Below are 57,671 nucleotides of genomic sequence, written 5' to 3'. Positions count from 1 at the left end.
CATGGAAGGGGCTTGCAATTGTGGCGCTAGGCTTTGTTGGATCAAGGCGATTTTTTTGCCAATGCGCTCCAGTTGTCCGAGTGAACCGACCGGTTTGGTCTTGAAGTCTATTTTGTGCTGGATGCGTGCAGCGAGGGATTGGTCTGGGGCACTGATTTGAAATTTTTTCATGTCTATTTGAGCGTAAGCGGTAGTCCAGAGACCATGAAATAGGCCCTGTCTGCCTGTTGAGCAATCAGTTGGTTGGTCCATCCTTGTATTTCTACGAAATCTCGTCCCATTTTTGATTCGGCATGAAGGCCCATTCCGATTTCATTGGAGATGATGATGAGGTGTCCCTCATAGGATCGTATTTTGTTGTATTCCTCTCTCGCTTGGGCGAAGGTCAAGTCTCTGTCGTACTGGTTTGCTGTGAATAGGTTGGTCAGCCATAGGGTGACACAGTCTATGACGACAGTGCTTGTGTCTGGTAGAACAGTACTGAGGTGTATTTGCTCTTCGATGGTAGTCCATTGTTCGTTGCGATCTTGACGATGGCGCTGGATGCGCTCTTCGAAGTTTTCGTCCCACTTTTTGGCTGTAGCCAAGTAGTAGGGATAGTCACTGTCCGCAAGGGCCAAATTTTGCGCGAAGCGGGACTTGCCTGATCGTTCGCCTCCTGAGATATAGGTAATCATAAGAGTAAAGGTACTCTGCTTTTTTGCAGAGTACCTACAGGTTGGTTTAGAGTTTAGTATGCGATTCCGTTGGGTCCGATGCCTACAGTGTATTCATCGATGAATGATCCTGAAAAATCGTACCGCTTTATAGAGCCTGGATTGGTGTAGTTGGGTGAAATGCACACAATGATTTGATCGTCTGAGGCATCTACTGCTAGTCCAGAGATGTTGTCATCTGCGATTACTTCGGTGAAGTCCGTCACGCTAGCTGTATCATCGTTGAGGTCTGTTGAGACGGTACTGATACCGCCATCGTATCTGAATACGAGTGTTTTGCCTTTGGAGTCAATGTTGAGACTGCCCGGGCCAATGCCCACGGATGGAGCTTCGATTTTGAGATCTAGGGTGTTGTCATCGGTATCGATCTGTGCGAGGAATGCCGGTGTAGAGTTTTCTAAATCGATACTCCAGTCTGAATTGTAGACCGTCTTGCCTGCCCCTGTCACCCATACATCGTCCTCTTCGTCTACGACGAGAGTGGAGGGGTTGTCACCCACAGTGAGGGTTTGGACGATTTGGTCAGTCTCTGTATCGATCACGATGACTGTATTGTCATAGCCCCACCCACCATTGTTGGCAGCATAGACGTACTGTCCTACCTTGACCATTTGGTTGGTGCCTGCGCCTGCGCTGATGGTGCTAGTCACTGTATGAGTCGTGAGGTCGATTACTTTGACCGTGCCTGTAGAGCCATCGGCTCCCCAGTCAGAGACATAACCTTTGCTGGCGTTTATTCCTATAAAATAGCGAGGGGAAGGAAGCCCTTCGTTGATAGTCGCTAGGAGGGAATTGTCATCGGTACTGATGATTTCCATTTTGGCAGAATTTTGTACGACGATGTATCCTTTGTTGTCATAGATGGTCATCGATTGTGCTTGGTCACCTAGTGGCTTGCCGGTGACCGTTTCGAACACGTTGTTGGACACGGACAATGTAGCCTTGTCGAAAAACGAGAGACTTGTGTTGCCATTACCAAAACCGCCTTCGTTGACGATGTAGAAACCATCTTGGCCCGGAGTAAATTTAGAGCCGTCATCTTCGCTACACGATGCAAATATGAATGTGAAAGCAATGAAGCTGGCTTTGAGCAGGTTGTGAAAAAGTGAATTTGTTTTCATATGGTATGTTAATTGAACTTATATACTAGATTGAATTGATAATTGATGCCTGGCATAGGGTAGGCCCGACGTACCTCGTAGGAGGTGTTGAATAAATTTTTGACTTGTGCTGTGAGAGCAATGGTGTGTTGTTGTAGACGGAATTGATAGCCTGCGTTGAGGTCGATCAGTAGGTATGGGTCCAGTGCGCGTATTTCAATGTTGCCCTCATCTGTGTACTGTTTGCCTGTATAGGCGAGATTGGTGCCTGCATGAAAGGCCTGCCAGTGGTAGGTGAGATAGAGGTTGCCTTGATGCATGGGGGTGTAGCTGAGCTGTGGCTTGGTCCATAGCTGGTTTGGACTGTTTGGGGTAGCGATGGTCAGTTGATAGTTGGCGCCAGTAGATAGGTGTGAGGTGCTGGAGAAGCGGTAGCTTCCAGAGATACTTTGTTCTATGCCGTAGGTCCAGATTTCTTGTAGATTGATAGGGGTCCATACACTGGAAACCTCCTTCCATTGGATCCAATCCTGTATGTGGTTGTAGAATACAGTCCCTTCATAGCGTATTTGGTTGGGTGTAGAATTGCTGTGCAGAAGGTACCCGATTTCATAACTCATGCCTTCTTCTGGGGCGAGATCGGGGTTGCCGATGGCTCCTGATCCGGACCAGTAGAGGTCGTTGAAGGTAGGGATACGATAGCTCTTGGCGACTTTGGACTTGAGGTCGAGCCATGAGGAAACGGGATAGGATAGTCCTATAGATGGCAAGAAGGGTACAGTCTTCCCGTCTATGATGCTTTGGCGAGCAGATAGATTGAGTTCTAATTTGGATAAAAGTGAAAGATGAGTGGAGAGAAATAGTGCCGTACGGTGGCGGTTTTCTAGTTGGCCGTAGCTGTCCGAATGTCCGTTTTCGAAAGTATGGTTGATGCCTAGCTCCAAAGCGATATAGGGCGTGGGGTTGTAGTCTAGTCGTGCTTCGTTGATAGTGGAGAACGAACTGCTATGAGACAAGGTGTTGATCTTGTCGTCGTAAATCAGCGCATGATCCAGTATCCCAAGCTGGTAGTAGAGCCTGAGTGTGGGATGTAGCGTTTGCTGGTATCGGAGGACTCCCCGGTGGAAGGAGTCAAACTGGACAGCATTGGAGGGGGTACCTGCACCTGCAGTTTTGGGGATATGGGTGTCATTGTCTTGGTGCCAATATTTGATGGTCAGTTCTCCCTTGGGTGTGATTCGGTAAGAGAGGGAGCTGAGTAGGCCGTATTGCTTCACCTGAGCGTTGCGCTGGATTTCGTCTACTTGCGTGAAGCGGTTGTAAAAGTCAAAATCATTGTCAGCCTGTTTGTAGTATCCTCGTATACTGTAGCTCAGTTTGTTAGTAGAGGTTTGGATTTTGAGTCCGTGACTTTGCAAACCAAAACTGCCCAATTGCTCGTGCAAGGACAAGAAAAAGGGGGTGTTGTAGCGAGACGGTTGGCTGTTCATCTGGATAGACCCTCCCATGGCTCCTGAGCCATTGAGAGTGGAGCTTCCCCCGTATTGAATAGAGATATTGTCGATCATGAAGGTTGGTACGAGATTGAGGTCGAGACTTCCGTTCATTTGACTCTGTAGGTTGATACCTTCCCAAAGTATGGCGGTTTGATTGCTGCCTGTGCCGCGCAAAGAGGCAGTGGACAACCCACCGATTCCATAAGATCGTATATTGAGTGGTCCGAGTTTGGAAAGGAGCATAGCGATAGAGTTGCCGTCATTGAGGGTCAGGTATGTGCTGTCGATGGTCACGGTCTTGTCCGCAGCAGAGTAGGTTTCCATACGAGAGGCAGTCACATCTACAGGAGTGAGCCATAGCGAGTCCTGCTGAGCCCATAGCGTATGGGGCAGTGCTATCAAGAGCCATAAAAGTGCGCGTCTCTGCTGCATAGTGATATCAATCGGTACGACAGAGCTGCTTCAAGAAAAAGAGGAAAACCTTCCTATCATTCCAAAGACTTTTCACCCGAAAGCTCCGTACTATCAAGATTAGTGGCAGGTCTCCTGGCTCTCCTGATTTTTGATGACCTTCCCAGCTCTTGGAGCCAGTGGTATTGTGGATCAAAAATATGATTCCGAATTGGAATTCAGGATTACAGTTGCGGGGACAGCTCCGGAATTTTCGAGTCAGACGAATCACCGGATTCCCTTTTCATCGTAGGCAGATGATCTCTGTCTACGAACCAATAATCGGCGCAATGTTAAGGCATTTTGTGAGATTCTATTCTAGAAAGTGGGCGGAATTTCGGAGAACCCAATTTTTTGTACGAGCATTGCAGTCTTATGAAACAAGCAATCCTCTTGACCTGCCTCGTGGTTTTGGCAGCTTGCCAGCCCCAAGAAAAGCCCACAACAGAAACCAACGAAACAGGGGCAATTCAATATGCCGAACGCTTTACTCTCGATGAGTATGATGGGTACAAGGTGCTCAAAGTAAATCAATTGTACCAAGGGAGTGAGGAATCTATGTCCTACTTGCTCTATGAGGGGGAACTGCCCCAAGGAATAGATGTGTCGCAATATGTACCAGTCCAATGTCCAGTCAAGCGCATCATTTCCAACTCTACTACGCATGTGGCTTTCTTGGAGATTTTGGGTCTAAAAGAGGAGTTGGTTGGTTTTGCGCAAAGTCAATACATCTACTCTGAAGAATTCAACAAAAGGTTGGAAGAAGGGAAGCTAGAAGAGATCGGGAGTGAAGGTAAGCTGGATATCGAACGGGTGTTGAGCTTGCGTCCAGATGTTATTTTGGCATTCAGTGCTGGGGGAGAAAATCGACAATTGGAAAAACTACAAGAGCTCGGGCAGAAGGTGGTGTATATGCCTGACTACCTAGAACCGACTGTTCTTGGGCGGGCAGAATGGATCAAGTTTATTGGTTACCTTGTCGGTAAAGAGAAGGTAGCCGAAGCTTATTTTGAGGAGGTGGCTATGGCCTACGACTCTCTGCTTGCACTGGTGTCAGAGGTTGAGAGACCCTCTGTGTTTTCGGGGAGTTTGTATGGAGGGAGTTGGTTCATGCCAGCGGGTCATAACTACAACGGGCTGATGATTCAGGATGCGGGGGGGGACTATCTCTGGTCCGACAACTCTCAAAACGGCTGGCTCAATCTGGATTTTGAAGCCGTGTATGCCAAGGCCAATCGTGCCGAATACTGGATCGGTGCAGCCAACTACGAGAGTTTGGAGAAATTAGAAGAGGCTGACGAACGATATGCCGAATTTGGTGCGTTTCAGGCGGGGGAAGTCTATACCTATACCAAACGTCTCTCTGCCAATGGAGGTAATGACTATTTCGAGTCGGGCAATGCCAACCCGCACTTGTTGTTGGCCGATCATATCAAAGTCATTCACCCTGAATTGTTGCCCGACTATGAGCTGTTTTACTATAAACAGTTGGAGTAGTAATTTAGAGGAGGAAGGAATATGTTTATTGGAGGTAGTCTTTGTCACGGATCGTTATTCGCTTATCTCATGGATTTTTCAGAAGCCTCATTGGTTGATAGGTGGATTAATCGCAAACTGACATTCTGAAAGTCGCTGTCTTTGACATAGGATACTTATTTTCGCTTCAATTATAGTGTAGTTCTAATCGTCGTTTATGAAAAATACCCGTGTCCTGATCATCAGTTATTATTGGCCTCCGTCTGGAGGTGCAGGGGTACAGCGGTGGCTCAAACTGACCAAATATCTAGGGCAAAATGGTATCGAACCTCATGTGCTCACCGTGCATGAGGATAGTGCGAGCTATATGCAATGGGATGAGAGCTTGGTCGAGGATGTTTCCGCTGTAGTTCAGGTGACGAAGACGAAATCCTTCGAGCCGATCAATTATTACTCTAAGCTTGTAGGGAAGAAAAACGTACCTACGGCGGGATTTGCCAATGTAGACAGTACCAAACTGTCACAGCGGGCGGTCAATTTCTTACGGAGCAATTTGTTTATCCCCGATCCACGGAGAGGTTGGAACAACTATGCCTATGCTCGAGCCAAGGAGATCATCGAAAGAGAGGGAATTGAGCTAGTCATTACGACCAGTCCACCACATTCGACACAGCTCATTGGCCTTAGACTCCAAAAGAATCTCAACGTCAAATGGATGGCCGATTTTAGAGATCCGTGGACCAACATCTATTACTACGAATTGTTTGGTCACTCATGGTTGTCCAAGCGGATCGATCAATCCATGGAGCGCAGAGTGCTACAAAGTGCTGATCAAATTGTCACAGTGAGTGAAGGGTTCAAGCGGTCTTTTGGCCAATTGGTGTCAGGGGTAGAGCATAAAATCAAAGTGATTACCAATGGTTTTGACGGAGAGGATTTTGAACACTTGCAAAAGCGCACCAATAGCGATTTTACGATCAGTTATACGGGAACGATGTCCGATCAGTATGATTTGTCTTCATTCATACGTGCGATGAAGAAGGTGCAGCAGTATGGAGAAGGGGTGTCAGTCAAATTGCAGATGGTGGGCAATCTTTCTGTTGCGATCCAAGAGGAAATTTTGGCGCAAAATATTCCACTTGAGTACATTCGGATGGTGCCGCATAGCGAGGTACTGCAGTATCAAAAAAATGCTGATCTGCTCTTATTGATTATCCCTGACACCTCGGATGCCAACGGAATCATACCAGGCAAAATATTTGAGTATTTGGCTTCTGGCAATCCCATTTTTTGCATTGGACCACCAGAGAGTGATGCGGCGGGTATCATCGACCGATGTGCAGTGGGGCAGACGATGGATCGGAGCAACGAGCAGGCTATGGTCCGTTTTCTTCAAGAGGAGATTGATCGGTTCAAGACCAAAGGACCGATATCATCGCGGGTAGAGGAAATCAACAGCTATTCGCGCGAAAGCCAGGCCGCTACCATGGCAGAGGTCATACGATCCCTGCTAGAGAGGAATAATCAGAAAGAGGGGTACTGACTACTGTGCCGTATTGATATAGTTTTGACGAATGGAGTGAATCACTCATGAATGGATAAAAAATAGAAGCGTGTTCAAATCAATTGCTTTTTTGGGGATAGTCTGTGTGCTGCTCTTCGTGCTCAACGTGGTGATAGGGTCGGTGTGGATTCCACTGAATGAATTGATGGAAATTGTATTTGGTGCATCTGAGGATCGTGTTTGGACCAATATTGTGTTGCACTATCGCTTGCCTCGTGCTGTCGCGGCGGTATTAGCAGGAGCTTCTTTGAGCTTGAGTGGCTTGTACATGCAGACCTTCTTTCGCAACCCGTTGGCGGGACCTTATGTGCTTGGTGTGAGTGCAGGAGCGAGCTTAGGAGTGGCTGTTGTCGTGTTGGGTAGCTCGTTGTTTGTGGTGTTGGGCTTGCCAATCCTCTCAGGAGTTTCGGTGACCTTGGGGGCTATTTTGGGTTCCTTCATTGTGTTTTTGGTGGTAATTTATTTTTCCACGAAAGTGGCGGATCATACCTCCCTGCTCATCATTGGTCTGATGTTTAGCAGCGCGACGAGCGCACTGGTGAGTGTTATGCAGTATTTTAGCAATCCGGAGGATATTCAATCCTATTTGCTGTGGACATTTGGGGATCTCGGTAGTGTGACGGTAGGTGAATTGACTATTATGGTACCGTTGATTTTGGTAGGATGGGGAGCGTCGATATTTCTCTTGAAGCCACTCAATATCTACCTGATAGGCAATGCGTATGCAAAAAATGCAGGGCTCAATATCCAGCGATCAAAGTATGCCATTATTTGTGTGACGGCACTACTGTCTGGTACGGTCACGGCTTATTGTGGGCCGATTGCTTTCATAGGGTTGGCGGGACCTCACGTGGCGCGTATGATCTTGGATAGTTCTGATCACAAGAAGCTGATTCCATATTCTGCAGTGATGGGAGCGGTGATTTTGCTGTTTTGTGACATGGTCTCGCGCTTGCCAGGCTTGCCACAGTCCTTGCCACTCAATGCCATCACCTCGCTGCTGGGTGGTCCCTTGGTGATTTATTTGATTGTCAAAAAGAAGAATATACAAAACGGATTTTAGATGCGATCGATCACGACACGAAACCTCGATATTGGCTATGCGGGCAAATGCATCGCTAAGAAGCTCAATTTGGAATTGAAGCCAGGCAAGTTCGTGTGCCTCATCGGACAAAACGGAGTAGGAAAGAGTACGCTGCTACGTACGTTATCTGATCTGCAGCAGCCACTAGGAGGGCAGGTCTGTCTAGGTGATGAACCTCTTGAGCAGCTCGACCGTCGAGCGCTGGCACGACAGATTGGCATCATCACTACGGACAAAATAGGGATGTCCAACATGACTGTACGTGAGCTTGTCGGGTTGGGGCGGTTTCCATATACCAACTGGATAGGCAAGATGAGTCAAAAGGATGAGCAGCAAGTGCAGGCCTCTATTGATCTCTGCAAAATCAACTACATCGAAGAAGCCAAGCTAGGGACGCTCAGTGATGGGCAGTTTCAGAAGGCCATGGTGGCCCGGGCTTTGGCACAGGATACGGATTTTATTCTGATGGACGAACCGACTGCCCATCTCGATATTGTCAACCGCCTGGATATGTTTAGTCTGTTTGCTGAGATCAAGGAGTCCACCAACAAGAGTATGCTGGTCTCTACCCATGAGTTGGATTTGTCGATTCAGTTTGCTGACGAACTCTGGCTGATGGATTTCAACGCTCCAGTCGTGTCTGGAGATCCTCAGACGCTCATTGATTCGGGGGCCATCTCTAAGATATTTCACCATGATCAGTACGAAATCGATTTGAGTTCGGTATGGCGAATGATCAAGAAGAAGTAGGCGGACGAACAGCCAAGATTCTAAAAAACTATTCTTTGAGTTTGCTAAGGTTGGCTTGTGCCAATTCAAACCCTGGAGATGCTTGAGCAGCTTCTAAGAAGTGTTTTTTAGCCTTTTCTTTGTCTCCATTTTCTTGAGCAATGAGCCCTTGCAGGTTGAGTACGGCTGCTCGCATGGACACCTCTTGCGTGGTTTTGTCCATTTTATTGAATCTCAATTTGATTTCATCTACGTTCTTTCTTTGCAAGAGCAACTCCGTGGAGGTTTGAGCCTCTTTGAATCGCTTGAGCTGAAACTGCAAGAAAGCCACTTGATACAGTGTGTTGGAGTCGTCGTTTTTGAGGAACAGACTTTCGTAATTGTCGAGTGATTTGGACAGTACCCCGAGGTTCTGAAACGAAATAGCCGCTACTTCGAGTGCCATGGGATTGTTGGGGTTGAGTAGGAGGTTTTCTTGTGCGACGAGTGCAGAGGAGGCGTACTGTCCTCTCGAAAAGTACGACAAGGCTAGAGTATCCAAAATCGCGGGTTGATTAGAAGTCAACATGAGCATCTCATAGAGGGCCATGTGCGAGACGTTAGGGTCGTTGAATTTGTTGGCAAGTTGGTAGATGCTATAATATTTTCTCATTTGATAATCTTCATAAGTAAGAGAATCATCATTGAGGGTTTCTTGCGCTTGGCTTGTAGAAGCAAATGCGAAGATCAATACGAATGCTGCGAGTGTTTTTTTCATAACCTTGTTTTTAGCGGAGGGCAAAGTACATCGAATGTTTTAAACCTCCAACCCTTTTTCTTTTGCGATACGGTACATCAAATTCAATGCCTCTTTTTTGTCGTTGGAGATGTGTCCTTCGAGTATGGCTTCACGAATTTCATTTTTGATGTCTCCTACGATACGTGAGGGTTCGAGGTTGAAAATCTCCATAATTTCTTCGCCTGTAACTGGTGGTTGGAAGTTGCGGACTTGATCTTTTTCTTCGATATCCTTGAGTTTTTGCGCGACGATATCAAAGTTTTGAAGGTAGCGTTTGACCTTGTTGGGATTTTTGGTGGTGATGTCGGCTTTGCAGAGTGTCATCAAGTCGTCCACATCGTCTCCAGCTTCGAAAAGCAAACGACGTATCGCTGAGTCAGTGATTTCCTTTTTGACCAGAGCAATTGGTCTGAGGTGTAGACGTACGAGTTTTTGGACGTATTTCATGCGGTCGTTGAGTGGGAGCTTGAGTCGTTTGAATATCCCTGGAGTCATACGCGCACCTCGGTCTTCATGTCCATGAAAAGTCCATCCGACCTTTTTGTTGAATCGTTTGGTTGGAGGCTTAGCGATATCGTGGAGTATTGCCGCCCATCGAAGGTATAGATCGTCGGTGCTTTCGGAGATGTTGTCTAGTACTTGTAGGGTGTGATAGAAGTTGTCCTTGTGTGAGCGACCTTCTCGGGTTTCTACGCCATATAGATCCGTCATTTCGGGAAAGATCAGTTGGAGTAGCCCACACTGAAAGAGCAATTTGAATCCGTAGCTGGGCGTTTTGGACAATATGATTTTGTTGAGCTCGACGATGATGCGTTCTTTGGAGACGATCTTGATGCGCTGTGCTTCTTGCTGGATGGCGTCAAACGTGTTCGGATCGATATCAAAATTGAGTTGACTAGCAAAACGAATCGCACGCATCATGCGCAGTGGGTCATCAGAAAATGTGATGGCGGGCTCCAGAGGAGTACGAATCATTTTTCGTTTGAGGTCCTGGACTCCATCAAAGGGGTCAACCAGTTCTCCGTAGTTCTCGGATTGGAGGCTGATGGCTAGTGCGTTGATGGTGAAGTCACGACGGTTTTGGTCATCTTCCAAAGTGCCGTCTTCTACAGTGGGTTTCCTTGATTCTTTGCGATAAGATTCCTTTCTTGCACCGACGAATTCCAATTCGTGGTATTCGTGCTTGATCATGGCCGTGCCAAAATTTTTGTACGTCGTGACGCGTTTGGTGCCAAGTTTTTTGGCGGAAGCTTTGGCGAGAGCTATGCCGCTGCCTAGACATACGAAATCAATGTCCTTGGAGGGACGTTTGAGTAGTATGTCACGGACAAAACCACCAATGACGTAGGTCTCCAAGTTCAGCTCGTGAGCGGATTGGGCTACTTGGTCAAAGATGTCTTTTGGAAGGAGGTGATCTGCGAGATTCAAGTCAATAGATTTTTGCGCAAAAATAATTTTAATTATTTAAAAGTGGCTTAACATGCAAAGTCAATATTGGATATAACTTCAAAACCCGAAATTAAGAATTGAAATGAAGAAAATAATTGTGTTGGCCTTGGGCCTAATGAGTAGTGGGGCAGTGCTTTGTCAGCAAAGTGTAGAGCGTCCTAAATTGGTAGTAGGGATTATCGTAGATCAGATGAGGGCAGAGTACCTGTATCGGTTTCAGGGGCACTATGGCCAAGGAGGTTTCAGACGAATGATGGACGGTGGGTTTGAGTTGAAAAATGCACACTTCAATTATGTGCCTACCAAAACTGCTCCAGGTCACGCTTCGGTCTATACAGGAGCTACACCGAGAGTACATGGAGTCATCGCCAACGATTGGTACGACAAAGTCACCAAAGAGGGAATGTACTGTGTGTCGGATCCCCATGCGACGTTTGTGGGTGGATCTGAGAAGACCGGACATATCTCACCAGTCAATCTAGTGTCTACCACGATTACCGATGAGTTGGGGTTGTTTTTTCAGCAACAGTCAAAGATAATTGGGATGTCTATCAAGGACCGTGGTGCGGTACTGCCAGCAGGACACGATCCGAACGGGGCGTATTGGTTGGATAGTCAGACAGGGGAGTTCATGACGAGCTCATATTACATGGATAAGTTGCCCAAGTGGGTGCAGAAATTCAACAAGAGGGGCTTGGTGGATGAGTACATGAGTGGGAGCTGGGATACGTTTCTTCCGATCGAGAAATATGTAGAGTCTGGACCAGACGATCGTGAAAATGAAAGAGCCCTCGTGGGTAAAGAACGGCCGGTGTTTCCCTATGACTTGTCTCAGGCCAAGACCAAAGGAAGTACCATCAAATCGACCCCATGGGGCAATACGATTTTGGCGGATTTCGCAAAAGCGAGTTTGGAAGGGGAAAGCTTGGGACAGGATGATATCACTGACTTCCTAGCGGTGAGTTTTTCGTCGACAGATTATATCGGCCACTCGTTTGGACCCTATTCCAAAGAAGTCGAAGATACCTATATCCGATTGGATCGCGACTTGGAGGCATTGTTTCAAATGCTCGATGAGAAAGTAGGCAAAGGGCAGTGGACGGTGTTTTTGTCTGCGGATCATGCCGTGGCAGCCATTCCGCAGTACCTCAAGGACAACCATTTGCCAGCAGACTACTGGGGTGAGCGAGAAGTTCGAGAGCAGCTCAATGAGAAGCTTCAGGAGGTTTTTGGTGCGGCAGAGTTGGTCGAAAACGTCAGCAATGAGCAGGTGTTTTTGAATCACGATGTGATCGAGGAGCAAGAGCTTTCTTTGGCGAAGGTCAAAGAAGTAGTCATGATCCAACTGCGCAAGACGAGCGGAATCAAGGCCGTCTATGCATCCGAAGACATCAGCAATTACTCTGGCAAGAACTATGACGTAGCGTTGCTGTCTGCAGGGTACAACCAGCAGCGGTCGGGAGACGTGTTGTTCACGATCAACTCAGGTTGGCTCGGAGGGAGCCTGACAGAGACGAATCATGGGACGAGCCACGGAACACACTATACATACGATACGCACGTACCGATGTTGTTTTATGGTTGGGGGATCAAGCAGGGCAAGAGCCACCAGTACCATCCCGTCACAGACATTGCTCCGACACTCTCTATGCTGCTCAATATTTCGTTTCCGAGTGGAGCGACGGGGCAACCCATTGTAGAGATTTTGGATTGAGGATTTTAATTTTAGACGCTAGATTTTTTGTACATAGGTTGGAGTCAAAAATCTAGCGTCTTGATTTGGGGTGTAACGAGTGCTCTGAGTGCAAACCACAGGTGCTAGGCGGTATATACGTCCAAAACCCTGTCGAGGAGTGCTTTGAACCAAAAGGTGTATTGTTCTGGGTGTAAAGCAAGGTCTGCCTGTAGTGCTTCGGGAGTGATGTACTTCATCTCTGAGACCTCGTCGGGGTTCAATATGGGGAGGACATCTGTCCTGCCGATCAGTACATGATCCAATTCATGCTCGACTAACCCATTGTCAAACGCGACTTTGTATTGGAAGCTAAAGACTCGTTTGAGATCTGCTTGTAGGCCGAGCTCTTCGTTTAGTCTGCGGTGTGCCGCTGAGACTAGCTCCTCGTTGGGACGTGGGTGGCTGCAGCAGGTGTTGGACCATAGGTTGGGTGAGTGGTATTTGCCAGCAGCTCTTTTTTGGAGTAGTAGTTCGCCTTTGCTGTTGAACAGGAACACGGAAAAAGCACGATGCAGGGCACCATTTTGGTGTGCAGTGAGTTTTTCAGCTACACCGATTTCATTGTCATGCTCATCTACCAATACCACCTCTTCCATAGCTTCTTTTTTGAAGCAAAACTAATCAGCGAATCGCACATTTGTACCCTCACGGAGAGAATAGCTCATATATGTCAGTTTGACGAGTGACTGATCGCTTGTAGAAACTCCGACGTGTCACTGACCCATTGGGTTTTTTCGAGGGGGATGAAGGCGTCCTTATAGGGCATAGAACCGCAGAGAAGGATGGAGTCGATGGATTTCTGTTTACAGATTTTTTTCAAGTAGCGTTGTGCTTCCTTTTGGTAGTTGGGGGTGGTTAGCACAGTGACGATACGCGTAGTTTTGGTACTTTTGATGGTTTCGATGAGACTGGGGAGTGGCACCTTAGCCCCTAGATAGATGGTGCTATTTCCCTGGTGCTTGAGTAGGTAGTTGCAAAATAAGAGAAGGATTTCATGTTCTTCCCATTCGGGTAGATACAGCAATGTAGGAGAGCTCGCGAGTTCGTTTTCTTTGCCGACATTCATGGCCGAATAGAGGACTTGTTTGAGTTTGTTGGAGAGGAAGTGCTCATGAGCTGGACTGATTTTGTTGGCAGCCCAAAGAAATCCTATACGACTAAGCAACGGGAAAAATACCTCTGAAAAGGCACGGATAAGACTAGTTTTGGCTATAACGAGGGTGATCTGCTGGTCTAGCGTGCGTTCATCAAAGTTGAGACAGGACTGTGTCATCTGGTGGAGATTGACCACCGCAGGAGAAGTTTGGGTCAGTTCGTTTTGGTTATGCTCAAGGATTTTGAGCATTTGGCTTTTGCTCATCTCACTGATCTTGGAGATTTTGTAACCTAGTGAAATGAGGGAGGCTACATTGAGTATTTTCTTGAGTTGATTGTCACTGTATGATCGGATGTTGGTAGGTGAGCGACTGGGCACGATGAGTTGGTAGCGCTTCTCCCAGATACGAATAGTATGCGCTTTGATCCCTGACAATCGTTCCAGTTCTCTGATCGAATATTTTCCCAATCTTCTGTTGTTTTAGGCTAACTCATGTTGTGACATGAAAATTAATCAATAGAGAACGCAAACGTCCTCTTGTAGAAATTTTATTTCCAACTTATTGTGTGTCTCTTTGTGCGCTTGACACATCTCAATTATCTTAGAAATTCAATATTCAACAATCCAACATGAAGGTATTTCGGTTTTTAGTAGCTCTGATCTTAACCATCCTATTCATTTCATATGTCAATTTCAAACAGGGCGATATTCCTCCTTTGGGGAAGTTTATGAGCCCTTTTACAGGGTTTTGGAAGAATGGGGAGGCGTCCAAATTTGTCATGGCTAAAAAGCTGAAAGCCAAGCAGCTCAAAGAAGATGTGACCATTAAATTTGATGATCAAGTGATCCCTCATATTTTTGCAAGCAATGATTATGACTTGTATTTTGCTCAGGGTTACATCACGGCGTACCACCGGTTGTGGCAGATGGAGTTTCAAGTGATGGCTACTGAGGGACGTATCTCAGAGATCATCGGTGAGAAGGCTATTGATTTTGACAAAACAAACCGAAGAAAGGGCTTGAAGTATGCGGCCAAGCGATCGTTGAACCTATTGACTCAGGACCCTAAAGTGCATAACATGATGCAAGCATACACCGATGGTGTCAACTATTGGATCAACTCACTGTCTTATGAGGATTATCCGATAGAGTACAAGCTTTTGGATTATGCGCCAGAACCGTGGACCAATCTCAAATCTGCCCTGTTGCTAAAGTATATGGCAGATATGCTTTCTTCTGGGGAGGCAGATTTAGAAAATACCAACGCGCTTGCATTGCTTGGTAGAGACGATTTCGAAATGTTGTTTCCAGAGTCTTTTGCTCAGGTAGATCCGGTGATTCCGAGTTCTCGCAAGTGGGATTTTGAACCGATCCAGGTGGATCGACCAGACGTGAAATTCCCACAGACTTTCACACCAGAGGCTATAGAAAAGCCGGACCCTAGCAACGGGTCCAATAATTTTGTCGTAGGGAGATCCAAGACAGCCAACGGCCGGGTCTTGCTTGCCAACGAACCCGACTTGGCATTGAACTTACCTTCGATTTGGTATGTGACGCAGCTGCATGCGCCGGGTGTCAACGTGTTTGGCGCGACAATTCCCGGGGCCCCAGGTATCATTGTGGGGTTCAATGATTCGATCGCTTGGGGGGTGACCAACGCCAAGCGTGATGTGGTGGATTGGTACAACATCGAATTTAGGAACCAACGAAGAGAAGAATACCGCTATGACAACAAATGGCTGAAGACCGAAAAGGTCGTCGAGCGGATCAAAGTCAGAGGTGGAGAGACAGTTTATGATACGATAGTGCATACACACTATGGGCCGGTAGTCTACGATCGCAACTTCAAAGGCAACGGTGAGAGCCTCAATTTTGCCATGAAGTGGACAGCACATGAAGAGTCGATGGAGGTCAAGACCTTCTACGAACTCAACCGCGCCAAAAATTACGAAGAGTACGTGGATGCTTTGCAGTATTTTATGGCACCTGCACAGAATTTTGCTTTTGCTGCAGCGAATGGAGACATTGCTCTATGGATCAACGGCAGGTTTCCTGTCAAGTGGGAGGAGCAAGGGAAGTTTTTGATGGATGGGTCTGATTCTCGACAGGAGTGGGTACAGGACATGCCACGGGAGCATTTGGCTTACATATACAACCCCGATCAGGATTTTGTGAGCTCTGCCAATCAACATCCGGTAGATTCGACTTACCCCTACTATGTTTATGATTACAACTACGAGTTTTATCGAAACCGACGCATCAATGACCGCCTGCGCTTGATGAATAGCATCGAGGTAGGGGACATGATGAAGCTACAAAACGACAACTACAACTACCGTGCATCGGAGAGTCTACCGCTGATGCTGGATAGTTTAGACACGGCGAGGATGTCTGCTCCTCAGAAAGGTGCTTACAATCTGCTTCGTCGATGGGATTATTTCAATGATCCTGAAAATCAATCACCAAGCTACTATGAGGAATGGTGGAAAGCACTGTATGGACTGATTTGGGATGAGTTTGACAACAGGGAAATCGCTCTCAATAAACCGCATGTATTCAATACAATCTACCTTATGAGGAATGATGGAGCGAACAAATATTTTGACTTGCAATCTACGGATCAGAAGGAGACCGTCGTGGATCTGATCAATCAGTCGTTCGTCACTGCAGTGGAGCGAATCGAAGAGTGGAAAGAGGAACACGAAGAGGATCGTGTGGATTGGTTTGTTTACAAGAATACAGGAGCGAGACATATTTTGAAATTGGCACCATTCTCTGTGGAGAATATTAGAATCGGAGGCAACCGAAACATCGTCAATGCTGCGAGCAGCGGACATGGACCTTCGTGGCGCATGGTAGTGGAGTTGGACGAAAAGCAAGTACGAGCTTGGGGGGTGTATCCAGGTAGTCAAACAGGGAACCCAGGCAATCCAGCTTATGCGGAGATGATTGATAATTGGGCCAATGGGACATATTATCCACTCAATTTTCTGCATTCTCCTCAGGAGGAAAATCCAAACATTGTTTATTCTCAAGTACTAAAAGCGAAGTAAAGATGAAATTTATAATTAGACTAATAGCGATTGGAGCCTTGAGCTTTTTGTGTGCTTTGGTGATGCCATGGTGGTCTTTGATACTCGTAGCGGGTTGCGTTGCGTTCTTATTGCCAGGGGGTACATTCAATTCTTTGTTGAGTGGATTGCTTGGTGGAGGATTGCTGTGGATGGCGATGGCTTGGGTGATCGATGTAGAGACCGAATCAATCCTCTCGACCAAGATCGTGGAGTTGTTTCCGGTAGACGATGTGACTATGCTCATCATTGCGACTGGGGTCTTGGGAGGAGTTGCTGGTGCATTGGGCGCTTTTACAGGCAACAGCTTCAGACAGATGTTCGTCAAGAAGAAGGAAAAGAGTTTTTATAGCTGACACAGACACGATTGTAAGGAATCAAACCATGGAGAAAACAGAAGAAGAATGGAGAGCTTCGCTTGACGCAGAGCAATATCACGTTTTGCGGGAGAAGGGAACAGAGCGCCCTTTTACGGGGAAGTATTGGGATTTTGCCAAGGATGGTATATATCACTGTGCAGGATGCGGGGAGGAGCTCTTCGAGTCCTCGACCAAGTTTGATGCGGGTTGTGGATGGCCGAGTTTCTTTCAGCCCACTGACAAATCCAAAGTGACCAATCATGTAGACTATACACACGGGATGACTCGTACCGAGGTGACGTGTTCCAATTGTGGAGGACATCTTGGACATGTGTTTACCGATGGGCCAGCACCTACGGGTTTGCGCTATTGTATCAATTCTGTCTCGATAGACTTCAAAGAGAAGTAAAATTCGCCTCTCGAGGATTCGGGAGCAACGTCCACTTGCATTTCGTTGATTCTTTGCTCAATTTCGAGCCTCAGTTTATCACACATTATCAGACTACACATGAAAGATGTCATCGTCATCGGCGGAGGAATCGTAGGATTGGCTAGCGCTTGGAAGATCCTCGAAAAGGCTCCCAATACCTCTATTGCTATTTTGGAAAAGGAGTCAGGCCCAGCCAAGCACCAGACGGGCAACAACAGTGGTGTGATCCATTCGGGCTTGTACTACAAGCCAGGGAGCTTGAAAGCTACCAATTGCATCAAGGGCTACCATTTGCTTTTGGACTTTTGTCAAAAAGAAGAAATTAAGTACGATCTGTGTGGCAAGATTGTCGTGGCTACCGACGAGGCTGAGGTGCCGTACCTGACTACACTACACGAGCGTGGCGAACAAAACGGCCTGACGAACATGCTGTGGTTGGACCAGGATCAACTCAAAGAATACGAGCCGCACGTCAATGGTGTCAAAGGGATCTACGTCCCTCAGACTGGGATCATCGATTATACGGCTGTATGTAAGAAGCTGGAAGAAAAACTACTCACAGCAGGCGCAGAAATACACTACAACCACAAGGTAGTCAAAATAAATGCTGCACCACAGGTACAAACCATCGTGACAGACAAGGGAGATTTCGAAGGCAAGTTGGTCGTGAACTGCGCCGGCTTGTACTCGGACAAGGTAGCCAAGATGACGCCTCTCAAGCCCGATCTAAAGATCGTGCCTTTTCGGGGCGAGTACTACCAACTCAAGAAGGAAAGTCAGCACCTGGTCAAGAATTTGATTTATCCGGTGCCTGACCCGAACTTCCCGTTCCTAGGTGTGCACTTTACGCGAATGATCAACGGAGGGGTAGAGGCAGGTCCCAATGCCGTTTTGGCTTTTCAGAGGGAGGGCTACAAGAAGTCGGATATCAACCTAGCCGAACTGGCAGAGACACTGGCATGGCCAGGTTTTCAAAAAGTAGCTGCCAAGTACTGGCGAACAGGGTTTGGTGAGATGTATCGTTCGTTCTCCAAGGCTGCTTTTACCAAGGCGCTACAAAAGCTCATCCCAGAGATCCAAGAGTCTGATCTAGAAGTAGGCGGGGCAGGTGTCCGTGCGCAAGCCTGCGATCGAAACGGAGGGCTGTTGGATGATTTTCAGATTCTCGAAGACGAACACTTCGTCAATGTCTGCAATGCACCATCACCCGCAGCTACTTCGTCGCTGGCGATCGGCGATGAGATTTCTAGTCGCGTATTGGCGAGAGCTTAGAGAGGGGAATTAAAAGTGAGAAAGTTTACCGCTCTGTTTCGTGTCCTCACGAAACGATTGTGCGTTAAGTGATTCTCCGTTCTTGAATCTAACTCTTGATTCTCGACCAAAATTTCTAACGAAAAAACTAGCAATTTTTGATCGAATAGCGGAACATTGCGTTGAACCCTTTTTAATACAAAAGAAAGTGAATAAAATCAGTACCATGGACACATTCAAGAAAGCGATGAGGATGGCAGATTGCTGTTGTTGCGTTTCATAATGTGATTTGTGGGAAAGTATCGATTTAAATAAACGCTCGTCAGAGATCAAAATATTTAAAAGCCTTTCCCTTTCGAGGAAAGGCTTTTTTGTTGAAATAAACTAAAACAATGGTGATCAATCAAGAATCAGAAGTATTTAAAAGTATCACAACGCTGGGCAAGTATGTCGGCAATACACCCCTGTACGAAATTCAGCATTTGTCTCCTAAGCCAAAGGTGAAGATCTATGCCAAAATGGAATGGATGCAGTTTGGCGGGAGTGTCAAGACCAGACCCGCTTACCAAATCATCAAAGCAGCGCTGGAGAGTGGTGAACTCGGTACAGGCAAAACGCTACTAGATGCTTCCAGTGGGAACACGGGCTTGGCATATGCGACGATATGTGCACGGCTGGGGATTCCTGTGACGATTTGCCTCCCTGAGAATGCATCATGGGAACGCAAGAAGTTGCTCAAAGGCTTAGGTGTCAACATCGTCTATACATCGAAGTTTGGTTCGTCCGATGAGTCGGAGGCCAAGGCGCACGAGATGTACAATAACGAGCCGGACAAGTACTTTCTCGCCAATCAATACAACAACGAGAACAACTGGAAAGCCCACTACGAAGGGACAGGACCTGAGATATTTGAGGAGTTGGGAGATAGCATCACGCACTTCATGACAGGACTCGGTACTACGGGCTCGTTTACTGGGATCAGCAAGTACCTCAAGGAACGAGACCCTAGCATCCAAACGATCGGATTGCAACCGGATGGTGCATTGCACGGATTGGAGGGATGGAAGGACATGGAGACGGCCAAGGTGCCGGGTATTTATGATACTTCACTGGTCGATGCAATCAAGCACGTGGATACCTATGATGCTTATGATATGCTCAAAGAGACGGCTAAAAAGGAGGGGGTTCTACTGAGTCCATCTTCTGCAGCGAACCTCAAAGGGGCGATCGATCTAGCCAATGAGATCGAGGAGGGAGTCATCGTGACACTTTTCCCTGACAATGCGGAGAAATACAGCGAAATCATCAAATCACTATTCTGATGAGTAAAAAAGTCATAGTCGATCACGAAATATTGGCTTCTATGCACAGGCATGCCCTGGCAGATTTTCCCAACGAATGCGTAGGCTTTTTCTTTGGAGAGTCGGCTGGTGAAGCCAAAAAAGTGACAGAATACACCCCATTGGAGAATTCCAAAGTGGGGGATCAACGAAGAAGGTTTGAAGTAGATCCAAAGGACTACATGGCTGCCGAAAAATATGCTATTGAAAGCAAGCAGGAATTGCTGGGAGTGTATCACTCACACCCCAAGCACCCTGCTGAGCCTTCGGTGCATGATCGGGCGCAGGCTTTGCCTTTCTTTTCATACATCATCGCCTCTGTCTCGGAGACCGCGGTTCAAAACACACGGTCTTGGCAGCTCAATGAGCAAAACGAGTTTGAGGAGGAAATCATTACGAACGAATAACAACATGGCAGAAATAATCATACCGACACCCCTAAGGAAATTTGCAGACAATCAGGCGACTATCGCCGTGGCAGGAGACAACATCCTGTCTGCGATTGAGGATCTGGTGACACAGTTTCCGGATTTGAAGAAGCAAATATTTGATGCACAGGGACAAATCAAGCGTTTCATCAGAATCTACAAAGGAGAAGACGATATCGAGTCACTGGACAATGAAAAGACGGCCATCGAGGCAGATACGGTAATCAGCATCATTCCAGCCATAGCAGGAGGAGCAAACTAGATATGTCGACTACATTTTCGAAAGCGGAACTAGAGCGATACAGTCGCCATCTGATCATCCCGGAGTTCAACATCGAGGGACAGCGCAAACTCAAAGAGGCTAAGGTGCTCGTCGTGGGCAGTGGTGGCTTGGGTAGTCCAGTGTTGTTGTATTTAGCTGCTGCGGGAGTAGGGCACATCGGGATCGTGGACTTTGATGTGGTGGATGATTCGAATCTACAACGTCAGGTGTTGTTTACGGTCGAGGATGTAGGGCAGTCCAAAGCAGCCACTGCTAAGACACGGCTTGAGAAACTCAATCCCTTCATCGAATTTACTGTACATGATACGGCATTGACCTCTGACAATGCACTGGAGATATTCAAGGATTATGATGTGATCGCAGACGGTACGGACAATTTTGCGACGAGGTATTTGGTCAACGACGCTTGCGTGATTCTTGACAAAGTGAACGTTTATGCTTCGATCTTTCGCTTCGAAGGACAACTGTCAGTGTTCAACTATGTGGACAAAACCGGTGTGCGGGGACCACACTACCGAGACCTCTTTCCTTCACCTCCTCCTCCGGGGCTTGTGCCGAGCTGTGCCGAAGGCGGTGTGATGGGTGTCTTGCCAGGGATGATTGGTACCATGCAGGCCAATGAAGTAATCAAAGTGATCACGGGAATAGGGGAGCCGCTTAGCGGGCGTTTGTTTTTGTTCGACACGTTGTCTTTTGAGACGCGGACGATGAAGATCCGGAAAAACCCGAATACTGCTCCCGTGACGGAACTGATCGACTATGAGTTCTTCTGTGGTTCAGGACACGAGGAGCAAGAAGAACCCGTGCGTGAGATTACAGCAGTACAGCTCAAGGAATGGAAAGACACGGACAAGGCATTTCAACTCATCGATGTGCGTGAGCCGTATGAGTTTGATATCGCCAATATCGGCGGCACGTTGATCCCACAAAACCAGATCGAGGCTCAACTGGATCAAATCCAAAAGGACGAGGACGTAGTGCTCTACTGTCGTAGTGGCAATCGCAGTGCGGGTGTCTTGCGTACACTCAAGGCCAAAGGCTATGGTAATCTCTACAACCTACGAGGAGGTATCTTGTCGTGGGCTGAGCAGATTGACCCTGAGATGGCGAAGTACTAGGGTTTCGAGCCAAGAGCTAAGAAGTACTTGGAGTGGTATGTCATGAGGGACACTCTGTGTGTTGTAGAGGTTTATATTTCTGCATTCGCAGAGAATGATATAGTTTCGTAGCACGTATATTTATCTCAATGGATCAGCTTTTACGTTTTTCTTTTTTCGCTTTTTTGATGTGTATGTTGCTTGGCATGACTCCCATGCTCTATGGTCAAAACAAAAGCCATACGGTCAAAATAAAGTCGAGTACAATCAGCGTATTGGGCAAGACCAATGTCAATGAGTTTGAATGTACGCTGCACAAGGAAGGGCTTAGGGAAGGAATGCGAGTGGAGAGTCAGTGGTCTTCGTATCAGTTGCGTTTCGAAGGGCTATTGTTGAGATACCGCATCAGTGATTTTGATTGTGGGATGGAGGTGATGAATGCCGATTTTCGTGAATTACTCCAAGCTGAGGAGTACCCTTTTTTGCAATTGCAAATCCATAATTTGCTACTGGCTCAAAACACGACTGAGATAGCCAGGCTCAATGTGTCTGCCGATGTGTCAATCGAACTGGCGGGAGTCATCAGAGATTATCGTGTGTATCACGGTACTGTGATCAATCAATCTGCACATGATTTGGTGTTTAGAGGAAGTCAGTTGATGAAAATGTCAGATTTTGGGATCGAACCTCCGACGAAGTTTTTAGGTACGATCAAGGTAGCAGACGAGATTGTTGTGGAGTTTGAGATCCACATGAATGCAATCCCTATTCCATAAAAAGGCTGCTCCAAATGGAAACAGCCTTTGTAGTCGCATTATTTATTCGTTAGGGTTGGATTCAACAGAGATCTGAGCTTTCGTTCGGTTCCGTGGAGAAGCTCATTCTCCAATAAACCTGTGGCTGTAGTTGTTTAGCTGGCTTAGAAGGCAATGGTCGCTTCGAGCATAAAACCTTTGAATTCTGCACCTTGGTATAGGGTGCCGTCGTAGGCCTCACCACTGTACTGCTGGTTGACGTACTCTAGTTTGGTCATGACATTTTGGGTCAAGAACCATCCGCCACCGATGTTGAATCGTGTGATTTGTTCGTCATCTGCAGCGTCGTTTTTCGTGCCTTGTACGCTGTTGTATCGACCACCTGCGTAGAACTGCTCGCTGGTTCCGAATCGATAGAGCGCCTCAGCACCGACTTGGTTGTAGCTGCCACCCACGTCGCTATTGCCATTGCTAGAGAATTCTAGTACTCCGAAGAATTCCAAGCCTTTGTACTTGACGAATGGGTTGATCTGTACGGCGGTTTGATAGGCAAAGCCTGGGTTGACTCGTCCCGCGAAATCACTACCATCAAGGACATTGAAATAATTGGCACCTGCACGGTCTCCACCGTATAGATAGTCACGCGTACCTTTGTCTGTACTGTGGTATAGAGAGCCTGTCAATCTCAGACGAAGGTCATCGCTCACGTAGTTGTCATAGCCAAGCTTGCCATAGAGTGCTACCCCATCATCGCCAGGAGTAGGAGACTGGTTGAGACGTCCGTTGGTCATACCCAGTACACCGATGAAACCAGAATGCTGTACTGTCACTTCAGCAAATGGCTCAGTGGTAAATGCATCCATGATGTAGTTTCCTACAAAGGGGTTGTAGATGGTGTTGGCATTGTCAGAGCGTCTAAAGTGTGTGTCACCGTAGTTGATGTCATCCATACCTACTTTGAGGGTCATGTACTGCATGACGCCACTGAGGAACCCAGGCTTGATGAATTCTAGTTTGTCTATTTGTAGGTACCCTCCTTTGACGTAGGCTTCTGTGTGGTGACGTGAAGAGAGGTAAGTACGCATGTGCAATCTCATTCCATCATACAACTGTACATCCAAGTTGAGATTGGCACTGGGGAGGTTGAAATTGCTAGCTAGTTCTGTCAGAGAATCCCCAGAGTTGGTTTGTGTCAAGCCCTGAAACTGTAGGTTGAAATCTCCCCCTACTCTTACTTTCATACCATCGTATTGGACGGTGTTCTCTTTGCTGGTTTCGAATACATTGACTCCTCTTTGGTCATTGTATCGGTAGTACTGAATGTCAGCTCTCTGACCCATCACCACGCTTGCTGTCATGAGCAAGGTCAAGGTGAATACTGATTTTAAATGGTTGTATTTCATGTGATTGTATGTTGAGCGTTAGTTAATATGTAAAGTCTAAATTGTACTTAATGGTCACTTCATCTCCTGTTACTAGGGATCCAAACATAGCTGTAGGAGGGGTGATGTCATATTGACTCATCACGAGTTGGTGTGTGCCTTCTACTTTCAGAATCCCATTTGCGTAGGTGGTTACTTTTCCTTTCAGTTGGATGTCTTTGGTTTGTCCTGCCAAAGTGAGCTTGCCTTTCCCGTTGACCGATTGGTTGTTTATATTCAAGGCGTTTGCTTCGAATATTATCTTGGGAAATTTGTCCTCCAACAGTGCATCGTAAGTCTTACTATCCATGATGGATTTACCGCTTTTGATGGATTTGGTGATGATTTCCACTTTCAGATTCTTGATTTGATTTCCGTTTATTTGGCCAGTCACTGTATAGGTGTTGACCTTGGACTCCCAGTCGTGGACGGACGAGGTGCCTAGGATGCTTAAGGAGCTTTTGTCTGTGTTTAGCTGGAGTTGAGACTGTCCGACCAACAGGCTAGTGCACAAAATGACTAACAGGCTAATTTTCATAGTAGTTTGTTTTCGAATGAATGAAGTATGTAGAGTTTGTATGAAGTCAGAGACTGATTGTGTCCATTCCATTGTTTGGGAGGGACAGGTGTCAGTTGTTGAACAACTCCGAGATCTCTAGAGTATCTCGGGGTTGTTTCTGATTTTCATAAGACTAAGGTAGGAGGAGGGTTGGATTCTTGCCATGACGTGGTCTTTGTCTCAATATGACTTATGTCATGTTTTTCCATCGATAAGAATAATATGGAGCTGTGTCGATTACACGGGTTTTGTCTGCATGAGGGATCCAGACGGTTTTGTAGGGTACTGTTGAGCAATCAGGTATTGCTTCGAGAATACGAGTTTTGTAAGGTTTAGATGTAAGGGGGTTAATCTATGTTTGCGATCAATTCCTCTAAGTTTTCACTTCTCTCTAGGTTCATTTTTTTTCTGAGCCGATACCGTGTGGTATGGACGCTTTCTACGGATATCCCGAGGAGTTTGGACATGTCTTTACTGCTGAAGTTGAGTTTGATGAGTGCACAGATTTTTCGGTCTCCTTGTGAGAGATTGGGGTAGGTTCTGTCCAAAGTCTTGTAAAAACGTTTGTTAACCGAAATGAAGCGAGCCTCGAACTCTTTCCAGTCGTTGCTGGTGGTAGTGGTGATGCTTTTGGCTAGTTTATTGAGTTTGTTTTTGTCTGGATTTTCTTTCTGTTCATTGAGTTGTTTTTTGAGCTCTTCTAGCATTTCTTCTCGTTGGATGACTTGTAGAGCGGAGGCTGTTAGCTCTTTGTTTTTGACTTCTAGTACCTCTCTGGATTTTTGTCTTTCTAAGAATCTCTTTTCATCCAAGAGCCGTTTTTTGGCCTTGTACTTGGACCGGAAGAAACGATAGGTGAGAAATATAAGGACGATCATAAAACCAATCGTGCCATAGAGGATATAGGATTGGAGTCGCCATATTTTGTCTTCTTGTTCGAATTGCTTGATTTTTTGTTCCTGTAGTTGGAGTTGTTGTCTTTCCTTGGTTAACCGAAATTCATCCTTTATTTCTAAAAGGAACTTATTGTTTTCGCTGCGGCTTCCAAATTGACGCTCAGTTTGTTCCTTAGCTTTTTTGAGCATTTCATAGGCCTTGCTGGGGTCACCCGTTTCGAAGAGGAACTCTGCGTAGGTTTCATAGACGTCTGGCAGTAAGTCTGCGTGACTCTTGTGTTGGATGCCTGCAGCAATGGCACTGAGATAGTATTCATCTGCTTTGCCATATTGATGCAGTGATTGATAAATCCGCGCGAGGAAGTAATGGTACATGACCAAGTAATAATGGTGATGATTACTGAGGTGTTGATTGATCGGCAGTAGTAGCTTGAGCGCTTCGGCTGGTTTGCCCTCTAGAAAGTTGATGTATCCTAGTTCGGCTGTGATGAAGGCGGATCCAAAGGGCTGTGTAGGATCATTTACCTTAATGAAACTACAGCTGTCTAGGTAGGTTTTGGCGAGGTTGTACTGCCCACGTTTTCTATAGAGGGATGCCAGAGGGTAATATCCCGAGATGAGCCCTTCTGGGCTTTCTCCTGTTTTTTGGATGTGCTCCTTTCGTATTTGCAGGGATTTGTTGAAGTTGAGGATTGCCAATTCGTCCCGTTGGTACAGGATATAGAGCCACCCTAGTCCAGATTCGATAGACGCTTTGGCCAATTGATTATCTATTGCATCGGCGAGTGTGAGGGCTTCCCAGTATCCATCGTAGGACGCACTGAAATTGCCATTGTGAGCATACAAATCTGAGAGCTCTACGATGCATTTGATGAGCATCACAGTGTCTTTGGCTTGGATGAATTTGTTTTGACTCATCTTGAAGAGTAGGGTAGAGCTGTCGGGGTTCTGAAATTTTAGTTCAAGAGCCTTGTCAAGCAGTTGGTGTGCCAGGGAATCTGTATTGCTTTTTTGAATATTTTGACAATGGACTGTACAAATCATACCCATGAGAAGACTAAGTGTGAGTAAGAATTGTCTAGTTTGATTTAGTCTTTTTATGTGTGTATTGATATTCGTAATTATTTGTAAATCAGTGTTTAGTGTTTTTTTCTTCATGAGTTTGTCTAGTTGCATATGCTCCGAAAAAATGCTCTTGTTCAGTTTGTGTATAGTGCCAAAGTAAGGATAAAGTTATGATATATACCATATTTGATTTGTCGATAAAGTCAAATATATCTGTCGAATACTGTTCAGAGTGTTTCGGTTTTGTCGGATTACTATTTATTATTAACTAAAGCATAATTGAATGAAAAGACTATTTACATTAATGAAATGTTGCCTCTTTTTGGTGATGTGCATGGGCATGAGTAATCTCGTCCAGGCACAATCCAAAATAGTAGGTAAAGTGACAGACGATGGGGATGGCTCGGAGATTCCGGGTGTCAACGTGATGGTAAAAGGAACAACCGTCGGTACTGTGACTGATTTGGATGGTAACTATAGTTTGGAAGTGCCAGCCGATGCAGAGGCCTTGGTGTTTAGCTATATCGGCTATATGAAGCAAGAAGTGCTCATAAGCGGAAGATCGAGTATCGATGTAAGCTTGGTCACTGATGTAGAACAGCTCGAGGAAGTAGTGGTCGTAGGCTACGGGGTACAGAAAAAGAAAGAGGTAACTGGCGCAGTGGCTTCATTGAAATCTGACGAGCTTTTGAAAAATGCTACCCCTGATATAGGAGATGCGATGCAAGGACAGATAGCAGGTGTCAATGTGCAAGCAGCCAGTGGTCGCCCTGGAGAAAAGTCGAATGTGCAGATTCGTGGGATTGGATCTGTAAATTCAGGTGCTTTGGGTCCGCTTTATGTCGTGGATGGCGTAGCGTATCAAAACGATCCAAATATTGCGCCCGAGCAAATTGAATCCATTGAAGTACTCAAGGATGGTGCAGCAGCGGCTATCTATGGGGTGAGAGCTTCAAATGGTGTGATCTTGATTACCACCAAGCGGGGAAAACCAGGCCGTATGCAGGTTGATTTTTCTGCCTATGCAGGAGTTCAAAATATCACTTCGGGTACACCGCTCATGAATACAGAGGAGATGCTGTATGTAGAAGAAGTGAAATTGGCAGCCGACGGCAAAGAGCCTTTGGTGTTTGTTTTCAACCCGGATGCATTGGACTATGATACTGATTTTGTAGGTGATGTACAAAATGACAATGCATTGATGCAAAGTTATAACTTGAACGTGGCGGGTGGACAAGAGAATTTGACATTGAGCTTGAACGCCAACTACTTCAAGCAGGACGGTGTATTGATCAATTCGGGATATGATCGTTTGACGACACGTCTGAGTGGTGAATACAAATTGGGCAAATTCAGAGCGTTTGCTACCGTCGCTTTGACAGAGGAGAACACGCAGCAAGAACCATGGGCACTTTACGAATACGCAGTGATTCAAAAGCCTTGGCAGAAAGGGATCAATGATTTGGAAACCTTTGGTCAAAATCAGGTGATCGTACCAGATGATAATCCGATTCAATACGGATTTTTGTCAAGACAACTCAATAACGAGGACAATCGTGTCGTCAACAGTAGCAATGTCGCCATCAACTTAGAGTATGAGATCATAGATGGTTTGAGTTATCAAGTCAACTTGGGAAGAAACGATTGGAACTATCAACGCAAGTTCTTTCAGCCGCAATACTTGGCATACAACTCGGATGGAAATTTGCAGCCAGGTGGCTCGAATATCCAAGCTTTGCTCAACGAAGAGTTCACATTCACTTCTAAAAACACTTTGGAGAATATTTTGAAATTCCAAAGGCAATTTGGTAAGCACAATGTAGGAGCTACTTTGGTGTTGTCATACGAAGGCTATACTTCTAAAAATGTAGGTGTAGGAGTCATAGGTCTGCAAAGCAACGATACCGATGTATTGAGTCAAGGGATTGAAGGAACGGCACCAACAGGTACTGAATCGACGCAGAACCTCATCGGTAAGATGGCTAGAGTTCAGTATGGATTCAATGAGAAGTATTTGCTCTCTGCAAGTATTCGGTATGATGGGTCGTCGAACTTTGGGAAGGAAAACCGTTATAACCCATTCTATGGTATCTCAGCGGGTTGGAATGTGAGTGAAGAAGGTTTCTTCAAGAATGCATCAAGCCTTTCTTTTATCAACAATTTGAAGCTAAGAGGGAGTTATGCAGAGCTTGGAAATCAGAGCATTGCTCCTTATCAGTATGCCTCTGTTATCGAAGGAGGTGTCAATTACCCCTTTGGTCAAGAAGGTTCAGAATTCTTGGGTGTAGGAAATGTCCAAAGACGCTATGCCAATCCATTTATCCAGTGGGAGACAACAATATCTAGAAACATCGGATTGGATTTGAGTATGTTAGATGGCAGGTTCAATTTCAGTGCGGATGTCTACCTCAATGACAAGCAGGACATGCTCCTGTCAGAAAGATTGACTCCATCGTCAGGTACATGGCAGACGCGGGCTGTCAGTACATACAACGTGCGGACAATCAATGCAGGCAACATGCAAAACAAAGGAATCGAGCTGGCTTTGGGGTACCGAGACGAGACCAATTTTGGATTGACATGGAGTGTCAATGGGACGTTTACTAAGAACGTCAACGAGGTGACCGATTTGAACGGAGTGGAAGGAATCGCCTATGCAGGAGGACGACCAGTTGTGTCTAGAGGAGAAAGTACGGACTATACGACGTATCTGTCCAAAGGCTATGAAGGAGGAGCATTCTTCTTATTGGAACACGAAGGAGTGATCAAGACGGATGAGCAGTTGAATGACTATTTGTTGCTAGATCCCAATGCTAGAAAAGGAGATATGATGTACCGTGATCAACTGACAGTAGATACGGATGGAGACGGTAAGGCAGATGCAGGAGATGGTGTAATCAATGACAATGACCGTGTGTATGCGGGGTCAGGTCAGCCAGAGTTCGAAGCAGGCCTCATGTTGAATGCGGCATTCAAGGGGTTCGACTTTTATGTGCAAGCATACTACTCATATGGTGCAGAGATTTACAATGGCTCTAAGCTGTATGCATATGGATCAGGTAGACACAAGGATTTGTACTATGGATGGTCACCTCAGAATTCAGACTCAGACATCATGGCTGCTCGTACTTCTCAAGAACACAACAATACACGAGCAAGGTCGGACTACTTCTTGGAGGATGGTACTTATTTGAGAATTAGAAACATCACGTTGGGATATACCATTCCAAACAGTGTACTCAAGGATAAGGTGAACAAGTTGAGATTTTATGTGACTGCACAAAACCCTTTCACATTCACCAAATATGAGGGGTATGATCCAGAAGTAGGGGGAGATGGTTTGTTTACCAGAGGAGTAGACATGGGCAACTACCCTGTGACTAGAAAATTCTTGGCTGGTCTTCAGCTGCAGTTTTAATTCTAAAGCATAGCGAAATGAAAAAAATACTATATATACTATTGATTCCTGTCTTCATGCTTGCGACGAGTTGCAACGAAGACGAGTATTTGACACAAGTCAACCCAAATGCTATCACAACTGATGTGTTTTGGGAGACTAGTTCAGATTTTGACAAGGCACTCTACACTGTGTACGGCGCGCTTCAGTTTCCATCGATCTCTGGCGCATTGTCTGCGCATGATTGGGTCATGGGTGACCTAGGTGGTGCAGAATCATGGATGAAATCATTCGTGTACGTGACTTTGCAATTCAACGATGCGAGTGAGCATGTCAAGAACAGATGGAATGAACTCTACGTCGGGATTTATCGTGCCAATCAAGTCATTCTGCACATTCAAGATGCAGATATGGAAGAAAGTGAGAAGAATCTGATCGTAGCACAAGCGAGATTCTTGAGGGCTTTCTTTTATTTTGAGTTGGTACATAGCTACGGAGGGGCAGTCATCCATACGGTACCCCCAGTGACAGACGAAGATTTTCAGAAGCCTTTCGAATCCAAAGAAAAAGTCACGACTGATGTTATTGTTCCGGATTTGGAATTTGCTCAGACACATCTCGCCGGTATAGAGTGGGAAGGTGACGATCTAGGTCGTGCCAGCTGGGGAGCTGCAACAGCTTTACTGGGCAAAGTACGTCTCTACGAGGAAGATTGGACGAATGCAGCCAAAGAGTTCAAATCGATTATTGATTCTCGTCTCTACAGCTTGGTTCCCAATTTCATGGACAACTTCACCGATGAAAATGAGTTCAATAGCGAATCTATTTTCGAGGTGGCATTCAGTGCAGTCGCTGGCGAAACTGCCAACGCCAACCATATCGATAATTCACCTACTGAGACAGGTTCTGAGTCGAATACGTTCGACGCAAAACTGAGTCACTTGAGTGTAGGGGGCTACAACGAAGTGTTGGCTTCTTATTATTTGCATGAACTGATGTATTACGATGAGATTGATCCGACTCGCAGTATCAACAATGGCTTTACCCAATCACAAAGAATGTATGCGAGTATCGTGCCTTCGGATGGTGATGGCGAGTACTACGGCATACCAGTGGATGAAATCAGTGGGTATGGTTTTGGTCAAAGTGCTTATGTCAAGAAGTTTACCAATTGGTACCAATACAGTTTGGTCAACACGACCAACCCTGTATCCGGGATCAACTTCAGACACATTCGCTATGCAGATGTCTTGTTGATGTATGCAGAGGCGATCCTCAATGAGCAAGGAGATGCAGCAGCCAATGAGGCGATTACTTACATCGATCAGGTCAGAGCAAGAGCAGGAGTCATCACGTTAGATCAATATTTGACTGACAATGGAAATACATTTCCTGCGATGAATCAGAGTGTGATGATTCATGGAGCATTCAACTATGTCGCTCCTACAGCGGACAACTTGATGACCCATATTCAGATGGTGGAGAGACCTATTGAGCTATGCTATGAAGGACACAGATGGAAAGATTTGGTGCGATGGGGTATAGTCAAAGAGGTATTGGATGATCGTTTGGCAGACGAAAACTGGTTGCTAGCCAACTGGGACGCCATTAGAAATCAGCCGCCATTCTATCTCAATGATGAGGCACAGAAGGTAAGAACTGATTATGCAGTGTGTGCTCCTGCTTACAATGCGAGCGCGCATAATTATTTGCCAATCCCAACGGATGAAGTTCAAATCAATTCCGCTTTGGGTAAATAATCACTATTAAAAGGATAAGAAATGAAGAATATTCTAAAATATATAATGATCCTTACCCTAGCAGTAGGTGTAATGAGCAGTTGTGATGACGAATATCAAGCGCCTAATGCAGGAGCGAAGCATAGTGTCATCTATAGTGCAGAGCAGAGTGCGAGCAATCAAGTACAGGTCAATGGCGAGATTTCATTTGGAGATGCATCATCGGGAGTACAGTTGCGCGAGTGGTCAGTAGCTGAGGGCATCGGGTTCATCATCACTGACGACAGTTTGAGCACTTCGGATATGAATAACATCAAAGTTGTTTTCAACGAAGCAGGGACACAAGAGGTCAAACTCCACCAAGAGTTTGGCGGAGATTTCTATGTGGGGACTACAGTACGTAGCTCTTCGTATGATACTACCATCATGGTGACTGTTTTGGATTCTGTAGACGTTGCTTTTGAGGCACACTATATCAACGATGACGGGACAGTGGGAGCAGCATTGACGTTGCAGGATGGAGCCAAAAATCAAGTGACTGCTAGTAAGTCCGTTCAGTTTACTTACATCTTAGATGGTTCGCCACAAGAGGTGATTTGGACCTTCGAAGGGGGAGACCCTGCAGAGGTAGAGTATGACGGAAATGCCATCGAAGATGGTTCGGGGCTGAATACAGTGGTCAAATACAAGAAGATTGGTGTATGGGATGTGGGACTGCTTGGATTCAGAGATCGCCCTTATGGAGGAGATACCCTCGTCTACAACGACCTGATTGAGGTGATTCCGTCTACTGAGCCTGTGATCTTGGATCAATTGGTCAACGATGGCAACACAATCGTGCTCAATTACAGTAGAGAGATTGATCCGGCTTCTGTCAATGCCAACAATTTTGCGGTAAGCATGGAGAATGCGGGTACAGCCATCCCTGTCAATATAGCGTCGGTCAATGTGGATCCATCAGAGGGTAACCTTGTGATCATCAGCCTAGATGGTGAGAATATATACGATGATGATGAGGTACACGTGACCTATACACCAGGAGAGATGCGTACCACGGACCTAGTCAATGCCGATGCGATCACGGATCAGTTGATGGATCATGCCAAAGGTGAAAATAAAATGGCTCAAAATGGCTATGATGTAGGTATGGAAACCTCTACTGTAGCGAACTGGCCATACCTATACTGGGGTGGAAACTGGGGTATGTATACCAATGATATCATTACTACGAACCCACATCTTGGAAAGAAAAGTATGGTCGTCAACTGGGAAGCTGGTGGAGGAAGTATTTTTGATTACAAAGATGATTTGGGCAACAATACCGTGTTTAATCTAGAGACAGGCAAAACATATGAAGTAGGTTTTTGGATATATGTTGACAAATTAGGCAATGCAGACAATGGTGGATTAGTTCCTGATTTTAGGTTGTATCCAGATGATTGGTCTGCGGAGCTGGCTTTCTTCTTTGATGATGCCTTTCCTACAGGAGAGTGGGTGTATCAGTCTACGACATGGTCACCAGCCAATACGAGAGATTATTTCTTCATGATGAGAGGATACAACGCGAGTAGTACGGTAGAGATGGAATTCTATCTAGATGACTTTGGTATCTACGAATTGAATATGAGACCATAATCAGATCATAAACAGAACTGGGGAGGCGTCATGTCTTCCCCAGTTTACTATTCTTCCTAATAAGATAGGGAGCATGTACTGTCTAGTATTTGTTCAGTCATCGCTGGGCAGAGTGCTAGAACTATGTCAAAAAATACTGTAATCATATAGCTCAATACAAATAATGAAAGTGAAATATTTACATATTGCCTGTGGAATGCTATGCCTCGCGATAGGTGCCAAGGCACAGGTACGCGTAGATATCAACCTCGACCTCAAACACCAAGTCGGCCAAATTGACCAGTTTGACCGAAACAAATTCGTTGCGATTCACGCCAATACAACGGAGCGAGAATGGGACGGAGACAATTTTACAACAGACCTAAGAAACGACTTTTTGAACGGGTACGATGTGTACCTAGGGCGTGATACAGGAGGCATCTCCTGGGCGCTCAATAGCAATACCGACGAAGACCCTGCTCGTCCTGGATTCGCAGATCCTGCGGGTATCGAGAGCTACGGTACGACAGTCAAAAATAATTATGCTGCACAGACCAGTTGGCATCCATATGAGGATAGAAATGACCAAATCCTGGCGGCACAGTTACACCCCTTTTGGCCTGATGGTCAAGAGACCAACCGAGGATGGGCGTTTTCAGAAGCAGACACAGAGGCAGAGCCTTTTGGGACAGCTACTGGGGAGTACATGGGGCGCTATATTCGAGATAGCTATGGTACGGGAGGTACGACAGGCGCCAAAAAGCCACTTTATGTAGAGGTAATCAACGAACCACTTTGGCATCTTGTTGATTTTGGGACCGATGAACCGGAGAAGATCTTCAGGTTTCACAATGCAGTCGCCGACCAAATCCGAAAATACAATGACGATGTCTTGATCGGTGGTTTTTGTACTGCATTTCCTGACCATGAAAATCGAGGGTTCGCGCAATGGAATGAAAGGTGGAAGCTTTTCATGGATATGTCTGGCGATAAAATGGATTATTGGACGATCCATCTCTATGATTTTCCCTCGATCAACAATGGTAAGCAACGCTACCGAAAGGGCAGCAACATGGAGGCAACCTTCGATTTGATGGAGCAATACAGTTATATGCAATTTGGAGAAGTGAAGCCGTTCATGATCTCCGAATATGGGGCTCAGATGCACGATTATTTCGGTGCTTGGTCTCCCTACAGAGATTGGTTGCATCTCAAATCCGTCAACTCCATGATGATGCAGTTCATGGAGCGTGCAAACATCATCAACAAGACCCTCAATTTTTTGCCTGTCAAGGCAGAATGGGGTACCAATGGGGTGGACGATACTTACAACCACCGGTTGATGCGAAGGGCAGACGAACCACAGGCCTATACAGGAGAGTGGGTCTATTCGGACATGGTCAAGACCTATCAGCTATGGTCTGAAGTCAAGGGGACACGTGTGGACAGCTATGCCACCTCACTAGACCTATTGGTGGATGCCTATGTTGATGGCAAGACAGCTTACGTGATTCTCAACAACCTCAAGTTCGAAGCAGTCCAAATCGAGCTGAACGCGCTAGGGCTGTCGACTGCTGTAGTGGAAGAGACAGACCTCAAGCACCTCTACCTAGAGGGACAGGTGCCTGTACTTGAGCAATCCAATCAACAAGGGCTACCTGAGGCTGTGAGCTTGGAGAGTGAAGCCACGATGATACTCAAACTGACGCTGAGCGAGGCACCGAGTATTGACCAAACTTCCGTAGAGACGAAATACTATGCGACGGATTACCTCCAAGAGATCCATGCCAATGAGCCACTTACTTTTACGATTTCGGGAGTGCAGTTGGCGGATCATGGTGAGGCCATGCTGCGTCTAGGCTTGGGCAGAGCACATGGAAAGTCTCTCGTACCGACCGTTCTAGTCAACGGGTTCGCACTAGATGTGCCGGTAGATTTTCGAGGAGATGATCAGGCGGACAGAGACAGTTTTTTTGGAGTGATAGAAATCCCTGTGCCCTACCAACAGCTGCAAAATAGCAACGAAGTGAAAGTGACTTTCGCAGATGAAGGTGGACATCTGAGCAGTGTCGCCATGCAGGTGTATGGGTTTAGTCGTGAGGTCGATCGCTCGAATCCTGTGCTGGGACTTGAGGACAAAATAGCCTCAACCAGCCTACAAATGAAAGTATATCCCAACCCAAGTTTTGATAGTGTCCGTCTCGAAGTGGCCCCTGATTTTGTCGGTGGACAGTGGCAAATCATGACACTATCGGGACAAGTAGCACAAGAAGCAAGGATTGATCAGGAGGTGATGCTCGTGGATGCTTCTGTACTCCCTAGCGGTGTGTACCTGATTCGGGTGAGCAACTACGGGGAAGTTTTAACAAGGAAATTAGTATTGAAATAAGGATGAAAAGGACAATAAATAGGGTACTCGGATTGGCGCTTGGTTTGGCTATATCTTGGGGAGCAAAAGCGACTGAAGCCGTTGATTTTAATTTTGATTGGCAGTTTAGACTGACACAAGACTCTGTCATGGGAGGGGATTACACGCACAATCTCCAAACGGATGATGGATGGACAGAGGTCAGACTACCGCACGATTGGGTCATCGGTGGGACTTACGATCAGGCCAATGCACAGTTTGCGCCAGCGACAGGCTACATCTATGGAGGTGGATACGGTTGGTACCAGAAAACCTTTGACCTCCATGTCAGCGAGGACAGCTTGCACCATATTTTGTTTGACGGGGTGTACAATCACTCCGAAGTATGGATCAACGGTCATTCTCTCGGAGAGCATCCCTACGGTTATTCGCCCTTCTACTATGACTTGACTCCCTATCTCAATGCAGATGGAAAAGACAACCTATTGGTCGTCAAGATCGATCATACGCGCTATGCGGATAGCAGATGGTACACGGGGGCGGGAATCTACCGCAACGTCAAGTTGGTGTCCAGCCACAAACTGCGTGTACCGATATGGGGCACCTTCGTCCAAACACCCGAAGTGACGACCGAGCAAGCGCTCGTCAGCATGGAGTTTACCTTGGACAATGGACTAGACAAGAATACCAAAGCATCCTACACCGTGGAGATTGTAGATCCTATGGGAGTTGTCGTGGCGACTCAAACCGAAAAGATCAAGCTGGCACAGTCTAGTCAGCAAAAGGTCAACGTGAATCTGACCGTGGATCACCCTCAACTATGGGGAATAGATGATCCGAAGCTTTACCAGGCAGTCACGACCGTTTATGTCAAGGATACCCCAGTGGATCAGCAGAAAACTCGTTTTGGCATTCGTACGATCCGCTTCGATGCGAACGAGGGTTTTTTCCTCAATGGAGAAAACATGAAAATCAAAGGGGTCTGCTTGCATCATGATGGTGGACTTGTGGGTACTGCAGTACCTCGTGGCGTGTGGGCGCGTAGGTTTAAGGTATTGAAAGAGGCGGGGTGCAACGCGATTCGCATTTCACACAATCCAGGTTCTGAGGAGTTTTTGCAACTGTGCGACGAGATGGGATTTTTGGTACAGGATGAGTTTTTTGACGAGTGGGACAACCCCAAAGACAAACGCTGGAACACCAAAGAGAAAGAAGTTCACTACGAGACTCAAGGGGCGTCACAGTATTTTCAGGAGTGGGCTGAGAGTGACCTGAAGTCAGTCATGTTGGCACATAGAAACCATCCTAGTATCATCCAATGGAGCATTGGTAACGAGATCGAATGGACTTATCCACGGACTGCAGAGGCCACAGGATTTTTCAACAACATGGATTGGAATGGCAACTATTTTTGGTCAGAGCCACCTTACAATACGGAGCAGATTGCTCAGAGATTGGATACTCTTCCTAGAGGCAAGTACGATATCGGAGAGACGGCACAAAAGCTCGCAGCATGGACCAGAGAGATGGATACTTCTCGACCTGTAGTGGCCAATTGTATCCTGCCTTCGGCCAGCCATCTGACTGGGTATGGACAGACCTTGGACATAGTTGGGTACAGCTACCGTCGTATTCTTTATGATTATGGACATGAAAACTACCCTGACAAAGTCATCATGGGGACAGAGAATCTGGCGCAATACCATGAATGGAAGGCAATCATGGAGCGACCGTTTATTTCAGGTACCTACTTGTGGACAGGGATTGATTACTTGGGAGAGATCAGGGGACCATGGCCCAAAAAAGGCACGGGAAGTGGGATAGTGGATTTTGCGGGGTTCGCCAAGCCGTCTTACTACATGATGAAGTCCCTCTGGAACGAGGAACCAAGCATCTACATCGCTACGCAGACACTCGATCGATCCATCAACGCGATAGACGAAGCTACTGGTCTCATGGTGGCCAAGGATCCAGAGGCTTGGCAGCATGCACTTTGGGAGTGGCATGATGTCAACAACTACTGGGAGTACAAAGAGGGAGAAATGATCAGTGTCGAACTGTATTCCAACTGTGATGAGATTGAGTTGTTTTTGAATGACAGCAGCTTGGGCAAACGTATTTTGTCGGAGTTTGAAGATCATATCTACAAGTGGGCCGTGCCTTTTGCTCAAGGAGAACTCAAAGCGGTCGGTACGCTGGATGGTACTCAGATAGAGGAGGTGCTTTACAGTACCACGGCTCCATATGCAGTAGAGCTCAAGGTAGATCAGCAGCAGATCGATGCAGATGGGTACGATGTAGTACATGTCGTAGCACAGCTAGTGGATAGAAGCGGTCGCCCTGTCAAAGACCAAAACAGAAAAATCACATTCGATATCGCTGGAGAAGCGAGACTGCTGGGTGTAGACACAGGGTCGGTGTACAATGTGCAACAGCACAGTACCAATGCGCTGGTCACTGATCAGGGCAGGGCTTTGATGATTTTTCAATCCATCAAAGGCAAAACAGGAGAAGTCAAAGTGACCGTCTCGGCAGACGGATTGGAAGCTGGCGTAGCGAAGGTCACAATCAAATAAGTGGGTTTTACAACAATGAATAACAAGAGACAAAACGATGAAGGCAGCATTTTATAAAGAAAAAGGGAAGTTCGAAATTGGTGAAGGTCAACAGATCAAACCTGGAGCGGGCGAAGTAAGGTTAGATGTGGCGTACTGCGGCGTATGCGGGACAGATGTACACATCTATCACGGGGTGATGGATGCGAGAGTGAAGCCACCGATGACCGTAGGACACGAAGCATCTGCTACGGTAGCTGAATTGGGCGAAGGAGTATCCAACGTCAAAGTGGGAGACAAAGTAGCAGTTCGTCCGTTGCACTTTGGTGCACCGCATGCTTTTGACAAAGGCTTTGCGCATGTAGGCAAAAACTTGAAGTTTATCGGAATCGATAGTCAAGGAGCTTTTCAAAATAGCTGGACGGTGCCTGCCTATACTTTGCACAAGTTGCCCGAGAGCTTGTCGCTCAAGCATGGTGCATTTATCGAACCATTGGCAGTGGCGTGTCACGATGTGAAAATCGGACGTGTAGTCGCTGGAGAGCATACGCTGGTGATTGGAGGTGGCCCTATTGGGACTTTGATCGCGTATGTATTGCAAGAAAAGGGAGCGCATGTCATCATCTCTGAAGTCAACGAAAACAGACTGAAGATGCTCAATGACCTAGGGTTCACAACGATCAATCCTGCCAAAGAAAGTCTGACAGAGCGCATCAGTGAGCTCACCAACGAAAAAATGATTGACTGTGCATTTGAAGTGTCCGGTTCAGCACCTGGAGTAGAGGCGATGACGCAGGTAGTCAATGTGAGAGGTCGCATCGTGATGGTGGCCATCCATGGTGGCGAGAAGAAACCCGTCGATTTGTTCAAATTCTTCTGGTCAGAGATCGAGCTATTGGGCGCGAGATTGTACGAGGAGGAGGATTATGAGGAGGCTATCCGTATCGCAGATTCAGGGCAAGTGCCTTTCGAAAAACTCATCACACAAGTGGATACTTTGGACAATATCCAGTCGATTTTCGAAACGATCGACAACAATCCTGCAGGTATGAAATACTTGATTGACTGTCAACAGTAAACAGAACTACCAATAGAAATTCACACAACATAAGATACAATGAGCATATTAGATACATTCAAATTAGAAGGAAAAGTAGCCCTAGTGACTGGGTGCAAGAGAGGAATCGGCAAAGCCATGGCCGTAGGTTTGGCAGAGGCAGGGGCAGACATCATCGGGGTGAGTGCTTCTTTGGAAAAATCTGGATCAGAAGTCGAAAAGGCTGTGACTGCTTTGGGCAGAAAGTTCAAGGCATACACATGTGATTTTTCGGATAGAAACGCTTTGTATGAGTTCATCAAAGAAGTGAAAGGAGACTTTCCAGTGATCGATATTTTGGTCAACAATGCGGGAACAATCCTCAGGACACCAGCTGCTGAGCATCCAGATGAAATGTGGGACAAGGTCATCGAAGTGAATCAAAATGCGCAATTCATTTTGACAAGAGAGATTGGGAAAGAAATGGTTGCTAGAGGCAGTGGCAAAGTGATTTTTACGGCTTCTCTATTGACTTTCCAAGGCGGCATCACCGTACCTGGTTATGCTGCGAGCAAGGGAGCAATCGGTCAGATGACGATGGCTTTTGCCAACGAATGGGCAGGCAAAGGGGTCAATGTCAATGCAATCGCACCTGGCTACATCAGCACTGATAATACCGAGGCATTGAGAAACGATGCGGACAGATCTGCGTCGATTCTCTCTAGAATTCCCGCAGGACGGTGGGGCGAAGCGACGGATTTTGCAGGACCTACAGTGTTCCTTGCATCTGCGGCATCCAGCTACATGCACGGCAGCATCATGCTAGTCGACGGAGGCTGGATGGGACGTTAATGAGTGCTCAGTACTTGGTACCATAGACTAAGTACTGAATCTCTTTTACCTATAAAATATTAAGAGTCTTTGTGCTCTCTACTTAGTACTAAATACTTGAAAAAATGAAGGATTACAAATTGTTTATCAACGGAGAGTGGGTAGAATCCACGACTGGAGACAGAGATACCGTATATAGCCCGATCGACGAGAGCAGTGTAGCTACTACGGCGATGGGAGTAGAAGCAGATGCTGTTCTCGCCCTCCAAGCGGCAGAAGCAGCGCAGAAGGAATGGAAAAAATGGCCAGCCAAAAAGAGAGCAGACTTATTGAGGAAGTTTGCAGCTGAGATTCGTGCCAACCGAGATAGACTCGGTGAGTTGCTCACCAGAGAGCAAGGCAAATTGCTGTCGTTGGCCAAGTTCGAAGTAGATGTGACGGCCAGTTTCATCGAGTATGCCTGTGATGGTGCCAGAGCCATAGAAGGAGATATCGTCCAGTCGGACAACCCTGATGAGCACATTTGGATTCACAAAATCCCGAGAGGAGTGGTCGTAGCGATCACGGCATGGAACTTCCCACTGGCACTGGCTGGTCGCAAGATCGGACCAGCATTGGTGGCGGGCAATGCCATCGTCGTGAAGCCTACGCAGGAGACACCACTGGCGACTTTGGAGTTAGGTGACATTGCCAACAAAGTTGGCTTGCCAAAGGGACTATTGAATATCGTCACTGGTTCAGGTCGTGTATTGGGCGAAGCATTGGTAGCCAATCCAATCACCAAGATGGTGACCATGACGGGTAGTACGCCCGCAGGTCAGTCGATCTTCAAGACTGCTGCGCAGAATTTGACACATGTACAGTTGGAGTTGGGAGGCAAAGCACCATCAATAGTTTTCGCGGATGCGGACATAGATCAGGCGGTAGAGGCGACTTTTCACTCACGATGGGACAACTGCGGACAGGTATGCACCTGCAACGAACGCATGTATGTGCACGAGGATATCTACGACGTATTTATGGAGAAATTTCTCGCCAAGACGCGTGCAATCAAAGTAGGCAACCCGATGGAAGAGGGCATAGATATGGGGCCAAAAGTCAACGCCAACGAACTCAAAAACATGGAGCATCTGGTAGCGAAAAGTATCGAAGAAGGCGCGACGATCGCATTTGGAGGCAAGAAACCTACGGGCAAGGGATTTGACAAAGGGCACTGGTTCGAACCGACCGTGATCACAGATGTGACCCAAGACATGACGATCGTACACGAGGAGGCTTTTGGACCGATTTTGCCCGTTATCAAGTTCAAGGATTTTGATCAAGTGATCGCTTGGGCCAACGACTGTGCGTACGGATTGGCTGCTATGGTGTTCACGACAGATATGAAGAAAATCCTCAGACTCAACGACGAGTTGGAGTTCGGGGAGATCTATGTCAACAGAGGACATGGCGAACAGCACCAAGGATTCCACAACGGCTACAAACTCAGCGGTAGCGGAGGAGAAGACGGTAAATATGGTTTCGAACAGTACATGGAGAAGAAAACGTTTTACGTGAAATATTAAAGTAGTCGGGAGTCCATGATATATGGGCTCCTGACTATTGCCTATAGATTTTTCAAAATGAGCAAAATAAAAAATATCAAAGTACGGCTTTTTAATGTCCCACTATCGGAGGTGCTGTCGGATGCCAAGCATGGTGATCATACGCACTTCGAGTTGGTGACTACTACGATCACACTAGAGGATGGTAGTGAAGGTACGGGCTATACCTATACAGGTGGCAAAGGAGGGCACAGCATCAAGGCGATGCTAGAGCATGACATAGCACCTGCTCTGCTAGGCAAGGATGGTACTGCCATCGACGAGATTTATGATTTCATGGAGTGGCACATTCACTACGTGGGCAGAGGTGGGATTGCTTCGTTTGCGATCTCTACGGTGGACATAGCGCTATGGGATATCAAGGGCAAAAAGACAGGCCAGCCCCTCTGGAAAATGGCTGGTGGTGCGGGGCATACGTGCAAGGCATATTGTGGCGGGATCGATTTGATGTTTCCCCTCGAAAAGCTATTGAACAACATGAAGGGCTACCTTGCAGCAGGTTTCAATGCCGTCAAAATCAAGATAGGAAGAGAAAATCTCGACGAAGATATCGCGCGCATCAAGGCAGTACGCGAATACATCGGTCCAGACGTGACCTTCATGGTGGATGCCAACTACTCGATGAGTGTAGACAAGGCCATCGAGTGCTCCAAGAGGATGGAGGAGTGTGATATCACGTGGTTCGAAGAACCGACGATTCCAGATGACTATTTGGGCTTTGCCAAAATTGCAGAGGCAACCAATGTGCCTTTGGCGATGGGAGAAAACCTACATACCATCCATGAGTTCGAATATGCATTTGAGCAAGCCAAACTAGGTTTCATTCAGCCAGATGCATCCAACTGTGGAGGCATCACAGGATGGCTCAAAGCGGCCGAACTGTCCAGAAAATACAACACACCTGTTTGTTCGCATGGGATGCAGGAACTACACGTGAGCTTGGTGTCTGCGCAGCCCAACAGTGGGTGGCTGGAAGTGCACAGCTTCCCAATAGATGAGTACACCACTCGTCCATTGATAGTAGAAAACCACAGAGCTGTAGCTCCAGATGAACCAGGGATAGGAGTCACTTTTGAGTGGAGCAAGTTGGAACCATACGAAGTGAAGAGTGCACCGGTGGCTTATTCGGGGCATGTGTAGACATTGAAACAAAGCATGATATGAAAGTAGAGAAAAGAGCATTTGGGAAATATGAAGGTGAGGACATCGAGCAATATGTCTTGTCCAACGACCAAGGAATGAAGGTAAAGATCATTACCTACGGTGCAACGATCAGTTCGATCGAGCTGCCTACAGCGGATGGTCATGTCGATGTGGTGTGTGGGTTCAACTCGATGGAAGGATACCAGTCTGAAGCCTATTTGGCGAATGCCCCTTATTTTGGGTGTACGGTGGGTCGATTTGCTTCGCGTATCAAGGATGGTAGATTTTCTGTGGATGGAATGGAGTATAGCGTCGCGACCAATGATGGCTCCAATCACTTGCATGGAGGTGTCAAGGCTTTCAACAAGCGAATATGGAAAGGGGAAGTCATCGATGGAGGTGTAGCGATGAGCCTCTTTAGCCCTCACATGGAAGAGGGATTTCCTGGCAATGTGCAAGTCACCGTGCAGTTCGTGCTCAATGAGGCCAACGAGCTGTCCATTAGTTACCATGCTACGACGGACCAAAAGACACCACTTTCACTCACCAATCATTCGTATTTCAACCTGTCGGGATTTCAAAAAACGATTGAAGATACCCAAGCAACCATTTTGGCAGATTGCTACCTGAAACCAGACACAACCAATGTACCCAACGGGGAACTGGCGTCTGTGGTAGGGGATCCGTCGGATTTGCGTGAAGGAAAAAGGTTCAGCGAGGCACTTGCTCAGATGGAGACTGGATTCGAGCATTATTATGTGTTTGATGAAAATACGGAGCTACGTAAGGTGGCGATTTTTGACGAACCAGCCACTGACTGCAAATTGGAGATATTGACGACCGAGCCAGGCATGTTATTTTATTCTGGTTATTTCACCTCCGATGCGCTGCATCGTGAATCGGGAGAGCAGTACGGTAGATACCGTGGCTTTTGCTGCGAGACCCACCGCTATCCCAACGGTCCGAATATAGCAGGAGCTCCAGAAGTATTTGCGACACCAGGAGCACCATACAAGAGCCAGACGGTGTACAGATTTGATTTTTAATAAATGAGAACCATGAGCCATGACTCATAGAAGCAAGAGAGAATCTTGACTCTTGATTTTTGACTCTAAAATCTAAAGAACATGATAGAAGGAATACTATGGGCCGTATTGGCCGGACTGATGCTAGGGTTGTATGCCTTGCCAGAGAAATTTACCAAGGATTTCGAATTTGAAAACACTTGGAGTTTGTTTTTTGCCATCAACACTTTCGTGGTACCCAATGTAGCGGCATTTCTACTGATCGATGGGTTCAGTGAAGTGCTGGCAGCCATCCCTACGGGCATACTGATCGGCATGGTCGTAGCGAGTTTGCTATGGGGTATTGGCGTGATGATGTGGGGCAAGGCCATCAACCATATCGGTTTGTCACTCGGTTTCTCTCTTTTCATAGGGACGATCATCCTTGTGGGGTCATTGATACCATTCGTGATCAATGGACTGCCAGAGAGGCCAGTCTTTGCGACGATCATGGGAGGGATATTCGTGGTACTCGTAGGGGTAGTGGCCAATGGCAAAGCGGGTATTATGCGCCAAGCCGATGAACAAGGAACCCAGGAGAAAAAGGGCTCGATGGCTACAGGTATTTTGATTGCTGTGGTGGGCGGGTTGCTCGCTACAGGATTCAGCTATGCCAATACCGTCGGAGGAGCTGTCATTCATGAGGCGGTCATCGCGCAGGGCAATCCCGAATGGATGAGTGCTGTAGCGGTGATGTATGTGATCTACATGGCTGGAGGAGTAGCCATCGCAGTTTATTTCATCCAGCAGTTGACTGCCAAGAAGCTGTGGTCAAAATTCAACTCACCGAGTTTTGGTAGAAACGCAGGGTTGGCGACCGTGATGGGGATACTCAACTTCGCGGCATCTGCCGGATTTGCGTATGCAGCTTTCAAACTCGGTAGTACAGGGGGGACAGTAGGATACGCTATATTTAATACCGTATCGGTAGCCGTGGCGATAGTCAGTGGCTTGATCACCAAAGAGTGGATCAATGCCTCTTCCAAATCAAAAAATGCCCTGTATTTGGGATTGACATGCATGATCTTGGGTATTGTGATCGTAGCGATTGGCAATGGTCTGTAGGCATAAGAGATGTAATTAGGGAAGATAAATTAGAACAAAATGAGCAAAAAAATGGGATTACAAAAGATAGCAGTAGCGCTGATGGTAGCAGCAGGGTTGAATGCCTGTCAGCCACCGGTAGCCGAAAAAGATTGTGACAAGATTGTCATCACTCCAGAAAAGGTAGACTTCTTGGGGATCACAGACACGACACACCTGAGTGCAGCGTCCAAGCGCGCACTGAGGTGGCCCGATGAGTTGACCAATGAGTGGTTTGGTGAGTTTGAGCAGTTCTATCTCCAAGGAGACTTGGCCTATGAAGAAGGAGTGGTTCGTAGAGACCCAAGTGCCTTGATCAAGGTCGATGGCAAATATTTCGTATGGTATAGCAAGAGTGTCGGTCCGACAGACGGTTTTGCCGGAGATATCGAAACCGAAAAGGTGTTTCCATGGGATAGATGTGATATCTGGTATGCAACGTCCGAAGACGGCATCACCTGGAAAGAAGAAGGAATGGCCGTCGCTCGTGGCGAAAAAGGAGCCTATGACGATCGTTCAGTATTCACCGTCGAGATCATGGAGTGGGAGGGGATGTACTACCTCAGCTACCAGACCGTCAAATCCCCCTACAACGTACGGGTAAAAAATCAAGTCGGTCTGGCATGGTCTGATTCTCCTCATGGTCCCTGGACGAAAAGCAAAGAACCAATCCTCAGCCCTGCTGACAATGGCGTCTGGGCAGGTGCCGAAGACAACCGATTCAAAGTGGAGAAAAAAGGGGATTTTGATAGTCACAAAGTTCATGATCCATGCATCTTGCCATACAAGGGCAAGTTCTATCTCTACTACAAAGGAGAGCAAATGGGAGAACAAATTACTTTTGGCGGACGCCAAATCAGACATGGTGTCGCCATCGCGGACAACCCAAAAGGACCCTATGTCAAGTCGCCGTACAATCCGATCTCCAACAGTGGACATGAAATCTGCGTATGGCCGCACAAGGGAGGGATTGCTTCGCTGATCACCACTGACGGCCCAGAAAAGAACACCGTACAGTGGTCTCCTGATGGGATCAATTTTGACATCATCGCCTCCATTCCTGCTCCACCACATGCAATAGGATTGGATAGAACCAAAGATACCGAAGAGCCATTTGCAATTTTCGGTTTTGGTCTCACACACGAGTATGTGTCCTATGACTACCAGTGCATCAAAGGGTTCAGAGGCAAAAGAAAAACGACCCATGTAGGCAAAGGAGAGGCTGGCTCTACGAAAGGGAGTGACGAGAAATAAGTAGTTTGATTTAGTAATTGTTGCTGCCTCACTCGGGGTAGCAACATTTTTCCAATCCGTATAAAAGCACTCAAGTGTATTTTCATAAAACCATTTCAATACCCAAACTATTTTTGGTGGCAGCCATGCTGTGGTCATCGTGCGCTGATCAACGTATGACAAATAGTGACCGTACCAGTTTGTTGTTTGACGCACAGGGCAGCCTAGATACCTCACGCCTGCAAGTGTCGGGACTAGACTATCAGTTGATCAATACAGACGGTGGAGAGGGTTTGCGCATCTGTACCAACGAAGAAGTAAAAGGGCAATTTTTGACGCTACGCAGTGCGGCAAACCAACCATGGGAGTTGGGGGATACATGGCAAGTCCAGGCCGTGGTTTCCAACATCGGCAGTGAGCCCATGCAGGCAGAGATGTTTGTAGGCAATGATCCCGATGGTCTTGTACGCTGGTACTGTTCGGACTATATCGATTTGGTGCCAGGCCAAATGGACACGATCACGGTCAACCTAGCGTGGACGCCATGGATCAACGAACCCGCAGTTCCTCTTGTCGGGATGCGTGGAGCTCCAGGCATGACCAAAACCGATTTGGCTAAAATTCAATCGATACAGTTCAGGCCTAGGTATGCGACTCGTGAGACCGTATTTGTGCTGCACGATGTGTGGGCTGTAGGGTCACTACAGTCGCATTCCTCCGAATCATTTTTACCTTTCATTGATTCATTTGGTCAATACAAGCATCAAGATTGGCCAGGCAAAACGCACAGCACACAAGAGTTGAAAGACAACTACACCCAAGAGATCGAGACAATGAGTGCCTCGAAATCAGGATGGATATTTGATCCATACGGGGGCTATGCTCAAGGGCCACTACGCAAAGCTACAGGCTTTTTTAGAGTGGAAAAGTATGAAGGGAAATGGTGGATGGTAGACCCAGAGGGACGTTTGTTTTGGAGCAATGGACTCAACTGTGTCAATGCCAACATGACATTGACAGGTATAGATGGGAGAGAGGACTATTTTGAAGGATTACCCACCGAACTTGAGCCTTTGGGGCAGTTTTACAGAGCCGGTACTTGGGCCTCCCATGGTTTTTACAAGGACAAAATACCTTTCCAATCTTACAGTTTTTTGGAGGCCAACCTCTACCGAACATTCGGTGATACATGGAAAGAAGAGTTCCTTGATTTGACACACAGACGTATGCGATACTGGGGGATGAATACGCTCGGCAATGTGTCCGATGCACAACTCAAAGCACAACAACGAACACCCTATGTCGGTACTGTTTGGATTCGCAATACCCCCAAAATCGAAGGGTCTGAGGGGTTTTGGGGCAAGTTTCACGATGTGTTTGATCCTGCGTTTAGGCTCGCAGTGCGTGACAACATGGCTTCACAGCGACAGGGTGCAGGTGATCCATGGTGTATGGGCTTTTTCGTGGACAATGAAATGTCCTGGGGATTGAAAGGTTCTTTGGCTATCGCTGCGCTCCATAGCCCAGCTACTCAAGCTTCCAAAATTGAGTTTGTCAAGGATCTTCAAGAAAAATACATCGACATCAAAGCATTGAATGGCGCATGGAAGACGGATTATGCCTCATGGCAGGATTTGCTAATTCGCCAAGAGCATGAGGGATTGGAAAATGCACAATCCGATTTGAATGCGTTTTATGGGAAGATCGCTGAAACTTATTTTCGAATAGTGAGCGAAGAGCTTCATCGTATCGCTCCCAATCAGATGTACCTAGGCTGTCGTTTTGCCTGGGCCAACAATGACCTAACGGTGGCTGCTGCTGCGGAGTACTGCGACATAGTGAGTTTCAACAAGTACGAGTACAGCATCGCCAATTTGAGCCTGCCGACTGGGATAGATCGCCCCATCATGATCGGAGAGTATCACTTCGGAGCGACCGATCGCGGACATACGCATCCTGGCGTGAAGGTGGCCAAAAACCAAGCCGATAGAGGACACAAGTATGCCGAGTACATCCGTGGTGCGCTAGCCAATCCACAGATTGTCGGGGCACATTGGTTTCAGTACACGGATCAAGCGGTGACTGGACGTGAGGACGGAGAAAACTACAATGTAGGGTTTGTAACCATCACGAATACGCCCTACCAAGAGTTGGTGGATTCGGTGCGGATGGTCAATCATCAGATGTACCAGAGACGATTGGGTTCAACTGAGTAGGTGTCATATCAAGCAGTAGAAGATAAATAGAATGTCAAGAAATAGCCAGATAGTAATTGTAGTTTTTTGTTTTTTAACGGCGTGTGCCGCACCGAATTCCAACCCAATCCACCTAGAGCAGGTCCTCCCTGTGGAGGGCCTGACTCTACCTGCTATGGAAGTAGAAGTAGCTGGACACTACCGTGTCGTGTGCGAAGTAGAGGCGTTGGAGCGAGAGGCAAGGTTGAGTATGTTGGAGGGAGAGACGGTGCTTTTGGATCGGGTCAGTATTCCAGGCCTAGGGCTACACCAGGTGGATGTGGTCTTGGCACGTAGACTTACAGCAGGAGAGCATAGGTATACCCTTCGGGCAAATGGTGGAGCCCTTCGAATCAAGAGCCTAGCCTTGCAGCGATATGAAGGTCCGGCTTTGCCTCGTTTTGTAGATATCTCTACAGCTGCGGAGTTTGATACGGAGCTGACCTGGAAATATGGGGGACCCAGTGTAGCAGATATCGATGGGGATGGAGACTATGATTTTGTCCTCAACAACCATGACAAAGTACCCGCTCAGGTGTTTTGGAACCAAGGCAATGGCACTGTCATAGAAAATGAAAAGCCGCTCATTCGTTGGGATGTACACGGTACTGCAGCGGGAGATTATGATCGAGATGGAGATTTGGATATCATCGTGGCACAGGGAGGTGGCAATGGCACGGCTCCAGCACCACCCCATTTGTTTCGAAACGATGAAGGGGAGTTTGTCGAAGTGACCCAGGAGGTAGGTGTCACGCAAGGGGCACGTGGACGCTCGGTGCGATGGATTGACATGGATTTAGACGGAGATTTGGATCTCTTGATGATCAATGCAGGCCAAATCATCCACGAAACTGGACCAAGGAATTTTGTGTATGAAAACAAAGGAGATGGAAGTTTTACCTATTTCAGTAGCCCAGAGATAGAGCATGCCGATGCTGAGCGTATCTTGGTGACTGATCTCAACGGCGATAGTTATGACGATTTAGTGTTGTTTTCACCACTGTCTCTGTGGTTGGGAGATGGAGACTTGACTTTCACGGAAGTATCAGAAAAAATGCTACCGAAAGGCTACCAAGGAATGAAGCTGATTACTGCCGCGGCACCTGTGGATTATGATAGAGACGGAGATTTGGATATTTATTTGACGCGAGGCAAGGTGTACTATGAATTAGCCAGTCAATCCTTGGATTTTGATGCTATAGCGGGGACAGTGGATCTCAGGGACGATGGAAGTGAAGGTCGGCGTGGATTGACCTTTGAGACGGAGGGCGATCTGATATTGGAGGAGTTCTTTCATTGGTACAGAGGATATGATGGAGCGTACCCGATCTATCTAGGGAGAGAGAAGCTGACGATGGACACACCGACGGAGGCAATTGTACTACAGCCTGAGCAAGCAACAGGCTGGCCTGATGATCGTCGTGCCAATGGATGGTATGTGGGCTACTTGGGTGAGGGGAAGTGGCAGATGGAATGGGTCAAAGACGCGAATATATTCTGGGGGATGCGGATGTCTCTGGGTGGTGTGAAGACGGTCCATACCGATTGGGCTCCACAGAATAGCAATGTACAGGATGTACTGTTGCGCAACGATGGGGAGCAGTTTGTCGAGGTAGCTACAGAGACGAATATCCCGAAGGGTGGCAATCACCAAGGTGTGACAGTGGCGGATTTTAACAACGACGGGTATGACGACCTCTTTGTCTATCGATTCGGGATGCTGCGTCAGCGGGTAGAAGATCTCCTACTGATCAATGATCAAAATGGACACTTTGTACAAGTCATGAGCCATGGGGCACACGATTGGGAAGACCCTGGACACGGAGACATGGGCCAGGCGTTTGATTTTGACTTGGATGGTAAAATTGACATGCTCAATGGGAGTGATAACCCTGGTCGCTGGTACCTCTATGGCAATCAAACAACCAAGCTGGGTGGTTTTGCACTGATTCATGTAGGCTATAGTCCTGTCGGACAAGTAGACCCTCTCTCTGCTGTAGTGGAGATCGAGACGGCTAGCGGTACTCAAAAAAGAAGAGTGGCTTCTGCGGGAGCTATTCACTCACAGAGTTTGCTCAACATAGTTCACTTTGGTTTGGCAGAAAACCAATCAATCGATAAGCTGACTGTGACATGGCGCAATGGCGAACAAATAGTACGGACCAATCAGGTAGTCAATCAAGTCATCAAATTGGGATTGTAATAGAGAGAAATAATGAAAGGGAGTAAGGGAATATGGGCAATTGCTGTGGGACTCATGTTGTGGTCTAGTGTGCTGTATGCAGCAGATTTGAATGTGACCAGTGGTATGGATATTGAAATTTCTACGAACGAAACCTATGACAATATCACCATCAGTGGAGGGAGTTTGACTATAAAGGCTGGAGCAGCGGTCTCTGTCAATGCAGAGGTCAATGTGCAAGGAGGAGGAGGTCTTACTGTCGAAAATGGAGCATCACTGGAGTGGTTGTCATTTGGAGCGATGAACTTGTATCAAAATGTCCATCTCTATGGTACAATTGTTCTCAATGGAAACCTGCACCTCAGTGCCACGGGGCATCTGGTGGTGTACGATGGAGGGAGCCTGGTGCAGACGGCTGGGACCTCAGTCAATTATGGTGGAGTGACTGTGCTCAGTAGTGGTGTCGCTAGTTTTTCTGGGAATTTCGACAACAAAGGTACAGGCAATCTAGCCTTAGATGGTGCTGCGTCTTTTGATAGTGACTTGATCAATATGGGGACGGTAGATGGCTCAGGTAGTGCACAAGTAGATGGTACGACTAGCAATTCAGGTGTTTTCTTTGGGTCGACTGACCCAAACCCAGACTGTAGTACAGCTTGTTCACAATCCTCTCTGCCAGTGGGGTTCGATTCCATGGAGCTTCGCTTTGCAGGTGGAGTGCATACACTCCTCTGGTCTGTGTATTCTGAGACCGACAATGCATTCTTTACCGTCGAAGTTTCTGAAGAAGGCACGATATACGACCGATTAGTGGTCGTTGAGGGTAGAGGAACAAGCAATGTACCCAAGACGTATCGACATGTATTGGTATCAGGAGTGAGGGGACAATATATTCGTTTGAGTCAAACGGATTTTGACGGTACGACAACTGTCCTTCGAGTACTACAAACAGATGCGGGGCGGCAAGAACAAGAGAACGTAGCGTTGTATCCGACATGGGTGAGGAATCGAAAACCTATTCATGTCAAGGGGGCAGAAGAGACCGATAGTTGGAAACTCGTCGGTAGAGAGGGACAGGTGCTAGAGCATGGATATTTGGATCAAGATCGCGTTTGGTTAGAGACACAATGCAGTGGGGTGTACTTTTTGATTATCGGAAAGCATCTACCACAGAAAATTAAGATTGGATATTAAATTGAGAAGGATGCAATACAGATACATCAAAACATTTATTCTACTCGCCGTGGTTGGGGGCTTGGTTTCCTGTCAAGAGCAAGTGCAAAAAAGAACGATAGTGGAAAAACCCAACATCGTCATATTCTATGTAGATGACTTGGGCTATGGAGATGTTGGCTGCTATGGAGCTAAGGGCGTGCAAACACCCGTAGTGGATCGACTGGCTGCACAGGGCTTGCGCATGACAGATGCCCATAGTGGGGCGTCTACTTGTACGCCATCCCGTTATTCGCTGTTGACAGGGCGATATGCGTTTCGCAATCAAGCTGCCGTGTTGCCCGGTGATGCGCCATTGTTGATCGATACGGCTCAGATGACCTTGCCCAAGTTGCTTGGGCGTGCGGGCTATCGCAGCGCAGTAGTTGGCAAGTGGCACTTGGGTCTGGGCAATGGCAACATTGATTGGAATGGATCGGTATCGCCGGGTCCGTTGGAGATAGGTTTTGATTACAGCTATTTGTTGCCTGCCACGGGTGATCGAGTACCCACGGTGTATCTCGAAAATCATGAAGTGGTGAATTTGGATCCAAATGATCCGATCAGTGTGTCCTATGGAGCGCCCATTGGCGACCGACCGCTGGGATACGAGCATCCGGAGTTGCTGCGCTATGGAGCGGATCGTCAGCATGGCGAAACGATCGTCAACGGCATCAGCCGCATAGGCTACATGGCCGGTGGTGAAGAGGCACTTTGGGTAGACGAAGATTTTCCTGAGGTGCTCAATCAAAAGGCGATTAATTTCATCCAGGAGAGCAAGGATGATCCTTTCTTTTTGTTCTATTCATTTCATGACATCCACGTTCCCCGCTTACCCAATGAGCAGTTTCAAGGTGCCTCTACCATGGGTGTGAGAGGGGACGCGATCGTGCAAATGGACTGGACAGTAGGTCAGATACTGAATGAAGTCGAGCGTTTGGGATTGGCTGAGAATACCTTGGTGATTTTCACCAGCGACAATGGCCCAGTGCTCAACGATGGCTATGATGATCAGGCCGTCGAATTGCTCGGTGACCATCTACCTGGCGGCATATACAGAGGAGGTAAGTATTCTGCCTTCGAAGCGGGCACGCGTGTACCGACGATCGTTTACTGGCCGGGACAGGTGCAGCCTGCCGTGTCAGAGGCACTTTTCACGCAAGTGGATCTGTTGGCTTCTTTGAGTGCGCTGGCCGGTGTACAGGCTACAGACAGCGAACTGAGCGACAGTCAAAACCAGATGGAGGCCATGCTTGGGCGCTCGGCGCAAGGGCGAAAGTACATGCTCGAAGAGGCATACACCATGGCGATTCGCAGCAAGGATTGGAAATACATCGCTCCGGTGCCTGCTGACAAAGCCTATCCTGCGTGGCTAAAGGATAAGGACGTGGAAGGGGGAATGGATACTATCCCACAGCTCTACCATGTAGCCAATGACCCTAGCGAACAGGTAAACGTCGCGGCACAAAACCCTGAAGTAGTAGCCGAGTTGACAAATGAATTGAATGAGATATTGAAGGACAACCTATGAAATCGCTAAAGCGAATAATGGGAGCCTATAGCCTGCTCGGGTTTTTATGTTTCACTTACCCGACGGTACATGCACAGCCCAATGTGCTGCTGATATTTTCAGACGATGCTGGCTATGCGGATTTTGGATTTCAGGGTAGCGGGGAGATCAAGACGCCAAATCTGGATCAGTTGGCCACCGAAGGTATGCGTTTTGAACAGGCATACGTGTCTGCGGCCGTTTGTGGGCCGTCTAGGGCTGGGCTGCTGACAGGGAGATACCAGCAGCGATTTGGCTATGAGGAAAATAACGTGCCGGGGTATATGAGTGAATCTTGTTTACCTGACGACATGATGGGGCTGCCTTTAGACCAAGTGACTGTTGCCAATTATCTGAAGGAGCAGGGGTATCGTACAGGACTGTTTGGCAAATGGCATTTGGGCAATGACGATCAGTTTCACCCCACCAAGCGTGGTTTTGATGAGTTTTATGGTTTCCGTGGAGGTGCGAGGAGCTACTTCGAATACAATGATGAGCATCCCAATCACCGTCAAGAGGATTATTTGGAGCGTGGTTTTGGTAATTTTGAAGAGTCTGAAAAGTACTTGACGGACGCCCTGGCTGATGAGACCATCGCTTTTATGAAACGCAATAGAGATCAGCCATTCTTCGCCATGTTGTCATTCAATGCGGTGCATACACCGATGGAAGCCGACCCCAAGGACTTGAAGGAGTTCCCAGAACTTACGGGCAAACGACAGCAACTGGTAGCCATGACTTTGTCGATGGATCGTGCTTGTGGTCGCGTGCTCAAAGCGCTCAAAAAACTCGGATTGGACGACAATACCCTCGTGGTTTTTACCAACGACAATGGCGGTCCCTCAGACGCTAACGCTTCCATCAATGCTCCGTTGAGTGGCACGAAAGCCAACCACTTGGAGGGAGGCATACGTGTCCCGATGCTGATGCGTTGGCCGGGTGTGATTTCTGCCCATACGACTTATCCTTTTCCGGTGAGTACCCTCGATTTATTGCCGACGTTTGTGCAGTTGGCAGGAGGCAATGTGGATGAATTGAAGCAGTTGGATGGGGTTGATTTAAAGCCCTATGTCAGTGGAGAAAATCAAGAACGCCCCCACGAGGTCTTGTACTGGAAGAAGGAAAACCGTGGTGCCATACGTATGGGGGACTGGAAGCTGTTACGCTACCCTGATCGTCCCGCCGAACTGTATGATCTTTCTAAAGATGAAAGCGAAGTGTACGATTTGGCCAATCAATACCCTGACAAAGTACGCGACATGTACAAGCAATTGTTCGACTGGGAATGCACGCTAGATAGACCCAAGTGGCAGTTGCAGCGCAAATATGAAAAAGATGCGATGGATCGGATGGATGCCTATCATCAAGGTCAAAAGTGATTATATGACAGTGAAACAAAGGGTTGTTCTTGTTATTGTCGCTTTTTTGAGTTTTGAGGGATGCGGTTCTATATCACACAAAGCGGAGGTGGTGCATGCCAAACCCAAGGCTGTACAACTCATGCTACGAAATGACTGTTTCGCCTGTCACAGTGTAGTGGACCGTGTAGCTGGGCCTCCTTATTTGGATGTGTCGCGTCGCTATCTCAGTCCAGATGCAGCGCTGAAAAAACGTCTCGCCAACAAGATCGCCGAGGGAGGAGGAGGATTGTGGTATGGTGGATACATGTCACCACACCCACTGCTCAAACCGGAGCAAATTGACGCGATGGTGGATTGGGTTTTAGCAATCCATAGTATGGAACAGACATGGTTTCAGCAGTGTACTCCTCAGCAAGTCTCCGATTGGGATCTAATGGAGAGTGGGAGATTTCGAATGGAAGTATCGACGAATGGAAACTCCGAGGTGCTTCGCTCTGGTCATGGCGATCAAGTCTGCTTTTGGGGTGCGAGGGCTTTTGCATCCTTGGAGGGAAAGATGGTTCAGGTCAGTGGACAGGTAGAAATCAAGGTGCCTGGCAAGTACCTCTTTCGCTTGCACAAAACAGGTGTTGGATCTCTCAAAATCAACGACCAAGTTGTCATTCGAGAAGATGTCACAGATCATGAGTACATCAAGGAATTGTCAGAGGGAAGTTATTCCTTGGTACTCAACTATCAACCAGTCAGTGCTAGCGATACTCTGATTTTGAGTTGGATGACCCCAAGTGCTGAGTACTTTACAGTGATCGGACAGTAGCAGATGGACGGTTGGTCTTTGATCCAAACGTCACCTTTTGACAAAGGTCTCCGTGGTGCTCTGACCATCAGCAGTCCAAATTCGCAAGAGGTAGGTTCCCTGTTGTAATCCGGACAAGGGAATGTCGGTTTTTTGGGAGTTTGGAGTGATTTGTAGTTGTACTCTACCACTCAGGTCGTAGATTGTCGCCTTACGGATGACTTGACCATCAGCAGATAGGTAGAGGTTGCTGTCGGCAGGGTTTGGATAGACTTGGTAGCCCAGTCCTTCGTCCTTGTTGGACAATACAAAATCAGGGTCTTCTATGGGTTTGTAGACTCTGATCCAATCTACTTTCATCGTGTTTTTGTCTGGATCACTGAGGTCATCATCATTCGGTGTTCGTCCAGCTTCGACGTGCCAATCTTGAGATTCGACATTGATGATGATGTCCAGTTCTTTGGTGAACCCCTGTCCATTTTGATAGTCGTAGGGGTCGATGACGCTGGTGTTGGAGAGCGCACTTGCTTCACTCAGTGTAGCAAAAGAATAGCTGCTTCCCGTGGCATATTCAGTTACTTTTTGATAGCCGTTTTCAAAATCCAATTGACCGTCCGTCATGCTAGGGTAGGTATAGTGCCAAGTACCATTGATGTTGCTAGCAAAGGCTTTGTCATACAGCACACGGACCAATACTCCGTCGATGTAGTACTCGAAATGTTTGGGGCCTATCCAGTTGACTCCTACGCGCACATAGGTACGGTCCCCTTCATTCCAGCAGTATTCTCCCCAACTGGTGACTCCATCGGTTCCCCACCAGCTGTTGCGGTCTCGGGGTTGGTAGTCTTGAAAGGGGTTGCGTATGAAAGAATGGTGACTCAGGTGAATGTATTGCGCAAAGAAGTCGTTGTTGCTCTGGGCACCTCCATAGCACTCGATGATATCGATCTCTTGCGTGTCATCTGGGCTCAATAGCCAAACATCCGAAGCGAGCGTGATGTTGGCCACACTGATATTTGATTCGACAAAGACGGGGTATTTGACGCGGTGATTGGATGTGATGCAACCTGCATTGACACCAGGTACACCCATTTTGGAGGTGCTGGGATTGCGAGACGATCGAATGACCAAATCATGTCCATCGACTGAGACATGGTTGTATTGCCAGTAGGTAGTGCCTGGTCCATCCCAATGGTTGTGGTAGAAGTTGTACCACTTGTCATCTCCAAAATTCGTTTGCTGGTTTGCCTCTTCAAAGGTGTAATTGAAATCATCCGAAGCGTCGGACTGTAAAACCCACTTGTTGCCTAGACCAGCTTCGGCAGGAACAGGGATACTTGCCCAGTCTTGAGCGGATAGTAGCGAAGTGGATAGTGTAATTAAGGTAAGCGCAATTAAATATTTTCTCATTTTTCTACGAGTACTGTGATCTTTCGTTTTTTTAAATTTAGGTGTCAGGTTTTGATACAGTAAAAGTATGGTGTTTCGTGTTGCTCTTGTTTTTTGACCACTAGACAAATACTCGACAAGGGTCATTTTTATGCGTCAATTGAGGGGTCAACTCAAAGCATGCTTGGGTGAAAAATCTAAACTTTGTCGATAAACTCCTTCAGATTATCACCCTTTTCTAGTCCCAGTCGCTTGCGCAGGCGATAGCGGGAGGTGTTGGCACTTTCTGCTGAGATTCCGAGGAGTTGTGCCATTTCCTTGCCAGAAAAATCCAGTTTGATCAAGGCACAAATCTTATGGTCGTAGGGTTTGAGTTCAGGAAACTGCGCTCGCAGTTTGTCAAAGAAGTCGTTATTGACAGCTGCAAATTGCTTCTCGAAGGCAAGCCAACTTTGGTCTTTGTTGAGTTGGATGGTTTGGATGAGTTTACGTATTTCTGGCGAATGCCCTTCTTTTTGGAGAGTGGTGAGTTGGGTTTTGACCTCCGAAAGTAGTTCGTCTTTGGCGATGATTTGCAGGGTAGTATTGGTGAGTTCCTTGTTTTTGACTTCCAAAATGGCCTGGTTCTTTTCTTGTTCCTGCTGTTGTCGCAG

The 57,671-nt window shown here is 47.0% G+C and carries 45 protein-coding genes and 1 riboswitch (2 of these 46 only partly in view); of the genes, 32 read left to right on the top strand and 13 right to left on the bottom strand.

Going from position 1 to position 57,671, the window contains the following annotated elements:
* The 4 genes in view from cobT to BFP72_RS09865 are tightly spaced (at most 53 nt apart) and all read right to left on the bottom strand, a layout consistent with a single transcriptional unit that may run on beyond the window.
* Positions 1 to 171 carry the 5' portion of a nicotinate-nucleotide--dimethylbenzimidazole phosphoribosyltransferase gene (gene cobT, locus BFP72_RS09880; protein WP_099598979.1) on the bottom strand. 870 nt of this gene lie to the left of the window's left edge, so only the first 171 of its 1,041 coding nucleotides appear in the window; the start codon lies at positions 169 to 171; its stop codon lies off the left edge, out of view.
* Positions 172 to 173: 2 nt separating this feature from the next.
* Positions 174 to 677 carry a bifunctional adenosylcobinamide kinase/adenosylcobinamide-phosphate guanylyltransferase gene (locus tag BFP72_RS09875; RefSeq protein ID WP_099598978.1) on the bottom strand — a complete coding sequence of 168 codons (504 nt, stop codon included), beginning with the start codon at positions 675 to 677 and terminating at the stop codon, positions 174 to 176.
* A gap of 53 nt (positions 678 to 730) precedes the next feature.
* Positions 731 to 1,837, bottom strand: a complete 1,107-nt coding sequence (locus BFP72_RS09870) for a DUF5074 domain-containing protein (protein ID WP_099598977.1) — start codon at positions 1,835 to 1,837, stop codon at positions 731 to 733.
* A gap of 8 nt (positions 1,838 to 1,845) precedes the next feature.
* Complete coding sequence (locus BFP72_RS09865; protein ID WP_099598976.1) at positions 1,846 to 3,744, bottom strand: TonB-dependent siderophore receptor; 1,899 nt, start codon at positions 3,742 to 3,744, stop codon at positions 1,846 to 1,848.
* A gap of 86 nt (positions 3,745 to 3,830) precedes the next feature.
* A riboswitch (cobalamin riboswitch) is annotated at positions 3,831 to 4,057 on the bottom strand.
* Positions 4,058 to 4,137: 80 nt separating this feature from the next.
* On the opposite strand from BFP72_RS09865, the gene BFP72_RS09860 reads away from it, so the two are divergent.
* From BFP72_RS09860 to BFP72_RS09845, 4 genes are all read left to right on the top strand, one after another.
* Positions 4,138 to 5,259 carry an ABC transporter substrate-binding protein gene (locus tag BFP72_RS09860; protein ID WP_099598975.1) on the top strand — a complete coding sequence of 374 codons (1,122 nt, stop codon included), beginning with the start codon at positions 4,138 to 4,140 and terminating at the stop codon, positions 5,257 to 5,259.
* 196 nt (positions 5,260 to 5,455) lie between these two features.
* A complete protein-coding gene (locus BFP72_RS09855; protein ID WP_099598974.1) occupies positions 5,456 to 6,781 on the top strand; it encodes a glycosyltransferase family 4 protein in 1,326 nt (441 codons plus the stop codon).
* Between the two features lie 70 nt (positions 6,782 to 6,851).
* Complete coding sequence (locus BFP72_RS09850; protein WP_158233366.1) at positions 6,852 to 7,865, top strand: iron ABC transporter permease; 1,014 nt, start codon at positions 6,852 to 6,854, stop codon at positions 7,863 to 7,865.
* On the top strand, positions 7,866 to 8,636 hold the full coding sequence (locus BFP72_RS09845) for an ABC transporter ATP-binding protein (RefSeq protein WP_099598972.1): 771 nt from the start codon (positions 7,866 to 7,868) through the stop codon (positions 8,634 to 8,636).
* Positions 8,637 to 8,664: 28 nt separating this feature from the next.
* Here BFP72_RS09845 and BFP72_RS09840 read toward each other — a convergent pair whose 3' ends face one another.
* On the bottom strand, positions 8,665 to 9,372 hold the full coding sequence (locus BFP72_RS09840) for a tetratricopeptide repeat protein (protein ID WP_099598971.1): 708 nt from the start codon (positions 9,370 to 9,372) through the stop codon (positions 8,665 to 8,667).
* 39 nt (positions 9,373 to 9,411) lie between these two features.
* Entirely contained in the window at positions 9,412 to 10,821 is a 1,410-nt protein-coding gene (locus BFP72_RS09835; protein WP_099598970.1) for a CCA tRNA nucleotidyltransferase, read from the bottom strand.
* A 103-nt stretch (positions 10,822 to 10,924) separates the two neighbouring features.
* Between BFP72_RS09835 and pafA the strand changes: the two genes are divergently transcribed.
* Complete coding sequence (gene pafA, locus BFP72_RS09830) at positions 10,925 to 12,556, top strand: alkaline phosphatase PafA (protein ID WP_099598969.1); 1,632 nt, start codon at positions 10,925 to 10,927, stop codon at positions 12,554 to 12,556.
* 104 nt (positions 12,557 to 12,660) lie between these two features.
* Here pafA and idi read toward each other — a convergent pair whose 3' ends face one another.
* Entirely contained in the window at positions 12,661 to 13,173 is a 513-nt protein-coding gene (gene idi, locus BFP72_RS09825; RefSeq protein ID WP_099598968.1) for an isopentenyl-diphosphate Delta-isomerase, read from the bottom strand.
* Positions 13,174 to 13,247: 74 nt separating this feature from the next.
* Complete coding sequence (locus BFP72_RS09820; RefSeq protein ID WP_099598967.1) at positions 13,248 to 14,141, bottom strand: MerR family transcriptional regulator; 894 nt, start codon at positions 14,139 to 14,141, stop codon at positions 13,248 to 13,250.
* Between the two features lie 161 nt (positions 14,142 to 14,302).
* Here BFP72_RS09820 and BFP72_RS09815 point away from each other — a divergent pair, with 161 nt between their 5' ends.
* The 9 genes from BFP72_RS09815 to BFP72_RS09775 all read left to right on the top strand — a co-directional run bounded on the left by BFP72_RS09815 (position 14,303) and on the right by BFP72_RS09775 (position 22,708).
* On the top strand, positions 14,303 to 16,726 hold the full coding sequence (locus tag BFP72_RS09815) for a penicillin acylase family protein (RefSeq protein ID WP_099598966.1): 2,424 nt from the start codon (positions 14,303 to 14,305) through the stop codon (positions 16,724 to 16,726).
* Between the two features lie 2 nt (positions 16,727 to 16,728).
* Complete coding sequence (locus BFP72_RS09810) at positions 16,729 to 17,100, top strand: hypothetical protein (protein ID WP_099598965.1); 372 nt, start codon at positions 16,729 to 16,731, stop codon at positions 17,098 to 17,100.
* Between the two features lie 28 nt (positions 17,101 to 17,128).
* Positions 17,129 to 17,512: a peptide-methionine (R)-S-oxide reductase MsrB gene (gene msrB / locus BFP72_RS09805; RefSeq protein ID WP_099598964.1), complete on the top strand. Its 384-nt coding sequence runs from the start codon at positions 17,129 to 17,131 to the stop codon at positions 17,510 to 17,512.
* Positions 17,513 to 17,611: 99 nt separating this feature from the next.
* Positions 17,612 to 18,805 carry an L-2-hydroxyglutarate oxidase gene (lhgO, locus tag BFP72_RS09800; protein ID WP_099598963.1) on the top strand — a complete coding sequence of 398 codons (1,194 nt, stop codon included), beginning with the start codon at positions 17,612 to 17,614 and terminating at the stop codon, positions 18,803 to 18,805.
* Between the two features lie 371 nt (positions 18,806 to 19,176).
* Positions 19,177 to 20,106 carry a PLP-dependent cysteine synthase family protein gene (locus tag BFP72_RS09795; protein ID WP_099598962.1) on the top strand — a complete coding sequence of 310 codons (930 nt, stop codon included), beginning with the start codon at positions 19,177 to 19,179 and terminating at the stop codon, positions 20,104 to 20,106.
* Complete coding sequence (locus BFP72_RS09790) at positions 20,106 to 20,531, top strand: M67 family metallopeptidase (RefSeq protein ID WP_099598961.1); 426 nt, start codon at positions 20,106 to 20,108, stop codon at positions 20,529 to 20,531. Before BFP72_RS09795 ends, BFP72_RS09790 begins: the two co-directional genes overlap by 1 nt.
* Positions 20,532 to 20,535: 4 nt before the next feature.
* A complete protein-coding gene (locus tag BFP72_RS09785; protein ID WP_073118426.1) occupies positions 20,536 to 20,814 on the top strand; it encodes a MoaD/ThiS family protein in 279 nt (92 codons plus the stop codon).
* Between the two features lie 2 nt (positions 20,815 to 20,816).
* The gene (gene moeB, locus BFP72_RS09780) at positions 20,817 to 21,953 is read left to right on the top strand and encodes a molybdopterin-synthase adenylyltransferase MoeB (RefSeq protein ID WP_099598960.1); all 1,137 of its coding nucleotides are present in this window, start codon (positions 20,817 to 20,819) and stop codon (positions 21,951 to 21,953) included.
* Between the two features lie 128 nt (positions 21,954 to 22,081).
* Positions 22,082 to 22,708 carry a YceI family protein gene (locus BFP72_RS09775; protein WP_099598959.1) on the top strand — a complete coding sequence of 209 codons (627 nt, stop codon included), beginning with the start codon at positions 22,082 to 22,084 and terminating at the stop codon, positions 22,706 to 22,708.
* A gap of 143 nt (positions 22,709 to 22,851) precedes the next feature.
* Here BFP72_RS09775 and BFP72_RS09770 read toward each other — a convergent pair whose 3' ends face one another.
* From BFP72_RS09770 to BFP72_RS09760, 3 genes are all read right to left on the bottom strand, one after another.
* Positions 22,852 to 24,090, bottom strand: a complete 1,239-nt coding sequence (locus BFP72_RS09770) for a hypothetical protein (RefSeq protein WP_099598958.1) — start codon at positions 24,088 to 24,090, stop codon at positions 22,852 to 22,854.
* A gap of 22 nt (positions 24,091 to 24,112) precedes the next feature.
* The gene (locus BFP72_RS09765) at positions 24,113 to 24,646 is read right to left on the bottom strand and encodes a YceI family protein (protein ID WP_158233365.1); all 534 of its coding nucleotides are present in this window, start codon (positions 24,644 to 24,646) and stop codon (positions 24,113 to 24,115) included.
* Positions 24,647 to 25,014: 368 nt separating this feature from the next.
* Positions 25,015 to 26,481: a tetratricopeptide repeat protein gene (locus BFP72_RS09760; RefSeq protein WP_143520019.1), complete on the bottom strand. Its 1,467-nt coding sequence runs from the start codon at positions 26,479 to 26,481 to the stop codon at positions 25,015 to 25,017.
* A gap of 430 nt (positions 26,482 to 26,911) precedes the next feature.
* Between BFP72_RS09760 and BFP72_RS09755 the strand changes: the two genes are divergently transcribed.
* The 18 genes from BFP72_RS09755 (at position 26,912) to BFP72_RS09670 (ending at position 55,650) form a co-directional block, all read left to right on the top strand.
* Entirely contained in the window at positions 26,912 to 30,046 is a 3,135-nt protein-coding gene (locus BFP72_RS09755; protein ID WP_099598955.1) for a SusC/RagA family TonB-linked outer membrane protein, read from the top strand.
* Between the two features lie 17 nt (positions 30,047 to 30,063).
* Entirely contained in the window at positions 30,064 to 31,785 is a 1,722-nt protein-coding gene (locus tag BFP72_RS09750; protein ID WP_099598954.1) for a RagB/SusD family nutrient uptake outer membrane protein, read from the top strand.
* 21 nt (positions 31,786 to 31,806) lie between these two features.
* Positions 31,807 to 33,399: a SwmB domain-containing protein gene (locus BFP72_RS09745; protein WP_143520018.1), complete on the top strand. Its 1,593-nt coding sequence runs from the start codon at positions 31,807 to 31,809 to the stop codon at positions 33,397 to 33,399.
* 169 nt (positions 33,400 to 33,568) lie between these two features.
* On the top strand, positions 33,569 to 35,767 hold the full coding sequence (locus BFP72_RS09740) for a T9SS type A sorting domain-containing protein (protein ID WP_158233364.1): 2,199 nt from the start codon (positions 33,569 to 33,571) through the stop codon (positions 35,765 to 35,767).
* A 2-nt stretch (positions 35,768 to 35,769) separates the two neighbouring features.
* The gene (locus tag BFP72_RS09735; protein ID WP_099598951.1) at positions 35,770 to 38,322 is read left to right on the top strand and encodes a glycoside hydrolase family 2 TIM barrel-domain containing protein; all 2,553 of its coding nucleotides are present in this window, start codon (positions 35,770 to 35,772) and stop codon (positions 38,320 to 38,322) included.
* Between the two features lie 37 nt (positions 38,323 to 38,359).
* Complete coding sequence (locus tag BFP72_RS09730) at positions 38,360 to 39,379, top strand: zinc-binding dehydrogenase (RefSeq protein WP_073124347.1); 1,020 nt, start codon at positions 38,360 to 38,362, stop codon at positions 39,377 to 39,379.
* A gap of 45 nt (positions 39,380 to 39,424) precedes the next feature.
* The gene (locus BFP72_RS09725) at positions 39,425 to 40,189 is read left to right on the top strand and encodes an SDR family NAD(P)-dependent oxidoreductase (protein ID WP_185123748.1); all 765 of its coding nucleotides are present in this window, start codon (positions 39,425 to 39,427) and stop codon (positions 40,187 to 40,189) included.
* A gap of 104 nt (positions 40,190 to 40,293) precedes the next feature.
* The gene (gene aldA / locus BFP72_RS09720; RefSeq protein ID WP_099598949.1) at positions 40,294 to 41,733 is read left to right on the top strand and encodes an aldehyde dehydrogenase; all 1,440 of its coding nucleotides are present in this window, start codon (positions 40,294 to 40,296) and stop codon (positions 41,731 to 41,733) included.
* Between the two features lie 57 nt (positions 41,734 to 41,790).
* Complete coding sequence (locus tag BFP72_RS09715; RefSeq protein ID WP_099600747.1) at positions 41,791 to 42,912, top strand: mandelate racemase/muconate lactonizing enzyme family protein; 1,122 nt, start codon at positions 41,791 to 41,793, stop codon at positions 42,910 to 42,912.
* 20 nt (positions 42,913 to 42,932) lie between these two features.
* A complete protein-coding gene (locus BFP72_RS09710) occupies positions 42,933 to 43,961 on the top strand; it encodes an aldose epimerase family protein (protein WP_099598948.1) in 1,029 nt (342 codons plus the stop codon).
* 81 nt (positions 43,962 to 44,042) lie between these two features.
* Positions 44,043 to 45,044 (top strand): L-rhamnose/proton symporter RhaT, encoded by a 1,002-nt coding sequence (locus BFP72_RS09705; RefSeq protein WP_099598947.1) that lies wholly within the window; start codon positions 44,043 to 44,045, stop codon positions 45,042 to 45,044.
* A gap of 51 nt (positions 45,045 to 45,095) precedes the next feature.
* Entirely contained in the window at positions 45,096 to 46,316 is a 1,221-nt protein-coding gene (locus tag BFP72_RS09700) for a family 43 glycosylhydrolase (protein ID WP_099600746.1), read from the top strand.
* Between the two features lie 155 nt (positions 46,317 to 46,471).
* Positions 46,472 to 48,511 carry a beta-galactosidase gene (locus tag BFP72_RS09695; RefSeq protein ID WP_221406501.1) on the top strand — a complete coding sequence of 680 codons (2,040 nt, stop codon included), beginning with the start codon at positions 46,472 to 46,474 and terminating at the stop codon, positions 48,509 to 48,511.
* 154 nt (positions 48,512 to 48,665) lie between these two features.
* Complete coding sequence (locus BFP72_RS09690; RefSeq protein ID WP_158233363.1) at positions 48,666 to 50,732, top strand: CRTAC1 family protein; 2,067 nt, start codon at positions 48,666 to 48,668, stop codon at positions 50,730 to 50,732.
* A gap of 12 nt (positions 50,733 to 50,744) precedes the next feature.
* Entirely contained in the window at positions 50,745 to 51,905 is a 1,161-nt protein-coding gene (locus tag BFP72_RS09685; protein WP_099598945.1) for a hypothetical protein, read from the top strand.
* A gap of 10 nt (positions 51,906 to 51,915) precedes the next feature.
* Positions 51,916 to 53,454 (top strand): arylsulfatase, encoded by a 1,539-nt coding sequence (locus BFP72_RS09680; protein ID WP_099598944.1) that lies wholly within the window; start codon positions 51,916 to 51,918, stop codon positions 53,452 to 53,454.
* Positions 53,451 to 54,851: a sulfatase gene (locus tag BFP72_RS09675; protein ID WP_099598943.1), complete on the top strand. Its 1,401-nt coding sequence runs from the start codon at positions 53,451 to 53,453 to the stop codon at positions 54,849 to 54,851. The genes BFP72_RS09680 and BFP72_RS09675 overlap by 4 nt, the downstream gene beginning before the upstream one ends.
* 4 nt (positions 54,852 to 54,855) lie before the next feature.
* On the top strand, positions 54,856 to 55,650 hold the full coding sequence (locus BFP72_RS09670) for a c-type cytochrome (RefSeq protein WP_158233362.1): 795 nt from the start codon (positions 54,856 to 54,858) through the stop codon (positions 55,648 to 55,650).
* A 30-nt stretch (positions 55,651 to 55,680) separates the two neighbouring features.
* Here the strand turns inward: BFP72_RS09670 and BFP72_RS09665 are convergent, their stop codons facing one another.
* Positions 55,681 to 57,039 (bottom strand): T9SS type A sorting domain-containing protein, encoded by a 1,359-nt coding sequence (locus BFP72_RS09665; protein ID WP_158233361.1) that lies wholly within the window; start codon positions 57,037 to 57,039, stop codon positions 55,681 to 55,683.
* A gap of 176 nt (positions 57,040 to 57,215) precedes the next feature.
* Positions 57,216 to 57,671: the 3' end of a tetratricopeptide repeat protein gene (locus BFP72_RS09660; protein WP_099598941.1), read on the bottom strand. Its footprint extends 1,029 nt past the window's final position; 456 of the gene's 1,485 nt are visible here — the last part of the coding sequence; the start codon falls outside the window, past its right edge; the stop codon is at positions 57,216 to 57,218.

This window comes from Reichenbachiella sp. 5M10 (assembly GCF_002742335.1).
Lineage (GTDB): Bacteria > Bacteroidota > Bacteroidia > Cytophagales > Cyclobacteriaceae > Reichenbachiella.
This window is presented reverse-complemented; position numbering and strand designations above follow the sequence as displayed.

Excerpts from the sequence above, each read along its gene's own strand:
- BFP72_RS09875 (WP_099598978.1), bottom strand. The coding sequence starts at position 677 with ATGATTACCTATATCTCAGGAGGCGAACGATCAGGCAAGTCCCGCTTC.
- pafA (WP_099598969.1), top strand. The coding sequence starts at position 10,925 with ATGAAGAAAATAATTGTGTTGGCCTTGGGCCTAATGAGTAGTGGGGCA.
- BFP72_RS09690 (WP_158233363.1), top strand. The coding sequence starts at position 48,666 with ATGGAAGTAGAAGTAGCTGGACACTACCGTGTCGTGTGCGAAGTAGAG.
- BFP72_RS09865 (WP_099598976.1), bottom strand. The coding sequence starts at position 3,744 with ATGCAGCAGAGACGCGCACTTTTATGGCTCTTGATAGCACTGCCCCAT.
- BFP72_RS09730 (WP_073124347.1), top strand. The coding sequence starts at position 38,360 with ATGAAGGCAGCATTTTATAAAGAAAAAGGGAAGTTCGAAATTGGTGAA.
- BFP72_RS09775 (WP_099598959.1), top strand. The coding sequence starts at position 22,082 with ATGGATCAGCTTTTACGTTTTTCTTTTTTCGCTTTTTTGATGTGTATG.
- BFP72_RS09680 (WP_099598944.1), top strand. The coding sequence starts at position 51,916 with ATGCAATACAGATACATCAAAACATTTATTCTACTCGCCGTGGTTGGG.
- BFP72_RS09735 (WP_099598951.1), top strand. The coding sequence starts at position 35,770 with ATGAAAAGGACAATAAATAGGGTACTCGGATTGGCGCTTGGTTTGGCT.
- BFP72_RS09755 (WP_099598955.1), top strand. The coding sequence starts at position 26,912 with ATGAAAAGACTATTTACATTAATGAAATGTTGCCTCTTTTTGGTGATG.
- BFP72_RS09845 (WP_099598972.1), top strand. The coding sequence starts at position 7,866 with ATGCGATCGATCACGACACGAAACCTCGATATTGGCTATGCGGGCAAA.
- BFP72_RS09705 (WP_099598947.1), top strand. The coding sequence starts at position 44,043 with ATGATAGAAGGAATACTATGGGCCGTATTGGCCGGACTGATGCTAGGG.
- BFP72_RS09870 (WP_099598977.1), bottom strand. The coding sequence starts at position 1,837 with ATGAAAACAAATTCACTTTTTCACAACCTGCTCAAAGCCAGCTTCATT.
- BFP72_RS09685 (WP_099598945.1), top strand. The coding sequence starts at position 50,745 with ATGAAAGGGAGTAAGGGAATATGGGCAATTGCTGTGGGACTCATGTTG.
- BFP72_RS09710 (WP_099598948.1), top strand. The coding sequence starts at position 42,933 with ATGAAAGTAGAGAAAAGAGCATTTGGGAAATATGAAGGTGAGGACATC.
- BFP72_RS09785 (WP_073118426.1), top strand. The coding sequence starts at position 20,536 with ATGGCAGAAATAATCATACCGACACCCCTAAGGAAATTTGCAGACAAT.
- lhgO (WP_099598963.1), top strand. The coding sequence starts at position 17,612 with ATGAAAGATGTCATCGTCATCGGCGGAGGAATCGTAGGATTGGCTAGC.
- BFP72_RS09700 (WP_099600746.1), top strand. The coding sequence starts at position 45,096 with ATGGGATTACAAAAGATAGCAGTAGCGCTGATGGTAGCAGCAGGGTTG.
- moeB (WP_099598960.1), top strand. The coding sequence starts at position 20,817 with ATGTCGACTACATTTTCGAAAGCGGAACTAGAGCGATACAGTCGCCAT.
- BFP72_RS09765 (WP_158233365.1), bottom strand. The coding sequence starts at position 24,646 with ATGAAAATTAGCCTGTTAGTCATTTTGTGCACTAGCCTGTTGGTCGGA.
- BFP72_RS09675 (WP_099598943.1), top strand. The coding sequence starts at position 53,451 with ATGAAATCGCTAAAGCGAATAATGGGAGCCTATAGCCTGCTCGGGTTT.
- aldA (WP_099598949.1), top strand. The coding sequence starts at position 40,294 with ATGAAGGATTACAAATTGTTTATCAACGGAGAGTGGGTAGAATCCACG.
- BFP72_RS09745 (WP_143520018.1), top strand. The coding sequence starts at position 31,807 with ATGAAGAATATTCTAAAATATATAATGATCCTTACCCTAGCAGTAGGT.
- BFP72_RS09795 (WP_099598962.1), top strand. The coding sequence starts at position 19,177 with ATGGTGATCAATCAAGAATCAGAAGTATTTAAAAGTATCACAACGCTG.
- BFP72_RS09715 (WP_099600747.1), top strand. The coding sequence starts at position 41,791 with ATGAGCAAAATAAAAAATATCAAAGTACGGCTTTTTAATGTCCCACTA.
- BFP72_RS09810 (WP_099598965.1), top strand. The coding sequence starts at position 16,729 with ATGAAATTTATAATTAGACTAATAGCGATTGGAGCCTTGAGCTTTTTG.
- idi (WP_099598968.1), bottom strand. The coding sequence starts at position 13,173 with ATGGAAGAGGTGGTATTGGTAGATGAGCATGACAATGAAATCGGTGTA.
- BFP72_RS09695 (WP_221406501.1), top strand. The coding sequence starts at position 46,472 with ATGACAAATAGTGACCGTACCAGTTTGTTGTTTGACGCACAGGGCAGC.
- BFP72_RS09855 (WP_099598974.1), top strand. The coding sequence starts at position 5,456 with ATGAAAAATACCCGTGTCCTGATCATCAGTTATTATTGGCCTCCGTCT.
- BFP72_RS09840 (WP_099598971.1), bottom strand. The coding sequence starts at position 9,372 with ATGAAAAAAACACTCGCAGCATTCGTATTGATCTTCGCATTTGCTTCT.
- BFP72_RS09815 (WP_099598966.1), top strand. The coding sequence starts at position 14,303 with ATGAAGGTATTTCGGTTTTTAGTAGCTCTGATCTTAACCATCCTATTC.
- msrB (WP_099598964.1), top strand. The coding sequence starts at position 17,129 with ATGGAGAAAACAGAAGAAGAATGGAGAGCTTCGCTTGACGCAGAGCAA.
- BFP72_RS09760 (WP_143520019.1), bottom strand. The coding sequence starts at position 26,481 with ATGAGTCAAAACAAATTCATCCAAGCCAAAGACACTGTGATGCTCATC.
- BFP72_RS09770 (WP_099598958.1), bottom strand. The coding sequence starts at position 24,090 with ATGAAATACAACCATTTAAAATCAGTATTCACCTTGACCTTGCTCATG.
- BFP72_RS09750 (WP_099598954.1), top strand. The coding sequence starts at position 30,064 with ATGAAAAAAATACTATATATACTATTGATTCCTGTCTTCATGCTTGCG.
- BFP72_RS09790 (WP_099598961.1), top strand. The coding sequence starts at position 20,106 with ATGAGTAAAAAAGTCATAGTCGATCACGAAATATTGGCTTCTATGCAC.
- BFP72_RS09670 (WP_158233362.1), top strand. The coding sequence starts at position 54,856 with ATGACAGTGAAACAAAGGGTTGTTCTTGTTATTGTCGCTTTTTTGAGT.
- BFP72_RS09665 (WP_158233361.1), bottom strand. The coding sequence starts at position 57,039 with ATGAGAAAATATTTAATTGCGCTTACCTTAATTACACTATCCACTTCG.
- BFP72_RS09860 (WP_099598975.1), top strand. The coding sequence starts at position 4,138 with ATGAAACAAGCAATCCTCTTGACCTGCCTCGTGGTTTTGGCAGCTTGC.